Below are 55,856 nucleotides of genomic sequence, written 5' to 3' on the forward strand. Positions count from 1 at the left end.
GACCGGCGTCCAGAGCCATTCCAGACCCTGCTGGGAGAAAGGCACGGCATAACGCAGCGGAATGAAGCCGAAGGTGAAGATGAACCAGTTGCTGCCATCCTCCGATAGCAGATAGGCAGGAACCACATAAGCAACCAGGAGCGCCGCCAATATGCCGACGAGAAGCGGCGGCAGGTTGAAGACGGGATTGTTCGTGTCGTCTTTCGGCTCCGGCGTTTCCGAAACCGGCGGCTGTTCGCCGTCCCCGTAGGACATGATCGCATCCCTGTCTTGTCGAAATTTCTATCTTCCGAGCAATATAGGAAGCCCGGACGAAAAAAAAGCCGTCCTGCCTTTCAGGCAACGACGCCAAAACCAGAGCCGGTTCGAGCGCCGCCGCCAAAGGCAGTCCGGCTTGCGGCGACGCGGTAAAGTCACGAGCGCTGCCATCAATTATGCTGACCGGAGCTTGTCCCCGACATGGCCGCACCGATGCCACGGCCTTTGTCGCCGCGCAATATCAACCCTTTGTTAACCTTAACAAAACCGGCTGGCACGAAAATCGCTACACCTCCTCATACAGGCGTTCGGATGGACATGATGTCCCAAAAGCGAACATGGAGAACGGTGCTATGAAAAGCATGGCCGGACTGGACATATATAACTATTGGGACGAGCTGCGCGGCAACAGGCCCGCACCCCGTCGCGAAGACATCGATCCCGCAAGGTTGAAACATCATCTCGGTGATCTCTTCATCCTGACCGAAAAGGGAGAGGAAGCGCCCTTCTTTCGCCTCGCCGGCACGCGCATCTGTGACCTGTTTGGCCGGGAATTGCGCGACCGCCCGTTTTCGGAACTGTGGCCGGCGGCAAAAGCCGTTTTCCCCTGCCGCGTCGCGCGCGGCATCCTGCAACATCAATTGCCCGTCGTCTTTGATGTCGAGGCGGAGGATGATTTCGGCGCAGCCCCGTTGGCATTCGAGATGCTGCTGCTGCCGCTGCGCACGGACGAAGGCGCCGCCCCGCGGCTGCTCGGGGCCTTGCTTCCGGCACATCCGCGTCACGAATTCGCTACCCCCATCAATTGCCTTTGGATGAAGAGCAGCCGCCTGCTGCAGATGGATATCGCGCAGACGCAATATTCGGAAAACACGCTTACGGCTTTCACACCATTCGCGGGAAGCTGTTGACGGGCCCCGTTCCTCCTTCAATGTGAGGAAGGATGGCGCCCGGCAACCCGGAATCTTTGCTGAAAATAGGTCAAAGCTGTAACGATATCGCCGATCGTAAGAATTGTAGATATCAAGTAATACAGTCTGTTAACCCGCGCAGAGTAGAGATTTGTCATCATCATCCGTTACAATTGCGCTGTCCATGTTTTCATCTCGTTCGGTCAACACTGCCCAAATCCTGCGTCCGGTTGAAGAGGTCTCCCTCGACGACGCCGTCGTCGTGTCCTTTTCCGGCCGCCTCATGTTGCCCGACCATGAAGAATATGATTGCACCGCAACCGAGATGACCGCCGAAAGAGCGCAGTTCACCTGCTCGGGCATGGCCCGCAATGGTGACCGCGTCATCGCTTATCTCCAGCACATCGGCCGGATCGAAGGCTCGGTAACGTCGCTCACCGCCTCCGGCTTCGTCATCACCATCAATGCGCCGGAGCGCAAGCGGGAAAAACTCGCGGCCCAGCTGGCATGGATCGCCAAGCGCCAACTGCTCGGCCTGCCGGAAGACCGCCGCCACGACCGACTGACGCCGCGCAATGCCAAGGCGCATCTGGTTCTGGAAGATGGCGTGCTCATCTCCTGCCGGCTGATCGACCTTTCCCTGTCCGGTGCAGCTATTGAAGTTGAAAACCGTCCGCCGCTCGGCAGCCGGGTCCAGCTCGGCAAGAACATGAGCGGCAAGATCGTGCGCCACTTCATGGAAGGCGTCGCAGTCGAATTCGACCGCGTCCAGTCGCCCGACGCGCTGATCGAATTTCTCTAAGCGCCTCCTCGACACCCGCGCAGCCATTAACAGCAGAAAATCCATAATCTCAGGAATGCCCTCCCGACGCCCCACTTCCGTCCCACTGAATGTGCGACGGCGGTGCGCGCCCGGTATTGATGGGGCATCTGTTGCAGCTTTTCTTCCCACGTCCGGCCTTTCGCCAGAAACCAGCCAACTAGACCCTTGATCTCGAAGAAGTCTCCTCCGTCGCGTCAACCCGTTTCGACGGGCTTCCGATGCAACGGCGACACGGCGAGATTGAAACACTTCAACGCGGGATATCGTCCCAGCCTTCACTTCCACCCGTCCGGATGCGCGGCGGTCGCGCACCAAACCCATCGATTTCGGCTCGGTATGGCGCAGATCGAAACGCAAAGCGCCCGCCCAAAACATTTTTCCGGAAAAAAAAAAGCAGTTTTTTTGAAGTTTTTTTCGCCGCTTTTTCATGGCGTCCCAACCTGAAACATCCATCCCAAAACGGGAAATCCGCTCCCCTGCCCGGCCTCTCCTGCAGACTTCACGCGGCTGTGAAGATCGCCCCGCACAGAAAATCGCTTTCAATACAGCGGCATAAATGGCTACCAAAAACCTAAGGCCGCGATCCATAAAATTGTAATAAAATTTGCTTCGAATACCCGTAAAATTTGACTCAAATACAATTCAAAACAACGGTTAATTTGCTGAAATTTAAGCTCAAATTGCCTCTCGCAAATTTCCGCCGGGTCAAAATATACCTGCGAATGTCTCCTCAACACGGGGAGACAAGCAATGAACAACAACCGTATCGTTTTCGTCCTGATCGCATTCATCGTCAGCGCCTTCGCCCAGCAGGCCAGCGCTTCGCCGGCCGCCGTCATGCGCGTCATCGGCAAGGCCAACCCGCCGATCGGCCACTATGAATTCTGCCAGACCTATCAGAGCGAATGCCAGGCGACCTCGGTCGACACCGGCCCGATGAAGCTGACCGAAGAGCGCTGGAAGGCGATGCTCGACGTCAACTACACCGCCAACACCACGATCACGCCGATGACCGACATGGAAATCTACGGCGTTGAAGAGCGCTGGGCATACCCCACCACGGTTGGCGATTGCGAAGATTTCGTGCTTCTGAAGCGCAAGATGCTGATGAACAAGGGCTTCTCCGCTTCCAACCTGCTTATCACCGTCGTTCTGCAGCCGAATGGCGAAGGCCATGCCGTTCTGACCGTTCGTACCGATCGCGGCGATTTCGTACTCGACAACATGCGCAACAAGGTCATGAACTGGTCGGAAACCGAATATACCTACCTGAAGCGCCAGGACACCGCCAATCCGGGTCGCTGGGTGAAAATTCAGGATGGCCGCGCCACCAATGCGGTTGGCGGCATCCGATAACACCAGCTACCCCACTACCGTCTCCCCAAATGAAAAAGCCGGCTCCGCAGGGAGGCCGGCTTTTTCATTGTCGTAAAGAGCCACAAGCGTCAGAGCAGGCCAAGCTCGGCAAGTTCACGCCTCAGGTCGGATGGCATGTCCTCACCGCCGAAACCACCGCCACCGAGATCGCGGGGCGCTTCGTCGTCCTTGAGGTAACGCCAGCCCTGAAACGGCCGCTTCGGCGCAGGTGATGTCTCAATCACTTCGGGGCCGAGAATGAGATCGCAGCGGGTAATCCCGTCGTCGCCCTTGAAGGAACGGAGATCAAGAAGCTTCTGCCGCGCCTGCACCTGTCCCTTGATGACCCAGTAGAGCGAGCCGCCTTCCAGCAATTCCTCGGCCCTTTTCGGGATCATGCGGGTGGTGTGCACGCTATGCGGTTCCAGACCTGCGGCCATGGCGGTCAGCGAGCGCTGCGCGACCCAGTCCCTCAAATCCTGGAGTGAATCCGCGCCAACGCAAAGTTTGATGAGATGTAAAGGCATATTCCTATCAATGCCTTTTTGCGGCAGGCGTCAAGCATCTGGACGACGCCGGCCGCCCTGCCCGCTCAGCACTCCACAACGTTGACGGCAAGGCCGCCCGTGGAGGTTTCCTTGTATTTCTCGCTCATGTCGTTGCCGGTCTGGCGCATGGTTTCGATGCAGGCGTCGAGCGGCACGAAATGCTGGCCGTCACCCTTCAGCGCCAGCGAGGCCGCCGTCACCGCTTTCACCGCACCCAGCGCATTGCGCTCGATGCAGGGCACCTGCACCAGCCCGGCAATCGGGTCACAGGTCATGCCGAGATGATGTTCAAGCGCAATTTCAGCGGCATTTTCGATTTGTTCGGGCGAGCCGCCCATGACCGCCGCAAGACCCGCCGCCGCCATGGCCGCCGCAGATCCGACTTCGCCCTGACAGCCCACTTCCGCGCCGGAAATCGAGGCATTGTGCTTGATGATGCCGCCAATCGCCGCCGCCGTCAGCAGGAAGTCACGCACGTCGTCAACCGTTGCATCCTCATGGAAGTGCCGGAAATATCGGACAGTGGCCGGCACGACGCCCGCCGCACCATTGGTCGGCGCGGTGACCACCCGGCCACCGGCGGCATTTTCTTCGTTCACGGCCATGGCGTAGACGCTCAGCCAGTCATTCGCCATGACAGGATTGAACCGGTTGCTGCGCCATTCCGCATTCAGCTTTTCGTAAATGGAACGGGCGCGACGGCGCACCTTCAGGCCGCCCGGCATGATGCCGTCGACTTTCAGTCCGCGCTCGATACAGCCGTCCATCGCTTCCCAGATCTGGTCGAGCCGGTCGTTCAACTCGTCGCGGGAAACCACCGTCTCTTCATTCGCCCGTTTCATCTGGGCGATGGTGCGGCCGGAACGGGTCGCCATATCAAGCATTTCTTTTGCCGAAGAGAAGGGATAGGGCACGCGCGGACCATTATCGATGGTCTTGCCGCGCTGCTTGATCGCCTCCAGTTCCGTATCGGTCACGACGAAACCACCACCGACCGAATAATAGATGCGCTTGATCAGCAGCCTGCCCTGATTGTCGAAGGCGGAGAAGGTCATGCCATTGGCATGGCCGGGCAGCGGGTTCTTCTTGTCGAACACCAGATCCTCGGCCGCAAGGAATTCGTAGGTCGGATGGCCGGGCGGCGTAACCGTGCCGGCCTTTTCCACCGTCTCGATGATCGCATCCATGGCGTCGGGATCAACGAGGTCCGGCCGCTCGCCGGTCAGGCCGAGAATGACGGCACGCCCGGTGCCGTGGCCAATGCCGGTAAAGGCGAGCGAACCGTGCAGGCTGACCTTCAGCCGCGAAACGTTGGCACCGGCCGGGCGCGGCCATTCATCGCTGAGGATCAGCGCCAGAAAGCGGTTGGCCGCCGTCATCGGACCCATCGTATGGGAACTTGAAGGACCGATACCGATCTTGAAGACGTCAAAGACCGAAAGAAACATGAAGTTTTTCCTGACTGATGGATTCCACCATCACCATATCCAAAGCCGCGACAGATCGCCACCGCAGCATCGGATGCAAAATCTGTCGGGATTTTCGGAGAAATCCAACGCTTCGGCAAGAACGAAGAGCGTCACCGGCTTTTGCGGCTGCGACATGCAGGTCGCAGAAACGAAAACAGCACGGTTTCCAGAGGAAACCGCGCCGTTTCAAAACCCGTCAATTCAGGAGAAGTGCTTATGGGCTGCCAAAAATGTACGTCAATGCGAGAAAAGCGGCAAAGCCTGCAAGTGCGCGCAAGGTAACGCCCCAGCAAGATTTCTGAGCGGTTTCTTCCATGATTACTCCAGCTATTCACTCTCCGGGGGATCTTCAAGACCCGGCCCGTTGGAAGAAGCATTTATTAAAATCCGACGACGAAGGCAAATGCAAAAAGCGGCTAAATGAAGGCTTTTTCGACGGGCTGCCATTCGCCCCGCGCATAGGTACATGAAAAAACAAGGTGTTAGGGCGTGGCTTCCAAAACCGGCATTTCGGTCTTCGCCTCAATTTAGGCTAAAGTGTAACCGTTATTTAAAGCTTTTGCACAAACACCTGTTGAAAACTGTCGTCGCCAACACGTTGCAGTCGAATTTATTCCGCAGTCGCCGCGCCTTGAAAGCACAACACCTCTGCTTTATCGACGACGGATAACGACAACGGGACTCACTTCATGCAGCAGGCATCCTCTTTTCCCGATCGCGAAACGGTCGCTTCGAAACTGACTTCGCTTGCAAGCGAGGACAAGGCATGGGTGTCGTTGCTGATGGAAAACGCCTTGCAGGATGAAAACCTGCTGGCCGGCCTCAATCTTTATCTCGACCAGCAGGCCAATGCCCGTTTCCTGAACAGTCTGAAGCTGGAAGCTGCCGGTGAATGGCTTGGCGTCAATGCCCCTGCCCGCCTGCAGATTCGCCTCGCGGAAACTGCCAGAACCAGCCAGCACCCCGCTTATCTGGCCTTCCGCAAAGGGCTGACGGCATCGGCGGGACTTGAAAAAGCCTACCCTAAAGCGCCGATCTGATCTGTTCGGTTAGTCCGGCACCCTATCGATGACGGCGATGATCGGCCCCATGGGAAATAGCATGTCACGCCGCTTCATCGCGGGAATATCGACGCTGGATATGGTGCCGTCGAGATAAAGCGCGTTGGGCGCATCCAGCACATCCCGAAACAGCGTGGCAAAATCGTAGAAGCGCACGGTATTTTCCGAAATGGCGAAATGCACCATGCCATCGCGGGAGACGCCGACGCCGTTGCGTCGCTTCAGGCTGTCGCTGTCGGGCAGAAATCGCGGATGCAGCTGTCCGTCGATCACCAGCATCGGCCCCGACTGGGTGGCAAAATCCGGCTTGGGGTCTGCCACCAGATAGGCCTCAGTCTCCAGCACGGCGGCCGTCGTGCCTTTCAGATAAAACACACCATTCGGCAGAAGGTGAAAATTGCCCCAGCCGCCCCGGGTGCTGATCGATGAGCGCTCCACTCCATTTTCGACAAACAGGCCAACTGACGAATAGTCGGAATGATACATGCCGCCATTCATGGCGAAGATGCTGAACATATGCTGCCGCCAGAGCGCGGACGACAGGTCGGCGAAGGAGCGATACCCCTGCCCGGAGACGTGATCGCGATCATAAATCCGGATGGTGTTCTTTGCCGGGTCGAAACTGCACACAGTGTAGCGACCGCCCGCATGGTCCATGCTTTTGCAAAAATCCGCCTGCCCGCCGGCCTGCGCCGAAAACGGCAGCAACAATGGCAACAGCAGCTTCGCCAGTCTTTTCATCGATCCGTTCATGCCCACCCCGTGATTCTCGTCAGGGGAACATTCGCAGGGAAATTCAGTCAAAGAAAAGGCGTCACCCTTGTTTCAGGGTAACGCCTCGACTTTAAGGGGAGTGCCGTTAGCGGCGGGCAGCGCGGTCCACATTGCGGCCGGCGTCCTGCGTCGCATCAACGGCATTCGCCGTATCCCGGCCCATGCCACGAATGGTGTTGCCGCAAGAGCTGAGCGTCACGACGGTCAACAAAGCCACGAAAACGGTCGAAAGAATGCGTGTAACCATTGAAATAACTCCCCTATGACTTGCCGTCCAAGGCAAGCGCCGATGTGATATGCGTCACAATAACGTGAGTCCCGAAAATCGGTTCCAGCAGCATTTCAAAAAATCCCGTCGATGAAAATTAACAGGGTTTTGAAGTTCACGAGGGAAACTCCACACCTGGATCATGGCTGAGGAAAATACCGTGGGTGATATGACTGACATCAACAATCGACTTCTGGTGATGACGGCAGGCGGCGTGAACCCCAATGTCATGATCAATGCATTGGCCGCCCGCTTTCCTGATATCCACGTCTTCGTAGAGCAACCGGAAAGCAAATCGGAAATTCTCAGGCGGCGGGCGCGTCGGCTCGGCTGGATTGTCGCCGCCGGCCAGATGACAACGATGGTCGCATCCCGGCTGGGCAAACGTTTCACGATTAAAAGAAGCCACGAGATCATCGCCGAGCATGGCCTCTCCGCCGAACTTGGCCAAGCCGTTCCCGTCACGCAATTTGCCTCGCTGAACGACGAGGAATGCCACGAGGCCGTCAATCTGCTGAAACCGGCGGCGATCTTCACCATTTCCTGCCGACTTCTGAAGCCCGCGACGCTTGAGGCCCTGCAATGCCCGGTTATCAATTTTCACGCCGGCATCAATCCCGCCTATCGCGGCCAGATGGGCGGCTACTGGGCGCTGGTGGAAAAGGACCGCGGCAATTTCGGCGCAACCGTACATCTGGTCGATAAGGGTGTGGATACCGGCGCCACGCTTTACGAAAAACGGCTGAAACCCTCGCCTTCAGACACCATCGCCACCTATCCGCTGCTTCTCACCGCCGCCTCGGTGGATATCGCCGTCAGCGCCATCGAAGACGCATTGTCCGGCAGCCTCGCACCACAGCCGCCCTCCCCCGGAAAATCGGCACTACGCTTTCCGCCGACGATCTGGACCTGGCTGTGGAACGGTCTGACGAAACGGATATGGTGATTCTTCGCTGCGCCGTGTTGCCAAGCTTCGTCGCAGATGCAGGGCTGTCTTGCCGCATCAGGCACAGACGGCACCGAAAAAACGGTGCATGATAATCAAAAGGATCATGCACAAATTGCCCGACATTTCCACCTCCTCCATCATCCCCGCCTCCATCGAAGCCTCACCCGCACAGGTGCTTGGCCCGGCAAGCCTTGTCGGTCTCTTTCCGCAGGGCGTGCGTGTTTATCTGACCGACACCGGCGCAGCCTCACAGGTGAAGCTTGTCGATGCGGCGAGACATCTGCGTGATCTGGGTTATGAGCCAGTGCCGCATCTTGCGGCGCGGCGCATCCCGTCGCGCGCAGAGTTTGAGGAACAGGTGAAGCGGCTGGCGGGCGAAGCCGGCGTATCGGATGTGCTGGTTGTCGGCGGCGGCGTCGACAGGCCGGCCGGTCCCTTCGCTTCCAGCATGGATATGCTGTCGTCAGGCATTTTCGACCGTTATGGGATAAGCCAGATCGCCATCGCCGGCCACCCCGAGGGCAGCCCGGATTTCAGCGAGGAGACGGCAATTGCCGCGCTGCGGCTGAAGCGTGATTTTGCGCAAAGAAGCGATGCGACGATGCGCATCGTCACCCAGTTCGGTTTCGATGCAGCCCGTTTCATCGCCTGGGCGGAAGGGCTTGTCGCATCAGGCATCGATCTGCCGGTGCATATCGGCGTTTCCGGTCCGGCCAAGATCACGACGCTGCTGAAATATGCAGCGCTTTGCGGTGTCGGCAATTCCATTGCCTATCTGAAGAAAAACGCACTCTCCCTCACGACACTGGCGAAGGGTCATTCGCCGGAAAGCGTCGTCGGACCGATCGAGCGGCACTGGCAGGCCAATCCGCAAGGGCCGATCCGGCAAATTCACGTCTTTCCCTTTGGCGGCTTGCAGAATTCGGCCGACTGGCTGGTCAAGCGCGGAAGCTGGCAAACCGGCGACGCAGACCGTTCGGCATCACCGGATTCCGTTGCGGTTTGACACCATGACTGCCTGTGCGCCCGGTTTAAGGCCGCGCAGGCCCCGCCATGTTACGCCGCCTTGGCAACCTCGACAAAGGCGCTGCGAATGCTTTCTGCCACTGCAAGCACCGGACGCGACACCTTGTCGCCCATGATCAGGCGGATATCGAAACAGCCAAGTTCCGGCAGTCCTTCCTTGTCGCCCAGAATGACCATGTCATTCAACACATAGGATCGCGGTAGCGGCGCGATGGCAAGATCGGCGGCAATCGCCGCGCGCTGCGCCATCGTATGACCGCTGAGATAGGCCACCCGGAAATTGCGCCCGCGCTTTTCCAGAGAATTGATCGCCTCCGAACGCCAGATGCAGCCTTCTTCCCAGATCGAAATCGGCAGCGGATCGCGCAGATAGGCGGTGCCGCATTTTGCACCCGCCCAGACGAGACGTTCGCGCATCAGCACCTCACCCGTGTCCCTGAGCGGATGCGAGGCACAGTTGACGAGGGCAAGATCAAGCCGTTGCTCGTCCATGCGCTTGTAGAGATTGGAACTGGAATCGATGGTGACGTCGATCATGATGCCGGGGAAAGCCTCGGCAAAGCGCTTGAGAATGCCCGGCAGCAGGCCACGCTCACCGATATCCTCCGGCGCGCCGAGACGCACCACGCCGGAAAGCTCGGGCATGACGAAACGCGACACGGCTTCATTGGAAAGCGCGATCATCCGCCGTGCGTAAGTCAGCAGCGTCTCCCCATGCGCCGTCAATGTCACCGAGCGGGCATCGCGCAGGAATAGCGTCGTCTTCAACTGCTCCTCAAGCTTCTTGATCTGCATGGAAACGGCCGAGGGCGTCCTGAACACCACTTCCGCGGCGGTGGAGAAATTTCCCGTTTCCGCAATCGCGACGAAGGTTCTCAATATGTCGTTATCCAGCAACGGCAGCGGTTGGCGGAAAGTCACGGTCATGGCACGCACCTTCAAATATTTTGATTTATAGATGGATATCATTTCGTTTGATTGAATGTCAACAAGCGCGCACCATCGGGGACATCGAATGACAGGGCCGAAAAAGCCCCGCTGGAATGAAGCGCCGAACTCCCCTTATGTGACGACGCGCATCTGGCAGGACAGGTCAGCAAATCATTCCGATAATTGATGAATGATATGAAATTCATTCTCTTGTTTGATGAAATATGCAGGCGCATATCGAATGCGCAAATCAATCGTGGTTCAGGAAAGGATCAAGGACATGACCATGATACATTATCTCCCGGTGGCGAACCGCTCTGCGCATCGTCCCTCTTCCGGTGGCTGGCTTCACCGCCTGTCAGGCCACGTTTCTGCTCTTTACAGATCATGGCGTCGTGCACGGATGCTGCGCGCACTTGAGGCATTGCCGCCTGAAACATTGAAGGATATCGGATGGCCGACGACAGACAATTACCGCACAAGCGCCATTCGCAAATGACCTCTGACCGGTGGCTCGCAGACGTTTTAAGACTTGCGAGCCATCCCTTCCCGTGCCAATACGCTCCGGCAACGGCGTAAAAAAGCCTGCCTGTTTTACATGCGACACGACGCCTTTTTAAAAGGCTTGTCGCAAATTTTGCATATTTCAAAAGCGATTTTTTGACAGGCCCGATTCCACGGCGTATTTTTCGTTAAAGATGTCGGAAACAGGACATCCAGAAGACCGATTCCAAGGGAGGAATTGCGTATTCGCAACGGAGCACGGGCAAATGAGCAGGAACTCCCAGAAGAAACGCTCAATCGTCTTTTTTCTCATTCCGCAATTTACCATGCTGCCCTTTGCCGCAGCAGTTGAAACGCTTCGCATCGCCAACCGAATGTTGGGCTATCAAGCCTATGAATGGCGCATCGCCTCGCTCGATGGCCAGAAGGTCATGTCCTCCAGCGGCATCTGTCTCGAGGTCGACACCTGTCTCGCCGACGAGCGACGGTATGTGACCGGCGAGAACCGCGCAGAAATGGCAATCATCTGTTCGGGCATCGATGTGGACCAGCACATCAACAAATCAGTCAATGCCTGGCTGCGCGAAGCCTATAATCGCGGCATCGCCATCGGCAGCCTCTGTACCGCCGCCCATATCCTTGCGCAGGCTGGCCTGCTGAACGGCAAGCGCTGCGCGATCCACTGGGAAAACCTGCCGGGGTTTTCCGAAGCCTTCCCACAGGTGGAAGTTTATGCCGACCTCTTTGAAGTCGACAGCAACATCTACACCTGCGCCGGCGGCACGGCCTCGCTTGACATGATGCTGAGCCTGATCGGCCAGGATTTCGGCGAAAACCTCGTCAACCGCGTCTGCGAACAGCAATTGACCGACCGGGTGCGCAGCCCCAATGACCGCCAGCGCCTGCCGCTGCGCGCCCGCCTCGGCGTGCAGAACAGCAAGGTCCTGTCGATCATCGAATTGATGGAAGGCAATCTCGCCGAGCCGCTGTCGCTGCTTGACATAGCCGATGCCGCCGATCTGTCGCGCCGACAGGTGGAGCGCCTGTTCCGTCAGGAAATGGGCCGCTCGCCCGCACGATACTACCTCGAAATCCGCCTCGACCGCGCCCGCCACCTGCTGGTGCAATCGGCCATGCCGGTGGTCGAAGTCGCCGTCGCCTGCGGTTTCGTGTCCGCCTCGCATTTCTCAAAGTGTTATCGCGAAATCTATAATCGCACCCCGCAGCAGGAACGGGCGGAGCGCAAGATGCTGATCAGCGCGTCGCGAATGGCGATGGCGAGCCAGGGTGGCAAAGCCGCGCATTAAAGACGCGGCTTTAAGACGTCAAGGCTTCCACGAACGGCCGAACCGCATGGGCCAAATCCTCTGCCGTCATGCCAACGCCGGCTCGGCTACCCGCCTCACCATGCAGCCAGACACCGGCAGCCGCCGCCTCAAAGGCGGGGGTTCCCTGCGCCAGCAGCGCACCGACAATGCCGGCCAGCACATCGCCGGAGCCAGCCGTTGCGAGGCTCGCCGGCGCATTGCTGTTGACCAGCGCCCGGCCGTCGGGTGCGGTGATCACCGTATCCGCGCCCTTATAGACCAGCACCGCACCGCTACGGGCCGAGGCGACCTGCGCCTTCTCGACCTTGCTCAACGCAGCGTCAGCGGCAAGATCGGGAAACAGCCGCCCAAACTCGCCCTCATGCGGCGTCAGCACAAATTTGCCTGTGCCGGATGTAACGTGCTCGAACAGGGTCTCCGGGCAATCCCTGAAAGCGGTGATCGCATCGGCATCCAGCACCACCGCCCTGTCTCCAAGCAGCGACACGAACTGCCGCGCTTTTTCTAAATCGCCGAAACCCGGACCGAGAACGAAAGTACCGTGACGCCGGTCATCCAGCCACAGCCGCAGATCATCGGCATCGTCAATAGGCGTGTTCATCACGGCTGTCAGCGTCATGGACAGCACATCGAGCGCCGTCTTCGGGGCAGCAACGGTCACGATGCCAGCCCCCGCCTTCAGCGCCGAAAGCGCCGCCATGCGGCTTGCCCCGGTCGCATGCGCCGGTCCGGCAAAGACAGTCAGATGCCCGCGGCGGAATTTATGCGTTTCCATATCGGCGCGGGGCAAGGCGTGCCGCCAGACAAGCGGATCGTTTTCCGCCACCGATCCCGCATGGGCGGCAAGAATGCGGGCGGGAATGCCGATATCGAAAACCTCAAGCACCCCGCACAGTTCCCGCCCCGGCATCAGCAGGTGGCCGGGCTTGCGCGCCATGAAGGTCACGGTGCGCTGCGCCCTGAACGATGCACCGAGAGGCACGCCGCGCCGGCCACAGAGGCCCGAGGGCAGATCAACGGCAAGCACAGGCACGCCCGCCTTTGCCACCGCCTCGATCACATCGGCAAGTTCGCTTGGAACATCACGGGACAATCCAGCCCCGAAAACCGCATCGATCACCACGTCACCGGAAAGAGGCGCATAGGCCGCAAGCGGCAGTGGCGTCACCCCGCTCCGCTCGAATGCCGTTCGCGCATCGCCCCTGACCATAGCCGTATCGCCAAGATGATAAACCGCAACGGCCGCGCCGCTCTGCAAAAGCACCCGCGCCGCCACATAACCGTCTCCGCCGTTATTGCCGCCACCGCAAAGCACGACAAAACGCAGCGCCTGCGGATAATGGCGCAGCGCCGAGGCGGCAACCGCCTGCCCCGCCCGTTCCATCAGGTCGTAAAGCGGAATGCCGGATTGCCCGGCCACCGCATCGATGCGGGCCATTACAACCGGGTCGATGAGGAAGAGCTGCGAAAGGGATGTCATGGGCCGATCATCCCTTCAAAACGCCGGAAAGGCAATCGATACAAAAATAAGCAGATCGCCGCGACCAAATAATAGTCAAATGCATAAAATATAAACAAACCAACAAAACACCGGCGCAGGAACTACAAATATACGAGATTGCTAAAATAATACAAATCAACAGAAATGCGGATGGATTTTTCGGATTTCCGAGAGAAATTCGCTGGAAAACCGCCAAAAGCGAATGCATTTTGTGCCGGAAAGCCGGGGGAGCGAAGTTTTTTCTTCACGCCCGCTTCCGATCTGGCACAATACGTGCATTCTTGTGGCAGAGCGGGAATTACCTGCTTTAACGGGAGAAGCGGAGAGATATTTTCTCATGAAAAAGATCGAAGCGATCATTAAGCCTTTCAAGCTCGATGAAGTGAAGGAAGCCCTTCAGGAAGTCGGACTTCAGGGAATCACGGTCACGGAAGCAAAAGGCTTTGGTCGTCAGAAGGGCCACACGGAACTTTACCGCGGTGCGGAGTACGTCGTGGACTTTCTGCCGAAAGTGAAAGTCGAAGTCGTATTGGCGGACGAGAATGCGGAAGCCGTCATCGAGGCAATCCGCAATGCGGCCCAGACCGGACGTATCGGCGACGGAAAGATTTTCGTTTCCAATATCGAGGAAGTCATCCGCATCCGTACCGGTGAAACAGGCGTGGACGCCATATAATCAGAACCGGGTCTCAAGCCGGGGAGGCTTGGGTTTCACCTCGTCATCATCACACTCAAGGAAAACGTTTAAATGACGACCGCAAACGATATCTTGAAGCAGATCAAGGACAACGACATCAAGTTCGTGGACCTGCGCTTTACCGACCCCAAGGGCAAGCTGCAGCACGTCACCATGGATGTGGTGTGCGTCGACGAAGACATGTTCGCCGATGGCGTCATGTTCGACGGCTCCTCGATCGCCGGCTGGAAGGCCATCAACGAGTCCGACATGGTGCTGATGCCCGATCCGGCTACCGCCCACATCGACCCGTTCTTCGCCCAGTCCACCCTGGTCGTCCTTTGCGACATTCTCGACCCGGTCTCGGGCGAAGCCTATAACCGCGACCCGCGCGGCACCGCCAAGAAGGCCGAAGCCTACCTCAAGGCATCCGGCATCGGCGACACCGTATTCGTTGGCCCCGAGCCTGAATTCTTCGTCTTCGACGACGTGAAGTACAAGGCAGACCCCTACAACACCGGCTTCAAGCTGGATTCATCCGAACTGCCGTCCAACGACGATACGGATTATGAAACCGGCAACCTCGGCCACCGTCCGCGCGTCAAGGGCGGTTATTTTCCGGTTCCGCCGATCGACAGCCTGCAGGACATGCGCTCCGAAATGCTGACGGTTCTGTCGGAAATGGGCGTCGTCGTCGAAAAGCACCACCACGAAGTGGCCGCCGCACAGCACGAGCTGGGCGTGAAGTTCGACACGCTGGTCTCCAGCGCCGACAAGATGCAGATCTACAAGTACGTCGTGCACCAGGTCGCCAATGCCTATGGCAAGACGGCAACCTTCATGCCGAAGCCGATCTTCGGCGATAACGGCTCGGGCATGCACGTGCACCAGTCGATCTGGAAGGGTGGCAAGCCGACCTTCGCTGGCGACGAATATGCCGGTCTGTCTGAAAACTGCCTCTTCTACATCGGCGGCATCATCAAGCACGCCAAGGCCATCAACGCCTTCACCAACCCCACCACCAACTCCTACAAGCGTCTGGTGCCGGGTTATGAAGCGCCGGTTCTGCTGGCCTATTCGGCCCGCAACCGTTCGGCATCCTGCCGTATCCCCTTCGGCTCCAACCCGAAGGCAAAGCGCGTCGAAGTCCGCTTCCCGGATCCGACCCAGAACCCCTATCTCGGTTTTGCGGCCATGCTGATGGCCGGCCTTGACGGCATCAAGAACAAGATCCACCCCGGCAAGCCGATGGACAAGGACCTTTACGACCTTCCTGCCAAGGAACTGAAGAAGATCCCGACCGTCTGCGGCTCGCTGCGCGAAGCGCTCGAAAGCCTCGACAAGGATCGCAAGTTCCTGACCGCCGGCGGCGTATTCGACGACGACCAGATCGACTCGTTCATCGAGCTGAAGATGCAGGAAGTCATGCGTTTCGAAATGACCCCGCATCCGGTCGAATTCGACATGTACTATTCGGCCTAAGTCGTCATCTGGACGCTCTGCAAGGTGTCCACTCCAGCCTGGCGGCCTCTCCGGAGGCCGCCGTTTTCTTTTGAAGCCCAGCCATAATCGCGAACAATGTCGAATAAGCCAGCCACTCAGCAAACCCGCGTCACGGACTGGCTCATCTTTCTGGCTGTGCCGTTCTTTTTCTCCAGCAACGTCATTTTCGGCCGCGGCGTCGTAGGTGAGGTCTCACCCTTCATCGCCGCCTTCATCCGCTGGATGGGATCGAGCCTCATCATCGCACCGTTCATGATCGCCGACTGGCGCAACTGCCTTATCTTCCTGCGCCACAAGACGCTGCTCTGGCTCGTTCTCGGCATTCTCGGCATGGGCATCTGCGGCGGCGTGGTCTATTGGGGCCTGACCATGACGACGGCTGCCAATGGCACGCTGATCTACACGACATCCTCGCTGTTCATCATTCTGTTCCAGCGCATCTTTCAGGGCCGCCGCATCAGAAAGCTCGAAGTCGCGGGCATGGTCATCGCCTTTGCCGGCGTGGCCGCAATCGTGCTCAAGGGCGATATCTCCGCTCTGTGGCACATGAATTTCAACATCGGCGATTTCGCCATACTGACGGCAGCCATCGCCTTTGCGATCTATTCGCTGCTGCTGCGCGATCCGGCGGCACGGCAGATGGCCTCCCTCAGCCTTTTTGGCCTGATCGCACTATCCGGCGCATTGGTTCTTTTGCCGCCAGCCGCAATGGAACTGGCGCAGGGCGGAATGCTGCCCACCACAGCGACGGCATGGGCGAAGATCGGCGGCATCATCCTCTTCGCCTCGCTGCTCGCCTTTTATTGCTTCACCCATACAGTGCGCGTTTTCGGCCCGGCCACGGCGGGCATCACACTCTATATGATGCCGCCGGTCTCGATCCTCATGGCGACGTTTTTCCTTGGTGAGAGCTTCGAGACCTACCACGCCATCGGCATCGTGCTGGTCACCGGCGGTGTCGTCATCGCCACCGCGCCGATCGGCCGCAAGGCCTGAGCGGCGTACGGCAAAAACAGCCTGATAGCCCCTAGCCCTTGATATTTGCTGCTGGACACCCAACTATTAGTGGGAAAGGAAGTTCATGCCATGAAACAAAGAGATGCAAAATTCACGCTTGGCGAGATCGTCCGCCACAGGGTATTTCCGTTCCGCGGCGTGGTCATCGACGTCGACCCGGAATATGCCAATACCGAGGAATGGTGGAACGCCATTCCCGCTGATATCAGGCCGGAGCGCGACCAGCCCTTCTATCATCTTCTCGCTGAAAACGAGGAGACGGAATATGTCGCTTATGTTTCCGAGCAGAACCTTGTCCATGATGAAAACGAGACGCCGCTCCGCAACCCCAATATCGGCCGCATGTTTGACAAGGCACCGAATGGCGAATGGCGTCCGAAGCTGTCAACCGCCCACTGACGCGGTTCCAGCAACACCGCCCACATGTCCCAAGGCATAAAAAAACCGGTCTGTTACCAGACCGGTTTTGTCGTTGTTGAAGCTTTCGCTAAGATCAGGGCTTCGGCGCGGTCTTGGCGGCGTCCTGAGCGGCTTCCAGCTTCTTGCGGGCCTCTTCGGCCTTTTTCTGCATGCCTTCCTGCAGGCTGCGCTGGCTTTCGGCCAGCTGCGACTGGGTGATGGCTGCACCGTCGTAAGCGCCGGTGAAACCGGAGAGGGCGATCTTGATGGGGTTCGGCGCGCGGCGGAAGTTGATCGAAGTGAAAACCACCTCGCTACCCTTCTTCAAGGAAGCGATCATGGCGTCCGTCAGCGGAACTTCGGCCGTGCACTTGTCGGGAAGGCAAACGGCGTAATCGAGCTTCTGGCCCTTGCCGCCGTCGATCTGCATCATCACACCCGGAGGAACGAGACGCGCGGTGGGAACGGAAACCTGAAGCAGCTTGCGGTTGACCTTGCCTTCGACGGTGATGAGGCCAACGGCGGTGATCATCTGGCCGTTCTGGGCAAGAACCACGTTCTGCACGACGCAGACATCGTTGTCTTCCTGCTTGGAGCAGGTCTTGAACCAGCCGAGCGGCGGAGCGCCAGCGCCCTGAGCGGCGGGAGCTGCATCCTGTGCCTGCGAGATGGCCGGAGCGGACACTGCGCCGAAAGAAAGGACCAGAGCGGACAGAGCCGTCCGGGTGAATGTGTTTGCCTTTTGCATCATAAGAGTTCCGTCTCCTGAATGTCTGCCGGAACAGAACCGCAAGTCCTGCTCGCCGATGGCGGTATCCTTCTGCCCGTTCAACTGTCGTTTAAATGAGGCAAATGCGTGACCCGTCTCTTCCGGCCACCCTGTTACATGCCGTTCGCGGCGATATCCAGCACTTCTTTAACTTTTTCTTGAGGTGGGCCAAGATTTCCCACCCTCGCATGGGTCCCGCCAAGGGCCTGTGCTACATATTTGCCAGAATCATAACGAAAAAGCCAAATCATGACGATAAACCGATCATCATGATAAATCGGACGGACAGTTGAGACAGGATAATAACATGCGCAACCTTGCGGCCCTCATCCCCGCATTGTTTCTTTTGGGTTCATCCCTGCTTCCCGCCGGGAGCGCCCAGGCGCAGCCGCTTCACGGCATTTCCATGCATGGCACACCGGCGCTGCCGGCGGATTTCCGGCACTTCCCTTACGTCAATCCGGACGTGAAAAAAGGTGGCCGCATATCCTATGGCGTCGTCGGCACCTTCGACAGCCTCAACCCCTTCGTTCTCAAGGGAATGCGCACCACCGCGCGCGGCGTCTGGGACCCGGAATTCGGCAATCTACTTTACGAACCGCTGATGCAGCGCTCCAGCGACGAACCCTTCAGCCTTTACGGCCTGCTGGCCGAAACCGTCGAGTGGGACGAGGAACGCACATTCACCCAGTTCAACATCAATCCGAAGGCAAAATGGTCGGATGGCGAGCCCGTGACGCCCGACGATGTGATCTTCACCTTCAACCTCCTGAAGGAAAAAGGCCGCCCGCCCTTCAATAGCCGTTTGGACGGCGTGGCAAAGATGGAAAAAATCGGCGATCACGGCGTCCGTTTCACCTTCAACGACAGGGCAAACCGCGAAACGCCGCTCATTCTCGCCTCCTCCACCCCGATTTTGCCGAAACACGCGATCGACCCGGAAAAATTCGAGCAGGCGGGCCTCGGCGCGGTTGTCGGCTCGGGTCCATACCGAATCAAGACGCTGCGGCCGGGAGAACGAATCACCTGGGAGCGGAACCCGGACTATTGGGGCAAGGATATTCCGAGCAAGGTGGGCTTTGAGAATTACGACGAGATCAGCGTCACCTATTTCCTGCAGGTCACCACCATGTTCGAGGCCTTCAAGAAGGGCGATATCGACATCTACCCTGAAGGCGACGCCATCAACGGCACCTCCGATACCTCGCATTGGGGGCAGGCCTATAATTTTCCCGCCGTGCATCGCGGCGATGTCGTCAAGGATGTGTTCCAGCCGCGCCTGCCATCCGGCATGTTCGGTCTGGTGTTCAACACCCGCCGCGCCGTCTTTGCCGATGAGAAGGTGCGCGAGGGCCTGTCCTACGCGCTCGATTTCGAGTGGATGAACAGGAACATTCTGGGCGGCGCCTTCAAGCGCACCCAGAGCTACTGGCAGAACTCGCCGCTCGGCGCTTATGGCAATGCCGCCGATGCGCGCGAACTTGCGCTGCTGGGCGACGCGGCGAAAACCATGCCGCCGGAGCTTTTGGCGGGAACCTATGCCATGCCGACCACCGACGGCACCGGCGCGGACCGCAAGGTGCTGAAACTGGCCGTTGATAAGCTGAAAGAGGCCGGATACAACATCAAAAACGGCAGGATGTCCGACGCCAATGGCCGCCAGCTCGCCTTCGAGATCATGACGCAGAACCCGGCGCAGGAGCGCATAGCGCTCGCCTATCAACGCTCCCTCAACCTGATCGGCGTCGCCATGGGCATCCGCTCGGTCGATGACGGCCAATATCAGGCCCGCTCGAACAGCTTCGATTACGACATGATCATCCGCTCCCTGCCCTCCTCGCTCTCGCCGGGCGCGGAGCAGCTCAACCGCTGGAGTTCGCTGTCGCGCGATGCGCAGGGCAGCTTCAACTATGCGGGTGCGGCCAGCCCCGACATAGACCGCATGATCGAGGCCCTGCTACAGGCCCGCTCGACGGAGGATTTCCAGGCGGCGGTGCGCGGTTACGACCGCCTGCTGGTCGCCGGCCACTATATCATCCCGCTCTATTACATCGGCGCGCAGTGGATCGCCCGCTGGAAATATATCGACCGCCCGGATATGACCCCGATATCAGGCAATCAGAAACAGACGTGGTGGGATGCGCGGGCGCAATAACCCCCTCACCGGTCCAGACAACGGAAGATAAAACCATGGAACGCATCGTCATCGACGTCGTATCGGATATGGTCTGCCCCTGGTGTTATCTGGGTAAGGCCAGGCTCGATCTTGCCATTGCCGAGGTACAGGACGAAATCAGCGTCGACGTAAACTGGCGCCCTTATCGCCTCAATCCGGACTATCCGCCTGAGGGCGTCGATCAGAAGGCCGCCCTTGAAGAGAAGCTCGGCAAGGACCGTCTTGAGCAGGCGCACGCCTCGCTGGTCGAACTCGGCAAACAGGTCGGCATCCACTATGATTTTGATGCAATCAAGATCGGCCCGAACACGCTCGACGCACACCGCCTGTCGCTCTGGGCGCATTCCGAAGGCCGCGACGTTCAGGAAAAGATCGTCACCGGGCTATTCAAGGCGAATTTCGAAGAAGGCCGCAATATCGGCGATCACGCCGTGCTGACCGATATAGCCGAAAAGGCCGGCATGGACGCCAAGGTGGTGGCGCGACTTCTGGCATCCGACGCGGACAAGGATACGGTCGTCGCCGAAATTGATGCGGCGCAGCAAATGGGCGTCGCCGGCGTGCCGTTTTTCATCCTCGACCAGAAATATGCCATCAGCGGAGCACAAACGCCTGACGTGTTGATTGCTGCATTGCGGGATATTGCAAAAATCAAGGCGGACGAGCATAAAGCGATGAACTGACGGTCAAACCACCGGCAGCTTACCCTAACCGATAAACTGTTGGTGTTTTCCCGTGTCGGACCAGACCCTGAAAGGCATTCTGCTTGCCTTTGCCGCCTTCGCTGCCTACGCATGGAGCGACGCGAGCGTTAAACTCATAGAAGGCCAGATTTCACCGATCGAATCGGCCTTCTTCGGCGCCGTCTTCGGCCTCGCCGCCCTGCCCTTCATCCGCAAGCGCAACGACCGCTGGGCGGATGTCGTCAAGACGACCAACCGCCCGCTCTGGCTCATCCGCTTTTTTGCTTCCGGCATCGGAGCGGTCGGCAGCGTCACAGCCTTCACGCACCTCTCCATGGCCGAAGCTTTTGCGCTGATCTTCCTTCTTCCTTCCTTCGTCACCATCATGTCGGTGGTGTTCCTGAAGGAACAGGTCGGCATCAAGCGCTGGTCGGCGGTCATCATCGGCTTCGTCGGTGTGCTGATCATTCTGAGGCCGGGTTTCCGTGAATTGGGCATCGGCCATCTCGGCGCTATCCTTGGTGGTTTGAGCGGCGCGCTGTCCATCGTGATCTTCCGCGCCATGGGACCGTCGGAAAAGAAATTGTCGCTTTATGGCGCCGGCGTGCTGGGCTGTCTGGCGATCAGCGGCGTTGCCATGATCCCCACCTTCGTTCTGCCAGGCGGTGAACAATGGCTGCTTCTGGCCGGTTACGGCCTGTTTGCGGCGGTCGGCAACGTGCTGATCATGTATGCCGCCCGTTATGCGCCTGCCGCCATGATCGGCCCGACACAATATAGCCAGATGCTCTGGGCCATCTTCTTCGGTTACCTGATCTTCGGCGACCATATCGACAGCTGGATGATGGTCGGCATCGCCCTCATCGTCGGTTCCGGCATGTTGACGCTCATCCGTGAAAAGCAGCGAAAAGTGCCGATGCCCGCCTCGATTGCCGCCACCGACCAGAACGTCGCAGTCGGCATCACACCGGAAGACGCGCCCAGAACCCTTTAGTTCCGGCGCGTTCTTCCATGGCTATTTTTGCGGTTGGCGGCGAAAGCTCAGTAGCAGACGCGCGCGCGGTACATATCGCCCCAGCTATTCTGCCGCCAGACGACGTGGCAACTCGGATATGCCGGCCGATAGATCACCGGAGGGCCGTAGACTGGCGGACCGTAAAATGGCTCGCCGTAATAAGGGCCGTCATAGGAATGCCGCGCCCCGGCAATGATAGCACCGCCGATAATGGCTCCGGCGATACCTGCGGCAATGCCGCCGCCGCCATGCCCGTGTCCGAAGTGGTTGCGTGCTTCCGCCTGGTTGGTGGTGGCAATTGTGGTGCCCGCAATTGTCAAAGCAACCAGACCTGCGGAGGCGAACCTGTTCATCCTGGTCCACATTGTCTTGCTCCTTCGTCGTCCGGCATGCGCATCATATTCGGCGCAATGCAGGAGATGGGGATAAGACTACGCCCGCTGAAGCTACCGGCGCATGTCCGTTTCATTACATCCCGGTAATGTTTGCGGAGCGTCGGGGCTGGGAGGTTCATGAAACAGATGGATGTAGGACGTTTCAATTTTCGTTTGCCCGGATGTGCTTTAGGTGTTGGCTTTCGGCAGGTTGTTTATTGACAGCGGGCCGAAGGCGCGCGGGGTTTACCCTCACGACGGAGCGCGTTGCGTTTGCGCGTCACCATTTGGCAGCGAACCGAAGGTGGGTGTGGCTTACCCCCCTCTGCCCTGCCGGGCATCTCCCCCACAAGGAGGGAGATCGGCAAGGGGCGTTACCGCCACTTCATTCTCAAGCTTCGAGATGGGCGAGACCTTGCCGCAGATCGATCTCCCTCCTTGTGGGGGAGATGCCCGGCAGGGCAGAGGGGGGTAAGCCACACCCGCTTCACTCTCAATGCCCTAACGCCCCCAATCTAGGACCGCGCCAGCTCCGCCAACTGCGTCATGATCATCGCCGCCCCCGCCAGCCGCTTCTCCGGCGTCGGCAGATCGCGGGTCAGGAACAGGCTGTGATCCGGGCGGATTTTCGCCATCGAACCCTGCTTGCCGATATAACCGACCAGCGCCGCCGGGTTGGGGAATTCCTTGTGGCGGAATTGCAGCACCACGCCCTTCGGCCCGGCATCCACCTTCTCTACATTGGCCGTGCGGCAGAGCGACTTGATGTAGACGATTTTGAGCAGATGCTGCACCTCTTTCGGCAACGGGCCGAAACGGTCGATCATTTCCGCGCCGAAACCGTCGATCTCGCCGATATCGGCAAGCTCGCCAAGGCGGCGGTAAAGGCCCATGCGCAGATGCAGATCGGGAACGTAATCTTCCGGGATCATCACCGAAGTGCCGACCGAGATTTGCGGCGACCAGCCGCTGTCCCGCACCTCTTCGTCACCCTTCACTTCAGCCACGGCCTCTTCCAGCATCTGCTGGTAAAGCTCGAAGCCGACTTCCTTGATGTGGCCGGACTGTTCCTCGCCAAGCAGATTGCCAGCACCGCGAATATCGAGATCGTGGCTCGCCAGCTGGAACCCTGCCCCCAGCGTATCCAGAGATTGCAGCACCTTCAGCCGCCGCTCGGCCATCGTCGTCAGCACCTTGTTGACCGGCAGGGTGAACAGAGCAAAGGCCCGCACCTTGGAACGGCCGACACGACCGCGCAGCTGGTAAAGCTGGGCAAGGCCGAACATATCGGCGCGATGCACGATCAGCGTGTTGGCGGTCGGCACGTCGAGCCCGGATTCGACGATGGTGGTCGATAGCAGCACATCGTATTTGCCGTCATAAAAGGCATTCATGATGTCTTCGAGTTCGCCCGCCGCCATCTGCCCATGCGCCACCGCCACCTTCAGCTCCGGCACATCCGAAGCCAAGAAGGCGTGAATATCGGCAAGGTCGGCAAGCCGTGGACAGACATAGAAACTCTGGCCGCCGCGATAATGCTCGCGCATCAAGGTTTCGCGGATCACCAGCGGATCGAACGGCGAAATGAAGGTGCGTACCGCCATGCGGTCCACCGGCGGCGTGGTGATGAGCGACAGCTCGCGCACGCCGGTCATCGCCAGTTGCAGCGTGCGCGGAATTGGCGTCGCCGAAAGCGTCAGCACATGCACGTCGCTCTTCAGCTCCTTCAGGCGTTCCTTGTGCTTGACGCCAAAATGCTGCTCCTCATCGATGATCAGCAGGCCGAGATTGGCGAAGTTGATGCCCGCGCCCAGCAGCGCATGGGTGCCGACGACGATGTCCGTCTTGCCATCGGCCACTTCCTTTTTGGTAAGCGCCAGCTCCTTGGTGCCGACAAGCCGCGAAGCCTGCTGCACGCGAATTGGAAGACCACGAAAACGTTCCGAAAAGGTGCGGAAATGCTGGCGCGACAACAGCGTGGTTGGCACCACCACCGCCACCTGTACGCCGTTCATGGCGGCGAGGAACGCGGCGCGCAACGCTACCTCGGTCTTGCCGAAACCGACATCGCCGCAGATCAACCGGTCCATCGGCCGCCCCGCGCCCAGATCGTCACGCACCGCCTCGATGGCGGTCATCTGGTCTTCGGTCTCGTCATAGGGGAAACGGGCGGCGAATTCGTCATAAAGCCCATCCGGGGCAACCAGCGCCGGCGCATGGCGCACCAGACGCGCCGCCGCAATGCGGATCAGCTCGTCGGCCATGTCGAGCAGCCGCTTCTTGAGCTTGGCCTTTCGGGCCTGCCATGCGCCGCCGCCCAGCTTGTCGAGCGTGGCTTCTGCCGCATCGGAGCCATAACGCGACAGCAGATCGATGTTTTCGACGGGAAGGAACAGCTTGGCGTCGTCGGCGTAGTGCAGTTCCAGACAGGCGCGCGGCGCGCCCGCCGCCTCGATGGTCTGCAAGCCAACAAAGCGACCGATACCATGTTCGGCGTGGACGACCAGCGAGCCCTCGTCCAGCCCCGCCACTTCCGAGATGAAATCCGCGCCGCGTTTGCGTCGTTTCGAGCGCCGGACCATGCGGTCGCCAAGAATATCCTGCTCGCCGATGACAGCAAGCATCCCGGTCTCAAACCCGGCTTCGAGGCTGAGCACCGTCGCGGCCGCCTCACCCTTGCCGAGCTTCTCCACCTCTTTCAGCGCCGTCACCGGCTTGATGTTTTCCAGCCCGTGCTCGTTCAACACCTGCAACAGCCGGTCGAGCGAACCCTCCGACCAACCTGTGATCAGCACCTTCCAGCCCTTGGCGCGGCGCTCGGCAATATGCTTCACCGCCAGATCGAAAACATTGATCCGTTCTTCGCTATTGCTTTCGCTCATTGGCCGCGCCCAGCGCGGGCCGACATGGGCATCCAGAGTCGCGACCGGATGACCTTCGCTGTCATGCTCGTTGAAAGGTGTCAGACGCACCGCATTGGCAGCGGCGAGCATCGCATCGAAGCTTTTGCCATCGAGATAGAGCTGTCCCGGCGATACAGGCTTGTAGGGCGCGCCCTGCGTGGAACCCTTGGTCTCACCTGATGCCCGTCGCGCCTCGTAATAATCGAGCACCAGCTTGGAGCGTTCCTTCGCCGCCTCCCGCGCCGTATGGTCGGTGACGATGCGGAAACCCTTCAGATAATCGAAAGCGGTTTCCAGCTGCTCGTAAAACAGCGGCAGCCAGTGCTCCATGCCGGCATAACGGCGACCTTCGGACACGGCCTGATAAAGCGCATCGTCGCGGGTCGCAGCGCCGAACAGCGACAGGTAATTCTTGCGGAACCGGCCTATCGTGTCCGGCGTCAGCGTCACTTCGCTCATCGGGTTCAAATCGAGCGAGCGGGCCTGGGCGATGGTGCGTTGGCTGGCCGGATCGAAGGTGCGGATGCTCTCCAGCGTATCGCCGAAGAAATCAAGCCGCACCGGTTCTTCGGTGCCGGGAACGAAAACATCCAGAATGCCGCCGCGCACGGCGAATTCACCGACTTCACGCACTGTCGCCACCCGGTCGAAACCATTGCGCTCCAGCCGCGCGGCGATCTCTTCCATGCGGATCTGGTTGCCGGGCTTTGCCGAAAAGCCGAGGTTGCCGATGATATCGCGCGGCGCCATCTTCTGCAGCATGGCGTTGACGGTGACGAGAACGATGGCCGGATGCGGCTTTTTTGCGTGAGCGATGAGACCGGAGAGTGCGGCAAGCCGCCGCGCCGAAGTGTCGGCGCTCGGTGACACGCGGTCATAGGGCAAACAGTCCCACGCCGGCAGCGTCATGACGGGGATGTCAGCCGCGACGAAACCGAGGACCTGTTCGAGATCGGCGGCCCGCTGGCCATCCGACATCACATAGGCGACCGACGTGCCCGCCCGCGCCATATCGGCAAGCAGCAGCGCTTCCATGCCGGAAGGCACATTTCCGATGGTCAGCGGCGTATCGGCCGACGTTACCAGCTTTGCATCGAATCCGGCTATCATGTTTCAGGCCTTCAGGGTTTCTGCTGTGACGAGATCGAAATCTGGACGGTAGGAAGCGATCTTTTCGAACAGCGGCGTCTGGAATTTTTCCGGCACCGGCTGCGCGCCCGTCACCATCTGGACGAGATCCTGATCCTCTTCCGCCATGATGACCTCCAGCTCATCGAGCTGTTCATCGGACAAGTTAGCGATATGGTCTTCCGCAAATTGCCCGAGTACCAGATCCATTTCGCGAATGCCCCGGTGCCAGCAGCGGTAAAGTATCCGCCGGCGTCTCGGATCGAGGTCGGCGCTCGTGCGCACCAGTCCAGTCATCGCATTCACCTTTCGGTTGGCTATTCAACAGGATGTTGACTGCGACCTCCTATAGAACAGGAGGCGAACGCTTGGGAACCGGTTTTTATCGAAATAATGCCACGGCGATGAAAATCTGCCGGTGATAACCCGCCTTTGTCGGGGCTCAACTCTTGCATAACGTCTCCCCTTCCCCGATTTTGTGCGCCATGCGCCCGGCCATTCTCGATCCGCTGTTTGCCTCGGTTTCCACCCTCGCCGGTGTGGGGCCGAAGCTCGCCGATCTTCTGGCCAAACTCTTGAGCCGGGAAAGCGCCGACGATACCCGCGTCATCGACCTTCTCTTTCACGCGCCGTCGAATGTCATCGACCGGCGCAACCGCCCCGGCATCGCGCTGGCGGCCCCCGGCGCCATTGTCACCATTCAGGGACGTGTTGACCGCCACCAGCCGCCGCCACCAGGCAACCGTTCCGCGCCCTACCGGGTTTTCCTGCATGACGAGACCGGCGAACTGGCGCTGACCTTTTTCCGCGCCAAGGGTGACTGGCTTTCCAAGGCCCTGCCCGTCGATGAAGAGGTTCTCGTCAGCGGCAAGGTGGACTGGTTCAACGGCCGCGCCTCCATGGTGCATCCGGATTTCATGGTGAAGCTATCGGAGGCCGAGAACCTGCCGCTGGTGGAAGCCGTTTACCCCATGACCGCCGGGCTGTCTGCCAAGGCGCTGCGCAAGGCAATCGAAGGCGGGCTCTCAAAGCTGCCGGTCTTTCCCGAATGGATCGACGAAACGCTGAAGACCCGCCAGGGTTTCGGCGATGTCGCCTCGAGCTTCCGCGAGCTACACGATCCTCGCGACAGCGCCGATATCGAACCGCAGGCCCCGGCGCGCAGAAGGCTTGCCTATGATGAGTTTCTCGCCGGACAACTATCATTGGCGCTGGTGCGCCAGCGGATTCGTAAAGTGGCGGGCCAGCCGATCCGCGCCAAGGGCGATATCGCCGCAAAAATCCTCGCGCAGCTGCCCTTCTCGCCAACGGCAAGCCAGAGCGCTGCGGTAAAGGATATCCTGACCGATATGGCCGGCGAAGACCGCATGTTGCGGCTGTTGCAGGGTGATGTCGGTGCTGGCAAGACGCTAGTTGCGCTGATGGCCATGGCGACAGCCGTGGAGGCCGGCGGACAGGCGGTGCTGATGGCCCCGACTGAAATCCTCGCCCGTCAGCATTTCTCCACCATCTCCAAACTCGCTCAGACAGCTGGCATCACCGTCGAGGTTCTCACCGGCCGCACCAAGGGCAAGGAGCGCCGCGAGATCGAGGAACGCGTGGCGTCCGGCGAAGCACAGATCATCATCGGCACCCATGCGCTGTTTCAGGACAGCGTTGCTTACAAAAACCTTGTGCTCGCAGTAGTGGATGAGCAGCACCGTTTCGGCGTGCACCAGCGCCTGCGGCTCACCGCCAAGGGCATCACGCCGCATATGCTGGTCATGACCGCCACCCCCATTCCGCGCACGCTGGTGCTGGCCGCCTTCGGCGACATGGACGTGTCGAAGCTCACCGAAAAACCCGCCGGCCGCAAACCCATCCAGACGGTGACGATCCCCACCGAACGCATCGGCGACATTGTCGAACGGCTGCGCGCCGCTTTGAAGGACGGCAAGAAGGCCTACTGGATCTGCCCGCTGGTGGAGGAGACGGAAGAGTCCGATTTGATGTCGGTGGAAGAGCGGCATGCGGTTCTGTCGCAAATGCTCGGCCCAAATATAGGTCTCATCCACGGCCGCATGAGCGGCCCGGAAAAAGACGCCGCCATGCTCGCTTTCAAGAGTGGCGAAACCCGGCTGCTGGTGGCGACGACGGTGGTGGAAGTCGGCGTCGATGTGCCGGATGCGACCATCATGGTCATCGAACACGCCGAACGTTTCGGCCTTGCCCAGCTTCACCAGCTGCGCGGCCGGGTGGGACGCGGTGACGAGGCATCCACCTGCATCCTGCTCTACAAGGGGCCGCTCAGCGAAAACGGCCGCGCCCGGCTCTCCATCCTGCGCGACAGCGAGGACGGCTTCCTCATCGCCGAGGAAGACTTGAGGCTGCGCGGCGAAGGCGAACTGCTCGGCACCCGCCAGTCCGGCACGCCGGGCTTCCGCATCGCCAGCCTCGAGGCGCATGCCGACCTGCTGGAAATCGCCCGCAAGGACGCGGCCTATGTCATCGAGCGCGATCCCGAACTGACAGGACCACGCGGCGACAGCCTGCGCACCCTGCTCTATCTGCACCGCCGCGACGAAGCGATCCGCTTCCTGCACGCCGGCTGAAAGTTTTGACCATCATGAACATGATCGACCCACGCCGCCCACCACCCGCCTTCCGCAAGGGTTACGCCCTCTGCTCGCCGCAGAACACCTTGCAGCCGGAGACCTTTGCGAAAAGCGAGAAGAAGGCGATCGGCAAGGCTTTCAAGAAGCCCGGTCGCAAGAAGGCCTGGGCAGAGGCGCTGGAGCAAGGCTGGAGCGTGCGGCTCGTCTATATGCGGCTTTTCGTTCCTGTTTTTCATGCTACGAGCACGGCTATTGAGACGGACGATCCGGATGATGAGGATTGATTTGGTCCATTCAATGGACTAATCTGGAGTGAGCTTTAACGTTTGAGGTTAGCCATGCAGATATCCGTAACTGATGCAAAAGGCCAACTTACCGAATTGGTACGACGCGCCGAGGCCGGGGATGAAATCATTCTCACCCGGCATGGTCATGCTGCCGTGCGGCTGGTCCCAATGGTTGCGGTGGCGGATAAAAAATCCCGCAGATCCGTGCTTGAAAAAGTGCGCGCAGCAACCGCAACAAAAGCCAGTGATGGCCCGGACGCCGCGCATAGTCAGGATTTCCTTTATGACGAGCACGGCCTTCCTAAATGATCGTCATAGATACGTCAGCACTAATGGCGATCCTGCTCGATGAACCCACAGCCGATGCCTGCGCCACAGCCCTCGAGACGGATGACTCTCTGCTCATTTCCGCCGGTACGCTTGCGGAGGCCATGATCGTAGCGCAACGACGTGGCCGCAGCCGGGAATTCGAGATGCTGATCGAAGGCCTGAGTGTCGAAATCAGACCCGTCACACCCAAATCAGCGCACGGCATCTCCGAAGCCTATCATAGATGGGGGAAGGGTATTCACCCCGCCGGGCTAAACTTCGGTGACTGTTTTGCCTACGAGTTAGCAAAAACCGAAGGCTGCCCTTTGCTTTATGTCGGCAACGACTTTTCGCGAACGGACATCGTCAGCGTTCTCTAGTCCTCAAACCGGCGCGATCATCTTCGGCGGTGTGAAATCTGGCGCCACCAGACCGCCGGAAATCAGCAATTTAGCCGCGTCCTCCGGCGTCATGTCCAGCATCACGATCTTGTCTTTCGGCACGAACAGCAGAAAGCCCGCTGTCGGCACCGGGGTGGGTGGCAGGAAGACGGCGACCATCTGCTGGCCCATCTCGTTGAAGCGATGGGCAAGCTCGCCCTTCACTTCCGAGGATACGAACACCATCGCCCAGGTGCCGGAGGAGGGAAATTCGATCAGGCCGACCTTCTTGAAGGAGTTCGCATGCTCCTTCAGAACGGATTCGAACAGCTGCTTGATGCTCTTGTAGATCGGCCGCACCAGCGGCATGCGGTTGAGAATGGATTCGCCGACGCCGACGATCCATTTGCCGATGAGGTTATTGCCGAGAAAACCGATGAGGGTGATGCCAACGACGGCGATCAGCAGGCCGAAGCCGGGGATTGCCACATCGAAATATTGCTCGGGATCATAACGGGCGGGAATATAGGGCTTAACCCAACTATCCGCCCATTGCAGAAAACTCCACACCAGCCACATGGTGATGGTGACGGGTGCGAGAATGAGAACGCCCGTGAGGAAGCTATTGCGCAGACGGGCTGCGAATGAAATTTTTACTGGAATATCAGTCATTTACCGTTCGGCATTAAGCGTTGACGCTATCGAAACCCGGATGAAAACCGACAATGCCGGATGGAGTTCCGCCATGCAAGCGAAGAACTGTGAAATATTCGTCAGGAATTCCCTCGGCGCTTAAGCCCTCGACAGGACGAAAACCGAAGCGGCCGTAATAGTCCGGATCGCCCGCGACGACGCAGCCTGCGGCATTCAGGCGCTCCAGCGCGGCAAGCCCTTCGCGCGCCAGCCGTGAACCGACGCCCTGCCCCTGCCGATCCGGCGTGACCGAGAGCGGCGCAAGACAGAACCAGCCGGTTTCGCCGCTGGTGAGCGTCACCGGCGAAAACCCGATATGGCCGACGATGCCCTCGCTGTCCTCTGCAACCAGCGAAACCGTCAGCGCACCGGCCTTGCGCAGCCGCTCGACAATCCGATGTTCGGTCTTGTCGCTATGATCGACGTTACGGAAGGCATCTTCCGTAACGCGAGCAATCGCCTCTTCATCACCCTGCTGTTCCGGCCGGATGATCATTCCACCGTCACCGATTTCGCCAGATTGCGCGGCTGATCGACATCCGTGCCCATGAAGACGGCGGTGTGATAGGCGAGCAGCTGGATCGGCAGCGAGAAGACCATCGGCGCGATCAACTCATCGACATTTGGCAGGGTGATCGTCGCCATGGTCTCGAGCCTGGAGGCGGCAGCGCCCTTCTCGTCGGTGATGAAGATGATACGACCGCCACGCGCGGCGACCTCCTGCATGTTCGAAACGGTCTTTTCGAAGAAGCGGTCATGCGGCGCGATGACGATAACAGGCATGTTCTCGTCTATCAGCGCGATCGGCCCATGCTTCAACTCGCCGGCGGCATAACCTTCGGCATGGATATAGGAGATTTCCTTGAGCTTCAGCGCGCCTTCCAGCGCCAACGGAAAGCTGGTGCCGCGGCCGAGATAAAGTACGTCCTTGAAACGCGACAGATCGCGTGACAGCGCCTCGATCTGCGGCTGGATGCTGTTGAGAACCTTGCTCATGATGCGCGGCATCTCGGTCAGATGGCGAACCAGTTCGGTTTCCTGCTGAGGTGTGATCGTGCCGCGCGCTTTTCCAGCGGCAACGGCCAGCGAAGCAAGAACCGCAAGCTGGCAGGTAAAGGCCTTGGTAGAAGCAACGCCGATTTCCGGACCGGCGAGGATCGGAAAGATCGCATCCGATTCGCGCGCCATGGTCGATTCGCGCGTATTGACCACCGCACCGATCTTCAGCCCCTCCTGCTGGCAATAACGCAGGGCCGCCAGCGTATCGGCGGTTTCGCCCGATTGCGAAATGAACAGCGCGGCCTGCGTGGGAACGAGCGGGATCTCGCGGTAGCGGAATTCCGAGGCGACATCGATTTCCACCGGCAGGCGCGCATAACGCTCGAACCAGTATTTACCGATCAGGCCGGACAGATAGGCCGTGCCGCAGGCGGAAATGGCAAGCCCGGAAAGCTTGGCGAAATCGATGGCCTTGTCGGCATCCTTCACCGTCTTGGAGGCGAAATCCACGTAGTGGCTGAGCGCATGGGAAATGACCTCCGGCTGTTCGTAGATTTCCTTTTCCATGAAGTGGCGGTGATTGCCCTTGTCGACCACATAGGCCGTCGCCTGCGAAATCTGCCGCTCGCGCTTCACTGGCTTGCCCGAGAAATCGATGATTTCCGCACCCTGCCGGGTCAAGATGGCGCAGTCGCCATCCACCAGATAGGTGATCTCGTTAGTGAAGGGTGACAGGGCGATGGCATCAGACCCCAGGAACATTTCGCCACGGCCATAACCGACGGCCAGCGGCGGGCCGGAGCGCGCCGAAAGCAGCGTGCCGGGATCATCCTGAAACATGACGACCAGCGCATAGGCGCCGGTGACGCGGTTCAGCATCTTCAGCATCGCTTCGCGATGGCCAAGCCCTTCGCGGGTATATTTCGCCAGAAGCTGCGCCACCACTTCGGTGTCCGTCTGGGTGGTGAAAGTCGCGCCCTCGGCTGTCAGTTCTTCGCGCAGCTCGGAGAAGTTCTCGATGATGCCATTATGGACAACGGCAACGCCTTCAACGAAATGCGGGTGGGCATTGGTCTCATTCGGCACGCCATGTGTCGCCCAGCGGGTGTGGGCAATACCCACCACGCCCGGCAGCGGCTTTTCCGAAACCAGCTTTTCAAGGTTGAACAGCTTGCCTTCCGCCCGGCGGCGGTCCATCGCGCCATTGTCGATGGTGGCGACACCAGCCGAATCGTAACCGCGATATTCGAGACGCTTCAGCGCATCGACAAGCCGTTCAGCAACAGGCTGGGTTCCGACTATTCCGACAATTCCGCACATATATTTCTCCAGACGGCGATCTCTTCGCCGAAACTACTAACCGTTTCTCCGAAATCAGCAATTATCCCGCCGGTCACTTTCGGTATCGCTCGGTAACGTCTTTCAAGAGGCCTTTTTCTTGGCTTCCTTCAGCGCTTTCGCCCGCTCGCGCACCACGATTGCGCGGCCCGGCTTAACCTCCTGACGCGCCCGCCCGAAAGCCAGCGCATCATCAGGCACGTCATCGGTAATCACGCTGCCGGAGGCTATATAAGCCCCCTCTCCAATGGTGACGGGAGCGACCAGCGACGAGTTCGAGCCAATGAAACTGTTCGCACCGATCCGCGTTTCGGCCTTGTTGTAACCGTCGTAATTGCAGGTGATGGCGCCCGCACCGATATTGCTGCCGGCGCCGATATAGGCATCACCGATATAGGTCAGATGGTTGACCTTGGCGCCCTCGCCGATCTCCGCCTTCTTGACCTCGCAGAAATTGCCGACCTTGGCTTTGGCATGCAGGTTGGCACCCGGACGTAACCGCGCAAAAGGACCGACCATCGCACCTCCAGCAACATGAGCCCCCTCCAGATGCGAAAACGAATGGATGATGGCACCCGCCTCGATGGTCACACCGGGACCGAACACGACATTCGGCTCGATCAGGGCATCCTGCCCGATCTTCGTATCGAAGGAGAGGAAAACCGTCTCGGGCGCGATCATCGAAACACCCTCCACCATCAACTCATGGCGGCGGCGCTCCTGCCACAACTTCTCGATAAAAGCCAGTTCGGCACGGTTGTTGCAGCCGACCAGCTCGGTTTCCGGCGCATCGATGGCCACGGCGCGACGGCCGAGCGAACGGGCGATTTCAACGATGTCGGTGAGGTAATATTCGCCCTTCACATTGCCGTTGCCGATCCGGTCGAGCAGATCAAGCGCATTGCGACCGTTGATCGCCATCAGGCCGCTATTGCACCAGGTCACCTTGCGTTCTTCGTCGGTTGCGTCCTTTTCCTCGCGGATCGCTACCAGCTCGCCATTCTCGACCAGCAACCGGCCATAACCGGTCGGACGCTCGGTGTGGAAGCCGATCACGGCCACATCGGCACCGGCGGCAATCGCCTCACGCGCCCGATCAAGCGTCGCGGACGTGATGAGCGGTACGTCGCCATAAGCGACGATCAGGTCGTCGAAACCGCGCTCAATGGCTGGGCGTGCGGCAAGAACGGCATGGCCGGTGCCCTTGCGCTCCGTCTGCAAGAAAGCTTCAACCTGAAGACTCCTAAGGTTCGCGGCCGCGGCAACATTGTCAGCATCGCGCCCGACCACCAGCGCCACCGCGCCAACACCCGATCCAGCCACAGCCTCCACCACATGCGCAATCATCGGCCGCCCGGCAACCGTGTGCAGCACCTTGGATTTCGACGACTTCATGCGCGTGCTGTCGCCCGCAGCGAGAATAACGGCTAGAGAGCTGCGCTCCATAAGACCTCCAACACCCTATCTCCGGGCACAAGGGCAGCCGGGACAGTGGCATGTGTTTGACTTTACGCCAGCCGGTTGAACCGACAGGCGCATCGGTAATTGCGTTCCGGCATTGCTATAACGGCGGCCCACTTAAGAAACCATGCAAATCCACACCAAATTTCCATGCCGATTTTCATCAAACGTGATCAACGGCGGTAATGGCGTGATCTGTTCAGCGCGGGTGACGGGCGTTGAATTCCAATACCTGCTGACGACCGTTTTCAATCAGCCTGCCCATTTCGCGGCGCGCCGCGGCCTCATCGCGCAGACGAAACGCCTCGACCAGCCTTAAATGGGAAGCGGATACATCGGAAATCTCATTGGGATCGGCTTCCGGGTTGCTCATCCGGAAAATACCCGCCAGCGCTGCCTTTATCAGCGAACCGACGGTGCGCATGAACGGATTACCGGACATTTCAGTGATGAGCACATGGAAATTCATATCCGCCAGCGCCCGCTTCTCTTTAGAATAGGCCGTATTGCCCATCTCGTTGGCGTAAGCGGCAAGCTTGGCGATATCGGCGTCCTTTGCCCTGAGAGCGGCAAGCCCCGCGCCATAGGGCTCGAAAGCCTGACGGATATCATAGAGATGCAGCAGGAACTCGTCGCTGACGCCTGCCTCGAAGTGCCAGAGAAGCACTTCACTGTCGAACATGTTCCAGCTTTCGCGCTCCGTCACCCGGGTGCCGATGCGCGCCTTGGGCGAAATCATACCCTTGGCGGTCAGCGTCTTCATCGCTTCACGCAACACCGTGCGGGATACTTTCAGCCGCTCCATCAGCTCGGCATCGCCGGGCAGGATGTCACCCGTCTTGAAGGTGCCGGACACGATGTCGAGACCGAGCTTGTGAACGACCTGTGCATGATTTGTCCGCAGCTTTCGAAAACCGATCGCCGCATCGAGCATTCCGCGCTGCAAGTGTCATGTCCTCCCGTTCGGTTGACGAGGTGAAAATCGCGTATGGCTTGTATATTCCAAGTCAGGGCCACGATTTTCAACGTAGAATACAGTGAAAAACATCAACGCGCGTGAAAAGCAAAGCTAAACTTCGTTCACACGGCAAAACAGATAAAAATAACAAAGACCGCGCATGAATTTCATACGCGGTCCCCATTGAGGCCTATGCCGGCACGCAGAATTATTGCGGCAGCTTGTCGTCCACGCCGGCAACATAGAAGTTGAGACCAAGCAGAACCTTGTCCTCAGCCTTTTCACCAGCCTTCAGCCATTCCGAGCCGTCCTGCTTCTTCACCGGGCCGGTGAAGGGGTGCAGCTCGCCCGACTTGATCTTGGCTTCGGTGTCCTCAGCCATTTTCTTCACGTCATCAGGCATGTTGGTGTAGGGCGCCATGGTCAGGATGCCGTCTTTCAGGCCATCCCAGATGGATTCCGACTTCCAGGTGCCGTCAAGCAAAGCCTGCGTGCGCTTGATGTAATAAGCGCCCCAGGTATCCTTGATGGCGGTCAGCTGCGTCTCGGGACCGGCCTTGATCATGTCGGATGCCTGACCGAAAGCCTTGATACCGCGCTCTGCTGCAACCTGCATCGGTGCTGTCGTGTCGGTGTGCTGCGTCAGGATATCGACGCCCTGGTCGATCAGCGCCTTGGCGGCATCGGCTTCCTTGCCGGGGTCGAACCACGTATTGGCCCATACGACCTTGAGCTTGAAGTCCGGGTTAACCGACTGTGCACCGAGAACGAAGGCGTCAATGCCCATCACCACTTCCGGGATCGGGAAGGAAGCGATGTAGCCGGCGACACCTTTCTTCGACATCTTCGCGGCGATCTGGCCCTGAATATAACGGCCTTCATAGAAGCGCGCATTGTAGGTCGCGACGTTTTCAGCGGTCTTGAAGCCGGTGGCGTGCTCGAACTTCACCTTGGGGAATTTCTGGGCAACCTTCACGGTCGCATCCATGAAACCGAAGGAGGTGGTGAACACCAGTTCGCAGCCGGAACGGGCCATACGCTCGATGGCGCGTTCGGCATCCGGGCCTTCCGGAACGCTTTCGAGGAACGGCGTTTCGATCTTGTCGCCGAAGTGCTTCTGCAGCTCTTCGCGGCCAATTTCATGCGCCTGTGTCCAGCCGCCATCGGTGCGGCTGCCGACATAGATGAAGCAGACCTTCTTGGCGTCGGCGGCTTCAGCGGAGGAAACGACGCCTCCGAGGGCCGCGACAGAAGCGGCGAGTGCGATGACCAGTTTTTTCATTTTTACCCCTGTTGGTTTGGAGACTTGAGGATTCTTCTTCACCTGTCCGGCACGAAGGATTTGCCCAGCGATGCCGGTGTGTTGATCAAGGTCGTGCGGCGATTATGCGAGATGATGACCAGCACGACAATAGTTGCGAGATAAGGCATCGCCGAAAGCAGCTGCGAAGGCACGCCGATGCCGAAGGCCTGCGCGTGCAACTGGCCGATGGTGACAGCGCCGAACAGATAACCGCCCGCCAGCAGGCGCCACGGACGCCAGGAGGCGAAGACGACGAGCGCCAGCGCAATCCAGCCGCGCCCGGCCGACATGTTTTCCACCCATTGCGGCGTATAGACCAGCGACAGCTGGGCGCCTGCAAGACCGGCGCAGGCGCCGCCGAACATGACCGCCAGATACCGCGTGCGGATAACGTTGATGCCAAGCGCGTGCGCCGAGGCATGGCTGTCGCCAATGGCGCGGACTTTAAGCCCGGCGCGGCTTTTGAACAGAAACCAGCCGATACCGAAGACCAGCGCGATGGACATGTAGAAGATCAGATCCTGCCGGAACAGCAGCGGACCGAAAAAGGGTATTTCCGACAAGACCGGAAACACGATGGGCTGTAGCTTGATGCCAGGCAGACCGACAAAGCTTTCACCCAGCATGCCGGAAACGCCAAGCCCGAGAATGGTGAGCGCCAGCCCCGTCGCCACCTGGTTGGTGACAAGCGTCAGCGTCAGGAAACCGAAAAGCAGCGAAAATACCGCCCCGGAGGCGATGCCGGCCAGAATGCCGAGATAGGGGGAACCCGTCATATGAGAGGCCGCGAAAGCGCAGACCGCGCCCATGATCATCATGCCCTCAACACCGAGATTGAGCACGCCCGAGCGCTCCACCACCAGCTCGCCCGAAGCGGCGATGACTAGCGGCGTCGCGGCGGTGATGACGGTTAGGAGAATGGCCTGAAGCATATCCATCATGCCGCTCCTTGCTTGTGATGCGCCTTGCCGGCGAAAACGACCCGGATGCGGTAGAAAATCAGCGTATCGCAGGACAGAACGAAGAACAGCATCAGCCCCTGAAACACCCGTGTCACCTTGTCCGACACACCGATCGAAAGCTGTGCCGCCTCACCCCCGAGATAGGTCAGCGCCAGCACCAGCCCGGAAAGGATGATGCCAAGCGGATTGAGGCGGCCGAGAAAGGCGACGATGATGGCGGTGAAACCATAACCCGGCGAAATGCTGGGCTGGAGATGGCCGATGGAACCGGAAGCTTCCGAAATGCCAGCAAGCCCGGCCAGCGCGCCCGATAGCAGCAGCGAAAACCACACCATGCGGCTGGAGGAGAAACCGGCAAAGCGCCCGGCCCGCGCCGATTGGCCAAGCACGGTAACTTCAAAGCCCTTGAGCATGTAGCGCATCATGAACCACAACGCGATGGCCGCAACGATGGCAAAAACGAAACCCCAATGCGCCCGGCCCGACGCCAGCATTTCCGGCAAAACGGCGCTGTCGTTGAATGCCTTTGTCTGCGGAAAGTTGTAACCGCCGGGATCGCGCCAGATGCCGCGCGTCAGCCAGTCGAGGAAGAGCTGCGCGACATAGACCAGCATCAGGCTGACAAGGATTTCATTGGTGTTGAACTTCGTCTTCAACAGCGCCGGAATACCGGCATAAAGCGCCCCGCCGACAGCGCCCATCACCATCATCAACGGCAGGATGAGCGGCGAATGCCAGTCGGGATAAAGCACCGGCAGGATGGAACCGGTAATCGCGCCGATGGTGAATTGCCCCTCCGCGCCGATATTCCAGTTATTGGAGCGATAACAGATCGACAGGCCGACGCCGATCAGGATCAGCGGTGCGGCCTTGATTGCCAGCTCATGCAGCGACCAGACCTCCAGCAGCGGCTCGACGAAAAAGGCGTAAAGCGCGTGGGCCGGATTTTTGCCAAGCATGGCGAACATGATCGCGCCGACGAGCAGCGTCAGCACCAGCGCCAGCAGCGGCGAAAGCAGGGTGAATAGCTTCGAGACCCCTGCCCGTTTTTCAAGCTCAATGCGCATGCTGGGCGGCTCCCGAATGTGTATGGATGCCGCCCATCAGCAGGCCGATCTTTTCAAGCGTCATATCTTCCACCGGATGGGCCTCGGAAAGCTTGCCGTCGGAAATGACCGCGATATTGGTGGCGACCTCGAAGATTTCATCGAGATCCTGGCTGATGACGATGACGGCCGAGCCGGCCTTGGCGAGATCGACCAGCGCCTGGCGGATACGGCTTGCAGCACCGGCATCCACACCCCAGGTCGGCTGGTTGACCACCAGCACCGCCGGCTGACGATCAAGCTCGCGCCCGACGATGAATTTCTGCAGGTTGCCGCCGGAAAGCGATCCCGCCAGCGGATCGGCCCCGCTTTTGCGCACATCCATGGTTTCCGAAATGCGCCGCGCCGCCGTCTTGATGACCGAGCCGCGGATGATGCGCAGAAAACCGCCCGTCAGAAACGCCTTGCGGTCGGAGCGCGCCCGCGCCAGCAAAAGATTGTCGGAAAGGCTCATGCCCGGAACGGCGGCATGGCCATGGCGCTCCTCCGGCACGAAACCGGCGCCCATCAGCCGGCGGCCATTGATGCCGATGCGGCCGACCGCCTTGCCGCGCAGATGGATGGCGTCATTATTATAGACGGGATATTCGCCCGAAAGCGCGTCGAACAGTTCGCCCTGCCCGTTGCCGGCCACACCGGCAATCGCCAGCACTTCTCCGGCGCGCACATTCATGGAAATCGATTTCAAGGCCACGGCAAAAGGCGTGCGCGGCGCGACCGAAAGCGCCATGACTTCAATCTGCGGCGCGCCAAGCGCTTCACCCGTTGCCCGCGAAACGCTTGCGACATCGCTGCCAACCATCATGCGCGCCAGCGATGCCGGCGTTTCCTTGCGCGGATCACACGCACCCGTCACCTTGCCGTGACGCAGGACGGTGGCGCGATCACAGATGCGCTGCACCTCTTCGAGGCGGTGGCTGATATACAGCACCGATCGGCCTTCGGCCTTCAGCTTTGCCAACGTCTCGAACAGCTTGTCAGCCTCCTGCGGCGTCAAAACCGAGGTCGGCTCATCAAGAATGATCAGGCGCGGGTTCTGCAACAGGGCGCGGACGATCTCGATGCGCTGGCGCTCGCCGACCGAAAGATCGGCCACATGCGCATTGGGATCAAGCGGCAGGCCATAGGCCCGCGACAGCGTTTCCGCTTCCCTTGCGATTTCCTTCAGAGAAATTTTCGGATCGAGCGAAAGGGCGATGTTTTCAGCGACCGTCAGCGCCTCAAACAGCGAAAAATGCTGGAACACCATGCCGATACCGAGCCTGCGGGCCTCGCTGGGCGAGCCCACGGAAACCGGCTGGCCCTGCCAGATGATGTCGCCTTCTGTCGGTGCAAGGACGCCGAACAGCATCTTGACCAGCGTGGACTTGCCCGCGCCGTTTTCACCCAGAAGCGCATGGATTTCGCCCGGCGCAATATCGAGATCGATGCCGTTGCAGGCGGCAAAATTGCCGAACAGCTTGGTCAGCTTGCGAACGGACAGGAGAGGCACGGCCTCTGGCGCCAAAGTTCCAGTCACGAGTTCCCTCTTTCACCGGCCGCTCATGCCTTCTTCGAAGCATTTTTAACAGCCGTGGTCATTGTTCCCAATCCCGTGGCAATGCGTATGCAATGCTGCGCGACCATGATTTATTGATAACTGTTTTGCTGCTGCGCACAACATAAAAAGCAGTTGCTTAAATGCAATTTGCACAAGCAATAAACGGCTTTACCTTTTTCTTATTTCGCGCCGAGCGCAGGGAAAAACTGCAATATTCCCCCGATGCAATAAAGATAGATGCCGCTCGCCGTGAATGCGATCACCGCCCATGTCGGCGTTTCAAAATGCATCAGCAACGCATAACCACCGAGCGCGCACCAGACGAACACGACAGCCAGATTGAGCGGCCGCAGCCGCTTCACCCGCACCGGATGCAGGAAATTGATCGGCAGGAACGTCAGAAACACCGAAACGGTAACGACGGTCATAGCCGTGGTGGCGCTGGCATCCAGAACGAACAGGGTGAAAACCACCATGTTCCAAACCACCGGGAAGCCCGAGAAAAAATATTCATCCGTCTTCATGCCCATATCGGCATAATAAATGGCGCTCGACACCACGATCATGCCGGCGGCAACGAAGGATAGCGGCTCGCCGATCATGCCGCTCTGGTAAAGCGCAAAGGCGGGCAGAAGCACATAGGTCACGTAGTCGATGATGTTGTCGAGCGTATCGCCGGACCAGTTGGGCAGAACTTCCTTTACCCGCACCTTGCGGGCGATGGGGCCATCGATACCATCGACCAGCAGCGCAAGCCCCAGCCACCAGAACATATCGACGAAACGGTGTTCGGCAGCCGCGACGACGCCGAGAAAAGCCAGGAACGAGCCGGATGCCGTCAGCATATGCACGGAAAAGGCGCGGATTTCCGCGTAGGGAACACGCTTGTAGTTGAAAATTTTCATGGTCAGCGTCTGCGCCCCGCTTTTCATCCGCCCTGTTCATTCCGGTATGCGGCCATTCACCACGCTTTGCAACCGGCTCAATCCGCTTATCCTAAGACTAATATAGTGGCGCAACCAACGAATGTTTGCGCCCGGATGTTGCGGCGTCCAAGTGGATTTACCCGCGCAAAGCCTCTATGATGCTCTGGAAATAACAACGGATCAGGACCATGAGACACTTCGATATCGCCATCATCGGTGCGGGACTTGCGGGCCAGATCGCGGCCATAGCACTCGCCCGGGCCGGCCGCCACGTGGCGCTCATCGCACCTTCAAGCGACAGGAAGGACCGGCGCACCACGGCGCTGATGGACCAGTCGATCCGCTTCATGGACCGCCTCGGCCTGTGGTCGCGCATCGCCCCTTCCGCCGCTCGTCTTTCCACCATGCAGATCATCGACGGCACCGACCGCCTGCTGCGCGCGCCGACGGTGCAGTTCCGATCCTCCGAAATCGGGCTCGACGCCTTCGGTTGGAACATTCCCAACGAAGCGCTTCTGGGCGTGCTTGGCGAAGCTGTCGAACAGGAACACAATATCACCCGTCTCGACACCGTGGCCGGGACAATCGACATCGGCAACGACCGCGTCTCGGTAACGCTTGGCGATGGTGAAATCATCTCCGCCGATTTCCTGATCGGCGCGGATGGCCGGAAATCGATGGTGCGGGATGCGGCCGGCATCGGCGTCAAATCCTGGTCCTATCCGCAGACCGCCATCGTCCTGAATTTCGGCCACAGCCGGCCGCACGGCAATGTCTCGACGGAATTCCACACGCCGACCGGACCTTTCACGCAGGTTCCCCTGCCCGGCGACCGCTCCAGCCTCGTCTGGGTCGTCACGCCACAGCAGGCGGAAGAACTGACGGCGCTGCCGCTGGAAGCCCTGAGCCTGAAGGTCGAGGAACGCATGCAATCCATGCTCGGCGCTGTTACCGTGGAGGACAGCGTGCAGGCATGGCCGCTGTCTTCCATGACGGCGCACCGCTTCGGAAAGGGCCGCGTGGCCCTGATCGGCGAGGCGGCGCATGGTTTTCCGCCCATCGGCGCGCAGGGGCTGAACCTCAGCCTACGCGACATCATCGTGCTGACGGAACTGCTGGGCGCCGTCTCCGACCGGCCGATAGCAGCAGACGCCGGCAGCAGCTTCGACCGCAAACGACGCGCGGATGTCTACACGCGTACCCTCAGCGTCGATCTCCTCAATCGCTCCCTGCTTTCCGATTTCCTGCCGGTGCAGATGGCGCGCGCGGCTGGTCTGCATGTCCTCTCCGGCATCGGCACGCTCAGAAGCATGGTCATGCGCGAAGGCATCGAGCCGGGCCGTGGGCTGAAGGCCCTGCCCTCGCTGCTGTTCGGCAGCTTCAAAAAGGCTGGATGAAATACACCACGCCAGTCAGCGTGAAGACCGACAGCACCGTCGAAATCAGGATCGTTGCCGACGCGCGCTCCTGCCAGACGTGATATTGTTGACCGATAACGAAGACATTCGTCGCGGTCGGTAGCGCAGCAAGCAGAACGGCGGAATAGATCCACACCGGTTCGAACCGCCCGAGCGACGACAGGACCAGATAGGCAGCGAGCGGATGCAGGATCAGCTTGGCCGGCACGATATAGCTGATCTCCACCGGCACGCGCTTCATCGGCCGAAGCGCCAGCGTCACGCCCATGGCAAACAGCGCGCAGGGCGCTGCCGATTGCGCCAGATAATCGACAAGCCGCTGCACCGCCTCCGGCGGCTGCCATGACAGCGAAGCGGCGAGAAATCCGGCAATCACCGAGACGATGAACGGATGGGTAATGACCTTGCGCGCCACATCCAGCGCAAGCCTTCCAGCCGAGCGCTTGTCGCCGCCCGCAACCGCCATCATCGCCGGCGCGACGATGAAATGCGCGGCGTTTTCAAGGCAGACGATCAGCGCCACCGGCACCGCCGCCTTTTCGCCAAGCGCCAGAAGCGCAAGGCCCGGCCCCATGTAACCGATATTACCGTAACTTGCCGCGAAACTCTGGATCGTGGTTTCGGCGAGGCTGTTCTTGCGGACAAACCGGCCGATCAGGAACACCAGCAGAAAAATGCCATAGGTGCAGGCAAGGCTGGCGGCAACGAAATCCATCCGCGCCAGCTCTTCCACCGGCGTTTTCGACACCAGCTTGAAAAACAGCGCCGGTAAGGCCGCATAGATGATGAAGGTGTTCAGCCAGCCCATCGCCTCGACCGGCTGTTTTGTTATCCGCGCCGCGCCGTAACCGATGAAGATCAGGCCGAAAAACGGCAACAGCAATCCAACGATATCAGCCACGGTCGTTCCTCAAGAGCATTTCCGTCAAAAGTGCGTAAAACAAAGAGGTAGAGCGTTTTCGCGTTTCGGAGAAAAGCAGAAATGCTCCAAGTCCGCGAGAGGCTTAGCCGATTTTCATCAGGATCGGAAAGGTCTCCTGGAACCAGATCGCCACGTTGGTGATGAAACCCGACATGAAAGCGATACCGGTAAGCACCAGAAGCACACCCATCACCTTTTCGACGAGACCGAGATGGCGGCGGAAGCGCACGAGGAAACGCATGAAGGAACCGGAAAACGCCGCCGCAATCCAGAACGGCACCGCAAGACCGAGCGAATAGACGGCAAGCAGCATCGCGCCGTCGCCAACCGTCTCGCGCGACGCGGCAACCCCGAGGATCGCCCCCAGAACCGGACCGATGCAGGGCGTCCAGCCGAAGGCGAAGGCAAGGCCCATGACATAGGCGCCGGAAAGCGTTGCCGGTTTGCCCGCCCCCTGAAACCGCGCCTCGCGCGAAAACAGGCCGATGCGGAACACGCCGAGAAAATTCAGGCCCATGAGGATAATGATGAAACCGCCGATCTTGGCGAGAATATCGAGATTCTGTCGCAGCAACGTGCCGATCGTCGAAGCGCCTGCCCCCAGCGCCACGAAAACAGTGGCGAAACCGAGGGTGAAGAAGAAAGCCGAGAACATCACGGCCCTGCGAATCTCCGGCCGCGGCGCGGTCTCCTCCGTCTTGAACTGCTCGACGGAAACACCGGCCATATAACAGAGATAGGGTGGCACAAGCGGCAGCACACAGGGCGACAGAAACGAAAGAGCGCCGGCCAGGAGCGCGCTGAACAGGGAAATATCGGCAATCGACAAGAAGAACTCCGCATCCCGCAAAGCCGCCGCGATTTTGAAGATTCGCCCGCACTTCACGCTTCATTTTCGTGCATGTCATTGCTGCAAAACGATTTCACCCGTTTACCCGACACGCCTGAAGCCGGTTTTATCCCCAGCCGCCCCCTCTCTCCAATCACCTTTTTGGGGGTGCGACAAAAAAAACCAGATTGATTGTCGAAAGCGCTTTTTTTGGGTTGACCGAACGGATCGCTCTACCTATGTTCCGCGCACTTCCGAAGGGCAAATCAGCCCCGACACGGGAGAGCGTAGCTCAGCCGGTAGAGCAACTGACTTTTAATCAGTAGGTCCAGGGTTCGAATCCCTGCGCTCTCACCAAAATTCCCCAAAGAGATCAAGGCCTTGTCGGAATCGATGAGGCCTTTTTATGTTCCAAACCCGACACAGTGGAATCCCTTGTTTTCTGGGCTTTTACATCCTGTTACCGGCGGTTACATGGAACACATTTGGATCATGACCACGGTGGAACATGGTGGATCACGGTCAGGTTTGGACGGCCTAGGCGTACAGAATCGAGTCATTCCCGGCCCGCTGGCGCGCGCCTCGGCAGAAATGCAACAGCTGCTTTCCTTCCCTCTTTCATTTCCCATTCGTATTGTTCGACGCGCCACGTTGCGCCTACGGCCTAGCATTGCTGGCTCTGGTCGAGTCCTGCTCACCGAAAAATAGAGGGCAGGCAGTGGCAAGCCGTAGGCGCGGCAGTGAGGCCGACTAAAGGCACGTCACGCTGTTTCGGCCATAGCGAGTCATGGACGCCTATAGGCCATTTCCAGCCGCATCCATCAAAATCAACCGCTGAAGCTCGCCACGCACAAACCACGGCATGAACTAGCGCGATCCGGGATACATAGCGATCCACAATCCACCACAAGGAACCGCCGCCATGGCACGCTTTACCCAAACCGTTGATATCTGGAATCACAGCCCGGAGGCCGTCGCGCCGCTTCACCCCGGAAAATCAGGACATCGAAAGCAAAACCATCGCGATTCTGAAGACGCAGACACCAAACCGGAAAGGAGGCAAACCGACACCTGCGCATATTGCCTGCCACAGTGCAGCATAGCAGGATCGCAGAGTGCATGGGGGGGAGCGCCGGGACACTTACACGGTACGGCTTATGAGGAAGGGGAGCGGCAATGAGGAGCCAGAGGAAATTTAGAGAAGGCTGAAATTGGACAGAACATTGCCTGTGCAGACCATGTAAAGATCGGCAACTGGTTCGAACGTGGCCTCCAACTCCCGATCAACATAAGACCAGAAAGCACTATAGAAGCCGTCGCTGGCATACTCATATTCGGGGTCAGCATAGTCTATCACACTTGCTCGAATGTGCTTAAGGGTCAAAGCCGCCTGCACTGCGGCCCTTACCTTTTGAGCAAACTGCTCATCCAAATAAGCGACCTCGATTGCATATTTTTCAAATGCGGCTTCGTGAACGTTGGGAAGCATCGAACTCGACCCCTCTTCCACGGTCGTCCTCATATGTACAAACCGTATGCGTCCGCTTGCATCTGAACGTACTATGTACCCACCCCTGGCCCGCCTAACTTGCAGAGCTTTGTCCCTCATCGACTTAACAAACCAGTGAATGCGCTCGCACTCGTGCGCAAGGACCATTTTGTAAACGCGAATTTTGCGATCATCGGCTCTCTTGCGACGACGCCATTCGAGCGCCTCCTTCACAAGAAACAGGATTATTGCCGAATAAACCGCAACGGGGACGGTATTCAAAGCTGTAAGATTCACAGCCAGCCACTGCCAGCACGATTCAAGATGCGCGCACACGGAATGAGCGGTGGTCTCCATGCCATTCAATCCAAATTTCGTCGGCTGTCGGACTATTATAGAAAGTTCAAATCCTCAACCATCTCAGCAAATACAGCTTTTCGAATGCTCGCTCTAGACGAATATCTAATCGCGCTAGACGCCCCAATTAGGCTAGCCATCATTTAGTTACTGGCCTAATGTCGTTCCACTGACCGTCCTCAAGTGCATACCATTCATCAGGCTTCCCATCGACGTAAACCACAATCTGCTCCACGTCTGGATCAATATCAGTGAAAAAGGTGATAAGACCCTCCTTGTCCGCAGGGCCGGTGCATCGAATATCTCCGCGCTGAAGTTCGTAGTTGTAGCGATAGTCCAACACACCCGTCATTACGCCCTTGTGGTAGAAGCCGTTTTCCGCCTTAGGCACTTTAAAATTTCCCACTTTATCACCATCCTGTTTTTGTCAGCCGATAGCTTCGCACAAACGTCCGCGTTCTGGAAAGGCCCACGGCAACAACTGACCTGCTAGCCTATCGGTTTGCCTTGTCGGCCTTTATCGCTGGAGAGCCTTGCGGGTGGCAGTAAGGCGCAGCCGCGCAGACACGGCGAAGCCATGAAATGGGGTCGTTGATCGTATTGACCGGCTACCGCCGTTCTTGCGCGGGTTATCGCCCTTTGCTTTGCTGCCCGCTAGTCATGTTCCATTGCCGGACCTAGGCGATGCGTCACAATCCATTCCAGCCGTGTGGCCTGCTGAGGCGGGCAGTAACAAGCGCAGCGCGTTAGCCCTAGGCCGTAGGCCGTAGGCCGCAGGGAATGGCCTCTCCTACTGGGTTGCACCAGTGACGAGACGCAATCCACTACGGTGCAAAACACCCGGGTGAATTTTACCATTTCGCCACATAGCTGCCCCGTGACGCGCAATCCGTTTTTCGTGGCGTGTGTCGCAAGGCCGGTGTCAGTATGGCCAGCCCCTGCCCCGCTGTGGTTCGGATTTACGGCCTATCGGCCTTTCGGGGCTTTCGCCCCTTAACTGCCCGCCCTTCTATGGATAACGCGGCGAAAGTGACGAAATGGGGAAGTGTCGCTTCGGGTGGCGTGTCCTACGGCGTGTTGACGTGGCTTGACTGGCCTTGAGGAAAGAAGCGCAATTGAAGTGGGTATGCAGGCCGCAAAATACCAATCATGTAATAAAATGTATTGACCTGCACCCCGCCATGATCCTAAAATCCTCTCGCAATCGGAATCGCGCCACGTCTGGCCCATGCGATCCGCAAGCAATCATTACATCGCTAGGAATGACAAACGCCATTTTGGCGCGGCCCAAGGCTGCATCCAATCGGCGCGTTTTTTCCGTTCCTGCATCGTTTCGAAAAAGGAGGAAGAATGCAAAAATCTGAGGTTATCGTAGGCGCGCGAAACATTGCTGAGGTTATCGGGGTTCCGGCCCAGCGCGTCCACGTCATGAGCGAACGCAAGGAAATCCCTGTGTTCAAGATGGGCGGATCAATCGCAATCCGTCGCGCAACGCTGGAGTCGTGGATTGCTGGCCTTGAAGCGGCAGCGCATGACTAATTCCACCATTAATGAGGAAGAACGCCTAGCATGGGAGGCCTACGCGCCTGAGAGGCAAAGACTCGAATTAGAAGAAATCCATCGCGAAAGATACGAGGCGACGGAAGACGATTATCGTCAGCCTTATGACGACTCGGACCGATATGACTTCGTGCCGGAATATGACGAAAAACCGGCCCCGGATGAATATGATTCTGATGTGCCAACGAGCGATTTCGAGCCGCTTGAGTCTGTCCAAATGAAAGACTGGAATGACGACGATGTTCCTAAGCGGGAGTGGTATTGGGATGGCATGTTTCCGCTATATCAGGTCGGCATTCTATCGGCTGAGGGCGGCACGGGCAAATCCTTACTTGGATCGCAAGCGGCGGCTGTCACTGCCCTGAGACGCAAGACGTTCCTAGGTCGTGACGTCATGGGCGGGCCGGTGATCTATCTCGGCGCGGAAGACGATGAAAACGAATTCAAGCGACGGTTCCACGACATCGCAAGAAGTGAGGGCGTGGCGCGCGGTGAAATTAACGGGCTTCATTTGATCCCCATGGCCGATAAAGACCCGTTGTTGAGCGAACCAGACAAGAAAGGCCAGATGCAACCGACTGAGACGTGGCATAGGCTTGTCGAGACAGTCAAGCGCGTGCGCCCCGTGGCTTTGTGGCTCGATACAGCGGCGGACCTTTTCGGCGGTGACGAGATTAAGCGCGTTCAAGTCCGTCAATTCGTGGCTATGTTGCGCACCTTAGCCATTGCGCAGCGTGTTACCGTTGTCCTGCTTTATCATCCGTCGCAATCCGGCATTGAGTCAGGCACGGGCAAATCAGGCTCAACGGCGTGGTTCAACTCGGTCCGCGCGGCGGTATTCATGACGGAAGAAAAGGACGAGTCCGGCAACTTGCGCCGTATCAGGAATACCAAGTCGAACTATGGCAAGAAGGGGAAAGGCTTTGTCGTCAAATGGCAAAGGGGTGTTTTCGTTTTGCATGACGAGAATGCGCCGCCAACGCCCGAGGAAAAAAAGCGACGTGGCGATGCTGAACGCGAGGTTCTGACAAGGCTTGACGAGTTTTGGAGGGGAAAGGGACATCTTGCGTTTAATACGCCCTACATCCCTGAATATCGCGCTGCAAATGAGTTGCACGCAATGAGACCTACAAGCTTCACAGAAGGCGATTTTAAGTCAGCAGTGAGTCGACTTACTGGCGATAAACTGGATATCAAGACGGTAAAGGGGCCGAATGGACGGGAAAGGAAGTTTCTCGTTTTGAGAGAAACGGACAGCGAATATTCGCACCGATATGGTGATGACGGATAGCAGAAAACGACCCACCACCTTTTGAGTTTCAAAGGTGGTGAACATGGTGGAAATAGCCTCCCACCACCACACCCCTATAACCCCTACTAGGTGGTGGTGGTGACACCCCCATCTAGCAAGGGTCTCAGGTGTTGGGCCGCGACTACCAAAAGCAAAGCAAAACACAAAGGTGGTGGAAAGGTGGTGGTGAAAACGGAGAGGAGAAATATGAAAATGGAAGTCAGCAATAACAACGTCATTCGCGGTGCAATCGATCCACGCCTAACCAATGGGACTCCCGGAGTTGGATCATGTGGAATCCTTAACGAATGGCGTCGATCATTTGTCAAGCAATACGCAATGCCTATGCCGGGCTTGCAACGTTGCGAAGTCATTCGATGATGCGGAACAAGCCAAGTCATGCGAGGTTGCATTAGCGCAGCCTATGGTCAGGGTGCCAGAGACCAAGGCACAACCGGGGGGGCGTGGTCTCGAATCTGTATGGGTCAATGTTCTGAGGACCGGAGAGGTGGGTTCGTGCGTAGCCCTGCAGAATCAGGCCTAGGGGCAAATGTTCGCGTCATGAGCAAATGCTCACAATGGCGAAGCGACGGTTTTCGAAAATCGTCACTAAGGCTTATCGTGTTTCATTAAATCAGTAGATCAAGAAAAGGTAATGGAATATTTGCGTCATTTGCTTGACTTAAATTGCGTAATGGAAAATCAGCGGGGCAATAGCTGGTATGGCCCGGATCGCGGCAGGGCTGGAATGGAATCCTTTTTGCCCCGGCTTGCGCCGTGGCGACTGCCCGCCTCTCACTGGCACAACTGGCACGGCATGGCGCAATGGCTGTAACGGTTCAATGGCGCAATGGTTCGTTGTGGTGCGGCTTTTCGTCCATTCCGCCCCGGGTTGCAGAGAGGGCGGGCAGTAACAAGCGCAGCGCGTTAGCCCTAGGCCGTAGGCCGCAGGGAGAGGCTCAATTGCCGGTGCCTGTTTCTCGTTTTGCGATCCTGAAACAAAAGGGTTCCAAAAATTCCAAAACCATATTTCAAAAGGTAGGGGCTACATTGACGCGAATTTCTGTCGATCATGGGCAAGGTGGGCGACTATCCGTCCAGACACCCAAACGCTTAAAATTCTCGTCAATGGTAGGGCTTAAAATCGATGCTATGCGGCCTTGCGCTGTCCACTGTCGAAGGCTGAGCCGTCAAACGGCTTGAATTTCGTAATGCGAGGTCCGGTCAGTTCGCTTTCCGTTGCATCCAAGTCCGCCCATTGTCCTAGGGTTCGGTTTCCTTTCATGACCTGCATGAATGATCCGTTTTCGCGTCGGCGCACGATAGACGCTTTCGAATCAGGATTATGGTCTCGTTGGATGAGGTCGCGGCAAAGCGGTGGAATGGCGCTGCGGGTAGTCGGGAAATTCTTTCGCTTGCCTTGATTGTTTTCGATTCCGCTTTCGACATGTCGGGCAAGGTGCGAACCGATTAGTTCGATGGTGTAAAGCTTGTCATTGTCGTTCAATGGTGTCCTCCTTTTCAGTTTGGGGATATTGGCGGGAATTTCGAGCGTTTCCGTCCGTCATGGGTGATTAATCATCACGGCATGTCGTCGCTTAAAATTCGCGTCATTGGTGGGGTAAGAATAGCGGTTATCACCTTACGCAACCTTCGCTCTGCTGGCGTAAAGCTGGCGCAAGTAGCATATATCCTCAACACTTAGGCGGTTCCAAGCCTTGCCAGCGGCTTCAGCCAAGGCCCGCTCCATTGATCCACCGGGCGTGATGGGCATGGGCTGACTCATGCGGGTTTTCGCCGTCACAGTCACCATGAATTTATTCATGTCGTGGTGGGAAAGCGTCAGATCAATAAACGTCGCGTCCATGGCCTTGATATGTGCGGTAAAGGTCGCGAGAACGCGCCCTCCATGGAAGTCTGAGGCGGCAGCGGCAACCGGGCCGAATCCTGCAATCCTGATATCGTGCGCCGCCATGCTGCGGTTCGTGTTTGCGGCTGTTTTTGCTGTCATGCCAAGCCCCTTTCAACCGTCATCGTGTCGGGAAAACCGCCCATAATGTCAGTTTCGCGGCCTAGGAAGCCGTGCCAGTTGTCTAGCGCTGCCCGGTAGTGCGGCAGGACTGCGGCGCGCTTTGGGTAGCTTGTCATTGGCGGGATTCCGGGTCGCCAGCTTACTTGCGTCCGCCCGTCGTCGCGCAAGAATGTCTCTAGGCAGTGACCAGTTGAAAACAGGTGTTTCATTTTGACCGTTGCGGCCCGGTATGGTGCGCTTTCCGTCGTGGCGCTGGCCCGTGCGTCAGTTGTGTGTGTTGCAATTCCTTTCATCGTGTCATCTCCTTTTTTTGTTATCGTGTCTCGATGCATGGCCCGGAAGGGGAAAGCCTCCGGGCCGGTGCTTGTTATCGGGTGATAGGCACGCGGACTTTCTGAGTCGGTAGGTTGCCGGTTCGCATTTTGGTGTCGTAGAGAAGCGCTGCGTTATAGCTGGCGAAAAGCTTGCCAGCCTTCAGGCGCGTAACGCCGAAAATGGCGCAAGGCTCGCTTTTCAGCGGTTCGCCGCCGGTCGCCACGGGCTGCGCAATAAGGTTGTCGGAAAGCTGTTCTACAACCTTGTAGATTGCATAATCGGACGTGATATCGCGCTCTTTCGTGCGTGCCACGATGTGAAAGCCGTTTAGGTATGTCATTGAATTTCCTCCTGTTGGTTAGTAGGCCCTGCCCCATGCAAAGGCCTTATTTTGTCGGTCGGTTTTGAAGTTTTACGCGGCTTCAGAAACGCATGGCTTGACCTTGTAGCCATGAATTTTCGCGTATTCCCAAGCAAGCTGGGGCGTGTCACACACCATGTGCGACGGCAGGCCCGTTTCTTCGGAATGGCTGGCATACAGCGGCAGGCGCGACGGCTCAGAGTCGGGGTGATTCAGCGGAACCACGATCAACTCAGAATTCGTTACGTCCATGCCTTTGACGCGGAAAAACTCGGCGGTGCGGCGCGTGCCGTCCATCGTCAGAGCGACGGCAGTAAGCCCAGTTTCGGCGGTGCTGGCGATCGATCCCGGCTTTGCGTTAGGCATTGCGGCGGGTCCGGTCACTGGCCTGGCCTTCATTGTCACTGGCTAGTGACTCGCGATAGCTTGCGACCTGTTCCGGCGTCAAATCACCTAGTGGTGTGTCCGCCCCAGCCGCGACCGCAAAGGCCATAGCATCGCTGTAGCTAGAGAACATGCGGGTTCCTGTCTTGCTCACGTCGGGCGACGAAGTAAGGCGGTCAATCTCGAAGAAATTGACGGGCAAAGCGCTGCTTGTAAGCGTGCCGTCTGCCATGCGAATTTCAGTGACGAGACGCCCGCCGTAAACGCCTTGAACCTCATAGATGATTCCCAGCTTAGCGCGCTCACCTTCGGCCCGGCTCGTGTTGTCCATCAATGCCAGAATGAATTTGCCGCGCCACCATTCCGGGGCTTGTGTCGGTGCTGCCGGCTGCGTTGTGTTTTGTTCCGTCATATAACTTTCTCCTTTTCGTTGTGCGCCGTTACCGGTGCTTGTCGTTTTCGTGTCGTGGTGCCTGTGCCTGTCGCCAATTCGCGCTCGGCGTCCATTTGATCGGCTTGCGGGCCAGCATGGCGGCAATCTTGCGGCTGTCTTCGTCTTGCTGCCGGGTCATGCTGCGAATTCCTGAATCCGCTCGATGCTATGGTGTGTCGCGCCACAACCGGCAAAGTTGCCAGAAACGAATTCCGCCGCGTCTGTCGCCTGCATTTCCGGCATTGCCTGAGTCATGAGCTTGCGCATGAAACCGGTTTGCCCGGCGTCGTCTGTCGCGATGAAGACGGCGGCTTTGTCGCGGCGCGCCAAGTCGATGAAAGATGAAATTCGGCCCCGCATCGTATCGCCTGCCCGCGCGCCTTTGATCGTGGTTGTTACGGTGCCGTGCTGCGCATCGGCCTTTGTGATTTGAATTTCACACTCAGGAAATAGCAGGCCATAAACCGTTGTTCCCGGCGCATAATCTGGCCGCACATAGGCCAGAACGTTTTCGAAAGTCATGTTTGATCCTCCTTTTTTGGTCGCGGTCTGACGCTTCCCGGCGCTTGTTTTCGCGCGGGCCAATTCGTCAAATTGTCGTGGTGTAGTGGTGCGTCTAGGCGGCGGCTTAGTGCGCCGTGCTGCGTTCCAAGCCGTCAAGCCATGCGGCGAGGCTGGCGCGGCGGATCGCAATGCTAGAGCCGATTTTCAAGACTGGAATTTTGCCCTGATCTACGAGGGCGTAAATCCGGCGCGGGGAAAGGCCGGTTTCGGTTGCAATGTTCTTTGCGCCTACGATCATTTGAGTTTGGTTAGGTGTTGCATCCATGCGTTTGAGTCTCCTTTTCTGTCGATGGTTCCATTCGGTTCCTCTGGTTTCAGGTCACGGCTATTCGTTGCTAGGCTAAGGCCCGCTGACATAGTTCTGTCGATGTAATGAAAGTCGGCCAGAGGCCTAGCAAAACGGTTCGTCTGAAGCCCGCAAAGCGGCGCGGCCCTTTTCATTCCGTTGCATTCCCTTACAGCCGTTTGCCTTCCCGTGTCAACGCTTCACATGCATTTATTGGAATTTAATTTCGATTTGGAGTCCAGCCCCGCATGAATCGTGCGCCCCGGCCCTCATTTCGGAGGTTTTGGAGCATGGCGATCCGCTATCCTGAGAGGGCGGGCAGTGGCCAAGGGCCAGCGCGGCAGGCCCTAGGGCGTAAGCCCGTAGGCAAAGGATGACCGTATGGACGTGCTTGCGATGGCTGTAGGCTAATGGGCGGATGGCGAGGAACACCGACAAGGCCCACGAGGAGCACCTAGAGGGTCGCCGGGATAAAGCCTACGAGGCGTTCATTGAACTGTTCCAGAGCAACAGCGGCTTCAGGATGGACGATGAGCCGTCCTGGCTTAATTAAACGATCTACGGGAGCCTCGCTGAGGCTTCCACTGATTGGCTAGGGTTCAAATATGTTTCCAACCAACCGGGCAACCGGTGTCGGTCGGCTAGCTACCCTTTGATCGTTCAACAACTGCATCTTTTTAAGTTTGATTTCGATCACCTGTTTGGATGCCTCGAATTCGATCGACAAAAGCGTGAGAAACTTCTCATAGGTAAACAGGTTTTCCGGCTGGTTATCTACGAATATATATCCGTGGCCTTTGTATTTAATCTCAAGTTCGACTTTATATTTTGCCACTGCGCGTATAAATGCGTGGTGTGGGAGGATGAGATCGGCTGCAAAAGCGTTCGCTTGGAATTCGAGGCGCTCGTAGTTGAACGTGTTTTCCGACTCGTCACTAATTTCTAAGTCTCTTGCCAATATTTTGTCTGATCGCAGGTATCGGTCGTGCCTCAGATAGAAATGACCTATTTCGTGGCATAGCGTGAAGCGTTTTTGATTACCGTCTTGGTGGGAGTAAATTTCGATAGTTCTTAAATCGAAATTAGCTGTGCCTAGAATTTGTAGGCCATCAGCGTCCGTTACTACGCTATCGGAGTATGTTAGATCGATGCCTAGGGCCTTGCATATTTTTGTCAGATCGACGCAACCTGCTTCGTAATTGATCTGATTTAGAACTGCCTCAGTGGACCTCCTCATTTCGTCAGACGAGACATAAGGGGCCGAGGGTTTCGCAGCCGCATTACGGACCTCAGGCGACTCGTTCCCAAGGTGGGTACTCGCAAGAAAGTCTTCCACGGTACTGAAATAGTTGCCTTCAGAATAGGCGGAAAACTTTAGCTCAGTTGCACGAGCCTCTTCCCGGAAAATCTGCGATTTGATGGAGCTGTGACTAACAAATGGCCGTAGTCTGCGGTCGGCTAGAATTTCTACACCATGCGCCGCGTATTTTACAATTGCTATTCCTCTGCTCTCAGCAAGTTTTCGTGCGCCCGATTGCAGCTTGGATGAAACAACCATCACTCCTTTATGTTTGTGGGGAAATAGCTCTTTGAGTTTGTCCGAAAATTCACGGACGTAGTGATCTGGAACGCTACCAGAGTAGTTCTTGCATTCAAACACATGGTAGAAGGATGGTACTTCCGCTCCCGGTCTATAAGTTTCGATAACGATATCGAACTGGACAGGCGCGCCACGGTCTTTCGACGGATATTTCTTTTTCTTGAGAATCTTGCACTTTCCATGTGGGATTGTCCAATAGACATCCTCTCCTCGATTTTGTTGATCGAGAAGGAAATTGTAAAAGGCATCTTCAAGCTTATCGCCTCTTTCGGTGGTACTCACGACTCATCCTCGATGCGCAACCGCAGGATGATTATCCAGTCGTTTTCTATTATTTCCTACTGGTAAGTTAATGCTTCGCCAGCAATCCCCACAATCCTTGCCGTCCCACGTTCATGCGTACCCTGCTTTGGGTGACAGACAGAATCAATTACAGCCCACCATAGAAGGAGGAAACCTATCCCCTCCGGTTCATATGGTAAGGTAAATCCGACATTCGCTACACAAGGACCGGTTACCTCTTCCCGGCTAACGCCGAAAAGAGGTAAACCTTAAAAGGGTATGTCATCATAGTCGCTTACATCCACCTCCCCATCGATAACCGTGAAGACAGGCCTTCCTGTATTGTTGATAAGGTGACGCCTAGCGAGGTGCTCAGCGTTCGTAGTGAATGGGCTTGCTCCATCGGTCTTCATCAAACCCACTTCGATGTAATAACTTACCAGTAGGTCGAGCGTATTCTCAGATATCTTGAACAGCTTTGACGTATCGTCGCGAATTATCTCACCGGCGATAGCCGACCCGATCGCT

59 protein-coding genes and 1 tRNA gene (2 of these 60 cut by a window edge) are annotated in these 55,856 nt (G+C 58.2%); 24 read left to right on the forward strand and 36 right to left on the reverse strand.

Annotated elements, in window-relative coordinates:
• Positions 1–255, reverse strand: the 5' end (the start) of a protein-coding gene (locus JZX89_RS16430) for a rhomboid family intramembrane serine protease (RefSeq protein WP_149897398.1). The gene continues 483 nt to the left of window position 1, outside the view; 255 of the gene's 738 nt are visible here — the first part of the coding sequence; the start codon lies at positions 253–255; its stop codon lies off the left edge, out of view.
• Positions 256–611: 356 nt separating this feature from the next.
• On the opposite strand from JZX89_RS16430, the gene JZX89_RS16435 reads away from it, so the two are divergent.
• The 3 genes from JZX89_RS16435 to JZX89_RS16445 all read left to right on the forward strand — a co-directional run bounded on the left by JZX89_RS16435 (position 612) and on the right by JZX89_RS16445 (position 3,348).
• On the forward strand, positions 612–1,169 hold the full coding sequence (locus JZX89_RS16435) for a PAS domain-containing protein (protein WP_153513959.1): 558 nt from the start codon (positions 612–614) through the stop codon (positions 1,167–1,169).
• Positions 1,170–1,353: 184 nt separating this feature from the next.
• A complete protein-coding gene (locus tag JZX89_RS16440) occupies positions 1,354–1,971 on the forward strand; it encodes a PilZ domain-containing protein (RefSeq protein ID WP_174373617.1) in 618 nt (205 codons plus the stop codon).
• 771 nt (positions 1,972–2,742) lie between these two features.
• Complete coding sequence (locus JZX89_RS16445) at positions 2,743–3,348, forward strand: transglutaminase-like cysteine peptidase (protein WP_046798293.1); 606 nt, start codon at positions 2,743–2,745, stop codon at positions 3,346–3,348.
• A gap of 89 nt (positions 3,349–3,437) precedes the next feature.
• On the opposite strand, the gene JZX89_RS16450 is transcribed toward JZX89_RS16445, so the two are convergent.
• Together JZX89_RS16450 and JZX89_RS16455 are read right to left on the reverse strand one after the other, a co-directional pair.
• On the reverse strand, positions 3,438–3,875 hold the full coding sequence (locus JZX89_RS16450; RefSeq protein ID WP_207134749.1) for a DUF1489 family protein: 438 nt from the start codon (positions 3,873–3,875) through the stop codon (positions 3,438–3,440).
• Between the two features lie 65 nt (positions 3,876–3,940).
• Positions 3,941–5,344, reverse strand: a complete 1,404-nt coding sequence (locus JZX89_RS16455) for an L-serine ammonia-lyase (protein WP_207134750.1) — start codon at positions 5,342–5,344, stop codon at positions 3,941–3,943.
• On the opposite strand from JZX89_RS16455, the gene JZX89_RS16460 reads away from it, so the two are divergent.
• Both JZX89_RS16460 and JZX89_RS16465 read left to right on the forward strand, forming a co-directional pair.
• Positions 5,343–5,789: a hypothetical protein gene (locus tag JZX89_RS16460; RefSeq protein ID WP_207134751.1), complete on the forward strand. Its 447-nt coding sequence runs from the start codon at positions 5,343–5,345 to the stop codon at positions 5,787–5,789. The two genes, JZX89_RS16455 and JZX89_RS16460, sit on opposite strands and share 2 nt — an antisense overlap.
• A gap of 265 nt (positions 5,790–6,054) precedes the next feature.
• Positions 6,055–6,405, forward strand: a complete 351-nt coding sequence (locus tag JZX89_RS16465) for a hypothetical protein (protein WP_149897392.1) — start codon at positions 6,055–6,057, stop codon at positions 6,403–6,405.
• 9 nt (positions 6,406–6,414) lie between these two features.
• Here the strand turns inward: JZX89_RS16465 and JZX89_RS16470 are convergent, their stop codons facing one another.
• Both JZX89_RS16470 and JZX89_RS16475 read right to left on the reverse strand, forming a co-directional pair.
• Positions 6,415–7,179: a phosphodiester glycosidase family protein gene (locus tag JZX89_RS16470; protein ID WP_207134752.1), complete on the reverse strand. Its 765-nt coding sequence runs from the start codon at positions 7,177–7,179 to the stop codon at positions 6,415–6,417.
• A gap of 106 nt (positions 7,180–7,285) precedes the next feature.
• Complete coding sequence (locus tag JZX89_RS16475; RefSeq protein WP_149897390.1) at positions 7,286–7,447, reverse strand: entericidin domain-containing protein; 162 nt, start codon at positions 7,445–7,447, stop codon at positions 7,286–7,288.
• Positions 7,448–7,637: 190 nt separating this feature from the next.
• On the opposite strand from JZX89_RS16475, the gene JZX89_RS16480 reads away from it, so the two are divergent.
• Complete coding sequence (locus JZX89_RS16480; RefSeq protein ID WP_207134805.1) at positions 7,638–8,414, forward strand: formyl transferase; 777 nt, start codon at positions 7,638–7,640, stop codon at positions 8,412–8,414.
• A gap of 88 nt (positions 8,415–8,502) precedes the next feature.
• Positions 8,503–9,423, forward strand: a complete 921-nt coding sequence (locus tag JZX89_RS16485; RefSeq protein ID WP_207134753.1) for a methylenetetrahydrofolate reductase — start codon at positions 8,503–8,505, stop codon at positions 9,421–9,423.
• A gap of 50 nt (positions 9,424–9,473) precedes the next feature.
• Here the strand turns inward: JZX89_RS16485 and JZX89_RS16490 are convergent, their stop codons facing one another.
• A complete protein-coding gene (locus JZX89_RS16490) occupies positions 9,474–10,412 on the reverse strand; it encodes a LysR family transcriptional regulator (RefSeq protein WP_207134754.1) in 939 nt (312 codons plus the stop codon).
• A 241-nt stretch (positions 10,413–10,653) separates the two neighbouring features.
• Here JZX89_RS16490 and JZX89_RS16495 point away from each other — a divergent pair, with 241 nt between their 5' ends.
• Both JZX89_RS16495 and JZX89_RS16500 read left to right on the forward strand, forming a co-directional pair.
• A complete protein-coding gene (locus tag JZX89_RS16495; protein WP_149897387.1) occupies positions 10,654–10,872 on the forward strand; it encodes a DUF1127 domain-containing protein in 219 nt (72 codons plus the stop codon).
• Positions 10,873–11,143: 271 nt separating this feature from the next.
• Entirely contained in the window at positions 11,144–12,184 is a 1,041-nt protein-coding gene (locus tag JZX89_RS16500) for a GlxA family transcriptional regulator (protein WP_149897386.1), read from the forward strand.
• 10 nt (positions 12,185–12,194) lie between these two features.
• On the opposite strand, the gene JZX89_RS16505 is transcribed toward JZX89_RS16500, so the two are convergent.
• Positions 12,195–13,685, reverse strand: coding sequence for an NAD(P)H-hydrate dehydratase (locus tag JZX89_RS16505; protein ID WP_207134755.1), 1,491 nt, complete (start codon positions 13,683–13,685; stop codon positions 12,195–12,197).
• A gap of 358 nt (positions 13,686–14,043) precedes the next feature.
• Here JZX89_RS16505 and JZX89_RS16510 point away from each other — a divergent pair, with 358 nt between their 5' ends.
• The 4 genes from JZX89_RS16510 (at position 14,044) to hspQ (ending at position 17,301) form a co-directional block, all read left to right on the forward strand.
• Positions 14,044–14,382: a P-II family nitrogen regulator gene (locus JZX89_RS16510; RefSeq protein ID WP_003508042.1), complete on the forward strand. Its 339-nt coding sequence runs from the start codon at positions 14,044–14,046 to the stop codon at positions 14,380–14,382.
• 72 nt (positions 14,383–14,454) lie between these two features.
• Positions 14,455–15,864 carry a type I glutamate--ammonia ligase gene (gene glnA, locus JZX89_RS16515; protein ID WP_149897384.1) on the forward strand — a complete coding sequence of 470 codons (1,410 nt, stop codon included), beginning with the start codon at positions 14,455–14,457 and terminating at the stop codon, positions 15,862–15,864.
• A 96-nt stretch (positions 15,865–15,960) separates the two neighbouring features.
• Positions 15,961–16,881 (forward strand): DMT family transporter, encoded by a 921-nt coding sequence (locus tag JZX89_RS16520; protein ID WP_207134756.1) that lies wholly within the window; start codon positions 15,961–15,963, stop codon positions 16,879–16,881.
• Positions 16,882–16,971: 90 nt separating this feature from the next.
• Entirely contained in the window at positions 16,972–17,301 is a 330-nt protein-coding gene (hspQ, locus tag JZX89_RS16525) for a heat shock protein HspQ (protein ID WP_207134757.1), read from the forward strand.
• Between the two features lie 94 nt (positions 17,302–17,395).
• Here the strand turns inward: hspQ and JZX89_RS16530 are convergent, their stop codons facing one another.
• Positions 17,396–18,052: an invasion associated locus B family protein gene (locus JZX89_RS16530; protein WP_207134758.1), complete on the reverse strand. Its 657-nt coding sequence runs from the start codon at positions 18,050–18,052 to the stop codon at positions 17,396–17,398.
• Between the two features lie 325 nt (positions 18,053–18,377).
• On the opposite strand from JZX89_RS16530, the gene JZX89_RS16535 reads away from it, so the two are divergent.
• The 3 genes from JZX89_RS16535 to JZX89_RS16545 are packed head-to-tail and all read left to right on the forward strand — an operon-like array spanning position 18,378 to position 21,923.
• Complete coding sequence (locus JZX89_RS16535; RefSeq protein ID WP_207134759.1) at positions 18,378–20,225, forward strand: extracellular solute-binding protein; 1,848 nt, start codon at positions 18,378–18,380, stop codon at positions 20,223–20,225.
• A gap of 35 nt (positions 20,226–20,260) precedes the next feature.
• The gene (locus JZX89_RS16540) at positions 20,261–20,929 is read left to right on the forward strand and encodes a DsbA family oxidoreductase (protein ID WP_207134760.1); all 669 of its coding nucleotides are present in this window, start codon (positions 20,261–20,263) and stop codon (positions 20,927–20,929) included.
• A 52-nt stretch (positions 20,930–20,981) separates the two neighbouring features.
• Entirely contained in the window at positions 20,982–21,923 is a 942-nt protein-coding gene (locus tag JZX89_RS16545; RefSeq protein ID WP_207134761.1) for a DMT family transporter, read from the forward strand.
• Between the two features lie 47 nt (positions 21,924–21,970).
• Here JZX89_RS16545 and JZX89_RS16550 read toward each other — a convergent pair whose 3' ends face one another.
• From JZX89_RS16550 to JZX89_RS16560, 3 genes are all read right to left on the reverse strand, one after another.
• Positions 21,971–22,309 (reverse strand): hypothetical protein, encoded by a 339-nt coding sequence (locus tag JZX89_RS16550; RefSeq protein WP_207134762.1) that lies wholly within the window; start codon positions 22,307–22,309, stop codon positions 21,971–21,973.
• 524 nt (positions 22,310–22,833) lie between these two features.
• Positions 22,834–26,331: a transcription-repair coupling factor gene (gene mfd, locus JZX89_RS16555; RefSeq protein ID WP_207134763.1), complete on the reverse strand. Its 3,498-nt coding sequence runs from the start codon at positions 26,329–26,331 to the stop codon at positions 22,834–22,836.
• Positions 26,332–26,334: 3 nt separating this feature from the next.
• Positions 26,335–26,646 (reverse strand): FAD assembly factor SdhE, encoded by a 312-nt coding sequence (locus tag JZX89_RS16560; protein ID WP_149897376.1) that lies wholly within the window; start codon positions 26,644–26,646, stop codon positions 26,335–26,337.
• Between the two features lie 188 nt (positions 26,647–26,834).
• Between JZX89_RS16560 and recG the strand changes: the two genes are divergently transcribed.
• Genes recG through JZX89_RS16580 form a run of 4 tightly spaced genes read left to right on the forward strand, consistent with a single transcriptional unit; the run spans position 26,835 to position 29,919 of the window.
• Positions 26,835–28,940, forward strand: coding sequence for an ATP-dependent DNA helicase RecG (gene recG, locus JZX89_RS16565; protein WP_207134764.1), 2,106 nt, complete (start codon positions 26,835–26,837; stop codon positions 28,938–28,940).
• Between the two features lie 14 nt (positions 28,941–28,954).
• Positions 28,955–29,227 carry a hypothetical protein gene (locus JZX89_RS16570; RefSeq protein WP_207134765.1) on the forward strand — a complete coding sequence of 91 codons (273 nt, stop codon included), beginning with the start codon at positions 28,955–28,957 and terminating at the stop codon, positions 29,225–29,227.
• Between the two features lie 54 nt (positions 29,228–29,281).
• Positions 29,282–29,539, forward strand: a complete 258-nt coding sequence (locus JZX89_RS16575; RefSeq protein ID WP_149897373.1) for a type II toxin-antitoxin system Phd/YefM family antitoxin — start codon at positions 29,282–29,284, stop codon at positions 29,537–29,539.
• The gene (locus JZX89_RS16580; protein ID WP_207134766.1) at positions 29,536–29,919 is read left to right on the forward strand and encodes a type II toxin-antitoxin system VapC family toxin; all 384 of its coding nucleotides are present in this window, start codon (positions 29,536–29,538) and stop codon (positions 29,917–29,919) included. The genes JZX89_RS16575 and JZX89_RS16580 overlap by 4 nt, the downstream gene beginning before the upstream one ends.
• Positions 29,920–29,922: 3 nt before the next feature.
• Here the strand turns inward: JZX89_RS16580 and JZX89_RS16585 are convergent, their stop codons facing one another.
• The 10 genes from JZX89_RS16585 to pcsA form a co-directional block, all read right to left on the reverse strand.
• Complete coding sequence (locus JZX89_RS16585; protein WP_207134767.1) at positions 29,923–30,591, reverse strand: DUF502 domain-containing protein; 669 nt, start codon at positions 30,589–30,591, stop codon at positions 29,923–29,925.
• A 13-nt stretch (positions 30,592–30,604) separates the two neighbouring features.
• Positions 30,605–31,108 (reverse strand): GNAT family N-acetyltransferase, encoded by a 504-nt coding sequence (locus tag JZX89_RS16590; RefSeq protein ID WP_207134768.1) that lies wholly within the window; start codon positions 31,106–31,108, stop codon positions 30,605–30,607.
• The gene (gene glmS, locus JZX89_RS16595; RefSeq protein WP_207134769.1) at positions 31,105–32,931 is read right to left on the reverse strand and encodes a glutamine--fructose-6-phosphate transaminase (isomerizing); all 1,827 of its coding nucleotides are present in this window, start codon (positions 32,929–32,931) and stop codon (positions 31,105–31,107) included. Before glmS ends, JZX89_RS16590 begins: the two co-directional genes overlap by 4 nt.
• A gap of 102 nt (positions 32,932–33,033) precedes the next feature.
• Entirely contained in the window at positions 33,034–34,395 is a 1,362-nt protein-coding gene (gene glmU, locus JZX89_RS16600) for a bifunctional UDP-N-acetylglucosamine diphosphorylase/glucosamine-1-phosphate N-acetyltransferase GlmU (protein WP_207134770.1), read from the reverse strand.
• Positions 34,396–34,609: 214 nt separating this feature from the next.
• Complete coding sequence (locus JZX89_RS16605) at positions 34,610–35,344, reverse strand: FadR/GntR family transcriptional regulator (RefSeq protein ID WP_149898092.1); 735 nt, start codon at positions 35,342–35,344, stop codon at positions 34,610–34,612.
• 232 nt (positions 35,345–35,576) lie between these two features.
• Positions 35,577–36,650 carry a BMP family ABC transporter substrate-binding protein gene (locus tag JZX89_RS16610; RefSeq protein ID WP_207134771.1) on the reverse strand — a complete coding sequence of 358 codons (1,074 nt, stop codon included), beginning with the start codon at positions 36,648–36,650 and terminating at the stop codon, positions 35,577–35,579.
• Between the two features lie 38 nt (positions 36,651–36,688).
• Positions 36,689–37,609, reverse strand: coding sequence for an ABC transporter permease (locus tag JZX89_RS16615; RefSeq protein WP_174373600.1), 921 nt, complete (start codon positions 37,607–37,609; stop codon positions 36,689–36,691).
• Entirely contained in the window at positions 37,609–38,700 is a 1,092-nt protein-coding gene (locus tag JZX89_RS16620) for an ABC transporter permease (RefSeq protein WP_149897365.1), read from the reverse strand. Before JZX89_RS16620 ends, JZX89_RS16615 begins: the two co-directional genes overlap by 1 nt.
• On the reverse strand, positions 38,690–40,246 hold the full coding sequence (locus tag JZX89_RS16625) for an ABC transporter ATP-binding protein (protein ID WP_207134806.1): 1,557 nt from the start codon (positions 40,244–40,246) through the stop codon (positions 38,690–38,692). The genes JZX89_RS16620 and JZX89_RS16625 overlap by 11 nt, the downstream gene beginning before the upstream one ends.
• Positions 40,247–40,458: 212 nt before the next feature.
• Positions 40,459–41,184 carry a phosphatidylcholine synthase gene (gene pcsA, locus JZX89_RS16630; protein ID WP_149897364.1) on the reverse strand — a complete coding sequence of 242 codons (726 nt, stop codon included), beginning with the start codon at positions 41,182–41,184 and terminating at the stop codon, positions 40,459–40,461.
• A 209-nt stretch (positions 41,185–41,393) separates the two neighbouring features.
• On the opposite strand from pcsA, the gene JZX89_RS16635 reads away from it, so the two are divergent.
• On the forward strand, positions 41,394–42,602 hold the full coding sequence (locus JZX89_RS16635; RefSeq protein WP_207134772.1) for a UbiH/UbiF family hydroxylase: 1,209 nt from the start codon (positions 41,394–41,396) through the stop codon (positions 42,600–42,602).
• Here JZX89_RS16635 and JZX89_RS16640 read toward each other — a convergent pair.
• Both JZX89_RS16640 and JZX89_RS16645 read right to left on the reverse strand, forming a co-directional pair.
• Positions 42,586–43,524 (reverse strand): AEC family transporter, encoded by a 939-nt coding sequence (locus JZX89_RS16640; protein WP_207134773.1) that lies wholly within the window; start codon positions 43,522–43,524, stop codon positions 42,586–42,588. The two genes, JZX89_RS16635 and JZX89_RS16640, sit on opposite strands and share 17 nt — an antisense overlap.
• 103 nt (positions 43,525–43,627) lie before the next feature.
• Complete coding sequence (locus tag JZX89_RS16645) at positions 43,628–44,374, reverse strand: cytochrome c biogenesis CcdA family protein (RefSeq protein ID WP_149897361.1); 747 nt, start codon at positions 44,372–44,374, stop codon at positions 43,628–43,630.
• Between the two features lie 281 nt (positions 44,375–44,655).
• Between JZX89_RS16645 and JZX89_RS16650 the strand changes: the two genes are divergently transcribed.
• A tRNA-Lys gene (locus JZX89_RS16650) sits at positions 44,656–44,731 on the forward strand.
• Positions 44,732–45,569: 838 nt separating this feature from the next.
• On the opposite strand, the gene JZX89_RS16655 is transcribed toward JZX89_RS16650, so the two are convergent.
• Positions 45,570–46,220, reverse strand: a complete 651-nt coding sequence (locus JZX89_RS16655) for a hypothetical protein (protein WP_207134774.1) — start codon at positions 46,218–46,220, stop codon at positions 45,570–45,572.
• A gap of 139 nt (positions 46,221–46,359) precedes the next feature.
• Positions 46,360–46,626: a hypothetical protein gene (locus JZX89_RS16660; RefSeq protein WP_207134775.1), complete on the reverse strand. Its 267-nt coding sequence runs from the start codon at positions 46,624–46,626 to the stop codon at positions 46,360–46,362.
• A 944-nt stretch (positions 46,627–47,570) separates the two neighbouring features.
• Between JZX89_RS16660 and JZX89_RS16665 the strand changes: the two genes are divergently transcribed.
• Positions 47,571–47,759: a helix-turn-helix domain-containing protein gene (locus tag JZX89_RS16665; RefSeq protein WP_207134776.1), complete on the forward strand. Its 189-nt coding sequence runs from the start codon at positions 47,571–47,573 to the stop codon at positions 47,757–47,759.
• Entirely contained in the window at positions 47,728–49,071 is a 1,344-nt protein-coding gene (locus JZX89_RS16670) for an AAA family ATPase (RefSeq protein WP_207134777.1), read from the forward strand. The genes JZX89_RS16665 and JZX89_RS16670 overlap by 32 nt, the downstream gene beginning before the upstream one ends.
• Positions 49,072–50,221: 1,150 nt before the next feature.
• Here JZX89_RS16670 and JZX89_RS16680 read toward each other — a convergent pair.
• The 11 genes from JZX89_RS16680 to JZX89_RS16725 all read right to left on the reverse strand — a co-directional run.
• Positions 50,222–50,578 (reverse strand): hypothetical protein, encoded by a 357-nt coding sequence (locus JZX89_RS16680; protein WP_207134779.1) that lies wholly within the window; start codon positions 50,576–50,578, stop codon positions 50,222–50,224.
• Positions 50,579–50,713: 135 nt separating this feature from the next.
• Positions 50,714–51,082, reverse strand: a complete 369-nt coding sequence (locus JZX89_RS16685; RefSeq protein WP_207134780.1) for a hypothetical protein — start codon at positions 51,080–51,082, stop codon at positions 50,714–50,716.
• Positions 51,079–51,219 carry a hypothetical protein gene (locus tag JZX89_RS16690; RefSeq protein ID WP_207134781.1) on the reverse strand — a complete coding sequence of 47 codons (141 nt, stop codon included), beginning with the start codon at positions 51,217–51,219 and terminating at the stop codon, positions 51,079–51,081. The genes JZX89_RS16685 and JZX89_RS16690 overlap by 4 nt, the downstream gene beginning before the upstream one ends.
• Positions 51,220–51,470: 251 nt before the next feature.
• Positions 51,471–51,758, reverse strand: coding sequence for a hypothetical protein (locus JZX89_RS16695; RefSeq protein WP_207134782.1), 288 nt, complete (start codon positions 51,756–51,758; stop codon positions 51,471–51,473).
• A 72-nt stretch (positions 51,759–51,830) separates the two neighbouring features.
• Positions 51,831–52,145: a hypothetical protein gene (locus JZX89_RS16700; protein ID WP_207134783.1), complete on the reverse strand. Its 315-nt coding sequence runs from the start codon at positions 52,143–52,145 to the stop codon at positions 51,831–51,833.
• Positions 52,138–52,575 (reverse strand): hypothetical protein, encoded by a 438-nt coding sequence (locus tag JZX89_RS16705; protein WP_207134784.1) that lies wholly within the window; start codon positions 52,573–52,575, stop codon positions 52,138–52,140. The genes JZX89_RS16700 and JZX89_RS16705 overlap by 8 nt, the downstream gene beginning before the upstream one ends.
• Before the next feature lie 28 nt (positions 52,576–52,603).
• Positions 52,604–52,735 carry a hypothetical protein gene (locus JZX89_RS28785; RefSeq protein WP_256438145.1) on the reverse strand — a complete coding sequence of 44 codons (132 nt, stop codon included), beginning with the start codon at positions 52,733–52,735 and terminating at the stop codon, positions 52,604–52,606.
• Positions 52,732–53,118 (reverse strand): hypothetical protein, encoded by a 387-nt coding sequence (locus JZX89_RS16710; RefSeq protein ID WP_207134785.1) that lies wholly within the window; start codon positions 53,116–53,118, stop codon positions 52,732–52,734. Before JZX89_RS16710 ends, JZX89_RS28785 begins: the two co-directional genes overlap by 4 nt.
• A 106-nt stretch (positions 53,119–53,224) precedes the next feature.
• Positions 53,225–53,425: a helix-turn-helix domain-containing protein gene (locus tag JZX89_RS16715; protein ID WP_207134786.1), complete on the reverse strand. Its 201-nt coding sequence runs from the start codon at positions 53,423–53,425 to the stop codon at positions 53,225–53,227.
• A gap of 613 nt (positions 53,426–54,038) precedes the next feature.
• Entirely contained in the window at positions 54,039–55,328 is a 1,290-nt protein-coding gene (locus JZX89_RS28910) for an ImmA/IrrE family metallo-endopeptidase (protein ID WP_207134787.1), read from the reverse strand.
• A 269-nt stretch (positions 55,329–55,597) separates the two neighbouring features.
• On the reverse strand, positions 55,598–55,856 hold the 3' portion of the coding sequence (locus JZX89_RS16725) for a DUF4062 domain-containing protein (protein WP_207134788.1). The gene runs 812 nt beyond the window's last position; only the last 259 of its 1,071 coding nucleotides appear in the window; its start codon lies beyond the right edge, outside the window; it ends in the stop codon at positions 55,598–55,600.

This window comes from Agrobacterium burrii, from assembly GCF_017313405.1.
Lineage (GTDB): Bacteria > Pseudomonadota > Alphaproteobacteria > Rhizobiales > Rhizobiaceae > Agrobacterium > Agrobacterium burrii.

Bases quoted from the DNA above. Each gene is read 5' to 3' on its own strand.
- JZX89_RS16435 (WP_153513959.1), top strand. From the start codon at position 612: ATGAAAAGCATGGCCGGACTGGACATATATAACTATTGGGACGAGCTG.
- JZX89_RS16440 (WP_174373617.1), top strand. From the start codon at position 1,354: ATGTTTTCATCTCGTTCGGTCAACACTGCCCAAATCCTGCGTCCGGTT.
- JZX89_RS16445 (WP_046798293.1), top strand. From the start codon at position 2,743: ATGAACAACAACCGTATCGTTTTCGTCCTGATCGCATTCATCGTCAGC.
- JZX89_RS16450 (WP_207134749.1), bottom strand. From the start codon at position 3,875: ATGCCTTTACATCTCATCAAACTTTGCGTTGGCGCGGATTCACTCCAG.
- JZX89_RS16460 (WP_207134751.1), top strand. From the start codon at position 5,343: ATGAAGTTTTTCCTGACTGATGGATTCCACCATCACCATATCCAAAGC.
- JZX89_RS16455 (WP_207134750.1), bottom strand. From the start codon at position 5,344: ATGTTTCTTTCGGTCTTTGACGTCTTCAAGATCGGTATCGGTCCTTCA.
- JZX89_RS16465 (WP_149897392.1), top strand. From the start codon at position 6,055: ATGCAGCAGGCATCCTCTTTTCCCGATCGCGAAACGGTCGCTTCGAAA.
- JZX89_RS16470 (WP_207134752.1), bottom strand. From the start codon at position 7,179: ATGAACGGATCGATGAAAAGACTGGCGAAGCTGCTGTTGCCATTGTTG.
- JZX89_RS16475 (WP_149897390.1), bottom strand. From the start codon at position 7,447: ATGGTTACACGCATTCTTTCGACCGTTTTCGTGGCTTTGTTGACCGTC.
- JZX89_RS16480 (WP_207134805.1), top strand. From the start codon at position 7,638: ATGACTGACATCAACAATCGACTTCTGGTGATGACGGCAGGCGGCGTG.
- JZX89_RS16485 (WP_207134753.1), top strand. From the start codon at position 8,503: ATGATAATCAAAAGGATCATGCACAAATTGCCCGACATTTCCACCTCC.
- JZX89_RS16490 (WP_207134754.1), bottom strand. From the start codon at position 10,412: ATGATATCCATCTATAAATCAAAATATTTGAAGGTGCGTGCCATGACC.
- JZX89_RS16495 (WP_149897387.1), top strand. From the start codon at position 10,654: ATGACCATGATACATTATCTCCCGGTGGCGAACCGCTCTGCGCATCGT.
- JZX89_RS16500 (WP_149897386.1), top strand. From the start codon at position 11,144: ATGAGCAGGAACTCCCAGAAGAAACGCTCAATCGTCTTTTTTCTCATT.
- JZX89_RS16505 (WP_207134755.1), bottom strand. From the start codon at position 13,685: ATGACATCCCTTTCGCAGCTCTTCCTCATCGACCCGGTTGTAATGGCC.
- JZX89_RS16510 (WP_003508042.1), top strand. From the start codon at position 14,044: ATGAAAAAGATCGAAGCGATCATTAAGCCTTTCAAGCTCGATGAAGTG.
- glnA (WP_149897384.1), top strand. From the start codon at position 14,455: ATGACGACCGCAAACGATATCTTGAAGCAGATCAAGGACAACGACATC.
- JZX89_RS16520 (WP_207134756.1), top strand. From the start codon at position 15,961: ATGTCGAATAAGCCAGCCACTCAGCAAACCCGCGTCACGGACTGGCTC.
- hspQ (WP_207134757.1), top strand. From the start codon at position 16,972: ATGAAACAAAGAGATGCAAAATTCACGCTTGGCGAGATCGTCCGCCAC.
- JZX89_RS16530 (WP_207134758.1), bottom strand. From the start codon at position 18,052: ATGATGCAAAAGGCAAACACATTCACCCGGACGGCTCTGTCCGCTCTG.
- JZX89_RS16535 (WP_207134759.1), top strand. From the start codon at position 18,378: ATGCGCAACCTTGCGGCCCTCATCCCCGCATTGTTTCTTTTGGGTTCA.
- JZX89_RS16540 (WP_207134760.1), top strand. From the start codon at position 20,261: ATGGAACGCATCGTCATCGACGTCGTATCGGATATGGTCTGCCCCTGG.
- JZX89_RS16550 (WP_207134762.1), bottom strand. From the start codon at position 22,309: ATGTGGACCAGGATGAACAGGTTCGCCTCCGCAGGTCTGGTTGCTTTG.
- mfd (WP_207134763.1), bottom strand. From the start codon at position 26,331: ATGATAGCCGGATTCGATGCAAAGCTGGTAACGTCGGCCGATACGCCG.
- JZX89_RS16560 (WP_149897376.1), bottom strand. From the start codon at position 26,646: ATGACTGGACTGGTGCGCACGAGCGCCGACCTCGATCCGAGACGCCGG.
- recG (WP_207134764.1), top strand. From the start codon at position 26,835: ATGCGCCCGGCCATTCTCGATCCGCTGTTTGCCTCGGTTTCCACCCTC.
- JZX89_RS16570 (WP_207134765.1), top strand. From the start codon at position 28,955: ATGAACATGATCGACCCACGCCGCCCACCACCCGCCTTCCGCAAGGGT.
- JZX89_RS16575 (WP_149897373.1), top strand. From the start codon at position 29,282: ATGCAGATATCCGTAACTGATGCAAAAGGCCAACTTACCGAATTGGTA.
- JZX89_RS16580 (WP_207134766.1), top strand. From the start codon at position 29,536: ATGATCGTCATAGATACGTCAGCACTAATGGCGATCCTGCTCGATGAA.
- JZX89_RS16585 (WP_207134767.1), bottom strand. From the start codon at position 30,591: ATGACTGATATTCCAGTAAAAATTTCATTCGCAGCCCGTCTGCGCAAT.
- JZX89_RS16590 (WP_207134768.1), bottom strand. From the start codon at position 31,108: ATGATCATCCGGCCGGAACAGCAGGGTGATGAAGAGGCGATTGCTCGC.
- glmS (WP_207134769.1), bottom strand. From the start codon at position 32,931: ATGTGCGGAATTGTCGGAATAGTCGGAACCCAGCCTGTTGCTGAACGG.
- glmU (WP_207134770.1), bottom strand. From the start codon at position 34,395: ATGGAGCGCAGCTCTCTAGCCGTTATTCTCGCTGCGGGCGACAGCACG.
- JZX89_RS16605 (WP_149898092.1), bottom strand. From the start codon at position 35,344: ATGCTCGATGCGGCGATCGGTTTTCGAAAGCTGCGGACAAATCATGCA.
- JZX89_RS16610 (WP_207134771.1), bottom strand. From the start codon at position 36,650: ATGAAAAAACTGGTCATCGCACTCGCCGCTTCTGTCGCGGCCCTCGGA.
- JZX89_RS16615 (WP_174373600.1), bottom strand. From the start codon at position 37,609: ATGGATATGCTTCAGGCCATTCTCCTAACCGTCATCACCGCCGCGACG.
- JZX89_RS16620 (WP_149897365.1), bottom strand. From the start codon at position 38,700: ATGCGCATTGAGCTTGAAAAACGGGCAGGGGTCTCGAAGCTATTCACC.
- pcsA (WP_149897364.1), bottom strand. From the start codon at position 41,184: ATGAAAATTTTCAACTACAAGCGTGTTCCCTACGCGGAAATCCGCGCC.
- JZX89_RS16635 (WP_207134772.1), top strand. From the start codon at position 41,394: ATGAGACACTTCGATATCGCCATCATCGGTGCGGGACTTGCGGGCCAG.
- JZX89_RS16655 (WP_207134774.1), bottom strand. From the start codon at position 46,220: ATGGAGACCACCGCTCATTCCGTGTGCGCGCATCTTGAATCGTGCTGG.
- JZX89_RS16665 (WP_207134776.1), top strand. From the start codon at position 47,571: ATGCAAAAATCTGAGGTTATCGTAGGCGCGCGAAACATTGCTGAGGTT.
- JZX89_RS16685 (WP_207134780.1), bottom strand. From the start codon at position 51,082: ATGACAGCAAAAACAGCCGCAAACACGAACCGCAGCATGGCGGCGCAC.
- JZX89_RS16690 (WP_207134781.1), bottom strand. From the start codon at position 51,219: ATGACAAGCTACCCAAAGCGCGCCGCAGTCCTGCCGCACTACCGGGCA.
- JZX89_RS16695 (WP_207134782.1), bottom strand. From the start codon at position 51,758: ATGACATACCTAAACGGCTTTCACATCGTGGCACGCACGAAAGAGCGC.
- JZX89_RS16700 (WP_207134783.1), bottom strand. From the start codon at position 52,145: ATGCCTAACGCAAAGCCGGGATCGATCGCCAGCACCGCCGAAACTGGG.
- JZX89_RS16705 (WP_207134784.1), bottom strand. From the start codon at position 52,575: ATGACGGAACAAAACACAACGCAGCCGGCAGCACCGACACAAGCCCCG.
- JZX89_RS28785 (WP_256438145.1), bottom strand. From the start codon at position 52,735: ATGACCCGGCAGCAAGACGAAGACAGCCGCAAGATTGCCGCCATGCTG.
- JZX89_RS16710 (WP_207134785.1), bottom strand. From the start codon at position 53,118: ATGACTTTCGAAAACGTTCTGGCCTATGTGCGGCCAGATTATGCGCCG.
- JZX89_RS16715 (WP_207134786.1), bottom strand. From the start codon at position 53,425: ATGGATGCAACACCTAACCAAACTCAAATGATCGTAGGCGCAAAGAAC.